The sequence below is a fragment of the Streptomyces sp. NPDC037100 genome (assembly GCF_055606225.1).
In genome coordinates, this window is the sequence record NZ_JBVJSX010000001.1 from 367256 (window position 1) to 424644 (window position 57389).

General features: G+C 72.4%; 48 protein-coding genes and 2 pseudogenes (1 of these 50 cut by a window edge). 31 read left to right on the plus strand and 19 right to left on the minus strand.

Going from position 1 to position 57389, the window contains the following annotated elements; translation table 11 throughout:
- Positions 1 to 154 precede the first annotated feature (154 nt).
- On the minus strand, positions 155 to 1003 hold the full coding sequence (locus ACZ7EG_RS01725) for an SMP-30/gluconolactonase/LRE family protein (protein ID WP_471070679.1): 849 nt from the start codon (positions 1001 to 1003) through the stop codon (positions 155 to 157).
- Positions 1000 to 1773, minus strand: coding sequence for an IclR family transcriptional regulator (locus tag ACZ7EG_RS01730; RefSeq protein WP_471070682.1), 774 nt, complete (start codon positions 1771 to 1773; stop codon positions 1000 to 1002). The genes ACZ7EG_RS01725 and ACZ7EG_RS01730 overlap by 4 nt, the downstream gene beginning before the upstream one ends.
- Positions 1774 to 1996: 223 nt before the next feature.
- On the opposite strand from ACZ7EG_RS01730, the gene ACZ7EG_RS01735 reads away from it, so the two are divergent.
- Complete coding sequence (locus tag ACZ7EG_RS01735) at positions 1997 to 4006, plus strand: TerD family protein (RefSeq protein WP_471072429.1); 2010 nt, start codon at positions 1997 to 1999, stop codon at positions 4004 to 4006.
- Positions 4007 to 4049: 43 nt separating this feature from the next.
- On the opposite strand, the gene ACZ7EG_RS01740 is transcribed toward ACZ7EG_RS01735, so the two are convergent.
- Positions 4050 to 5294 carry a PucR-like N-terminal domain-containing protein gene (locus tag ACZ7EG_RS01740; protein WP_471070688.1) on the minus strand — a complete coding sequence of 415 codons (1245 nt, stop codon included), beginning with the start codon at positions 5292 to 5294 and terminating at the stop codon, positions 4050 to 4052.
- A 1-nt stretch (position 5295) separates the two neighbouring features.
- On the minus strand, positions 5296 to 5448 hold the full coding sequence (locus ACZ7EG_RS01745; protein ID WP_298572590.1) for a hypothetical protein: 153 nt from the start codon (positions 5446 to 5448) through the stop codon (positions 5296 to 5298).
- A 214-nt stretch (positions 5449 to 5662) separates the two neighbouring features.
- Between ACZ7EG_RS01745 and pgfA the strand changes: the two genes are divergently transcribed.
- The 10 genes from pgfA (at position 5663) to ACZ7EG_RS01795 (ending at position 17521) form a co-directional block, all read left to right on the plus strand.
- On the plus strand, positions 5663 to 6658 hold the full coding sequence (gene pgfA / locus ACZ7EG_RS01750; protein WP_471070694.1) for a cell envelope lipid trafficking protein PgfA: 996 nt from the start codon (positions 5663 to 5665) through the stop codon (positions 6656 to 6658).
- Between the two features lie 215 nt (positions 6659 to 6873).
- A complete protein-coding gene (locus tag ACZ7EG_RS01755; RefSeq protein ID WP_471070697.1) occupies positions 6874 to 8025 on the plus strand; it encodes a glycosyltransferase family 4 protein in 1152 nt (383 codons plus the stop codon).
- Between the two features lie 122 nt (positions 8026 to 8147).
- Positions 8148 to 8831: a class I SAM-dependent methyltransferase gene (locus tag ACZ7EG_RS01760; protein ID WP_471070701.1), complete on the plus strand. Its 684-nt coding sequence runs from the start codon at positions 8148 to 8150 to the stop codon at positions 8829 to 8831.
- The gene (locus ACZ7EG_RS01765) at positions 8828 to 13000 is read left to right on the plus strand and encodes an alpha-(1->3)-arabinofuranosyltransferase (RefSeq protein WP_471070703.1); all 4173 of its coding nucleotides are present in this window, start codon (positions 8828 to 8830) and stop codon (positions 12998 to 13000) included. The genes ACZ7EG_RS01760 and ACZ7EG_RS01765 overlap by 4 nt, the downstream gene beginning before the upstream one ends.
- Positions 12997 to 14244 (plus strand): condensation protein, encoded by a 1248-nt coding sequence (locus tag ACZ7EG_RS01770; RefSeq protein WP_471070706.1) that lies wholly within the window; start codon positions 12997 to 12999, stop codon positions 14242 to 14244. Before ACZ7EG_RS01765 ends, ACZ7EG_RS01770 begins: the two co-directional genes overlap by 4 nt.
- Entirely contained in the window at positions 14241 to 14984 is a 744-nt protein-coding gene (locus ACZ7EG_RS01775) for a class I SAM-dependent methyltransferase (RefSeq protein WP_471070709.1), read from the plus strand. The genes ACZ7EG_RS01770 and ACZ7EG_RS01775 overlap by 4 nt, the downstream gene beginning before the upstream one ends.
- Before the next feature lie 15 nt (positions 14985 to 14999).
- The gene (locus tag ACZ7EG_RS01780) at positions 15000 to 15905 is read left to right on the plus strand and encodes a hypothetical protein (RefSeq protein ID WP_471072432.1); all 906 of its coding nucleotides are present in this window, start codon (positions 15000 to 15002) and stop codon (positions 15903 to 15905) included.
- Entirely contained in the window at positions 15902 to 16123 is a 222-nt protein-coding gene (locus tag ACZ7EG_RS01785) for a Trm112 family protein (protein WP_053672201.1), read from the plus strand. Before ACZ7EG_RS01780 ends, ACZ7EG_RS01785 begins: the two co-directional genes overlap by 4 nt.
- The gene (locus ACZ7EG_RS01790) at positions 16120 to 16947 is read left to right on the plus strand and encodes an FkbM family methyltransferase (protein WP_471070714.1); all 828 of its coding nucleotides are present in this window, start codon (positions 16120 to 16122) and stop codon (positions 16945 to 16947) included. Before ACZ7EG_RS01785 ends, ACZ7EG_RS01790 begins: the two co-directional genes overlap by 4 nt.
- Positions 16913 to 17521: a hypothetical protein gene (locus ACZ7EG_RS01795; RefSeq protein WP_471070720.1), complete on the plus strand. Its 609-nt coding sequence runs from the start codon at positions 16913 to 16915 to the stop codon at positions 17519 to 17521. The genes ACZ7EG_RS01790 and ACZ7EG_RS01795 overlap by 35 nt, the downstream gene beginning before the upstream one ends.
- Here the strand turns inward: ACZ7EG_RS01795 and ACZ7EG_RS01800 are convergent.
- Genes ACZ7EG_RS01800 through ACZ7EG_RS01810 form a run of 3 tightly spaced genes read right to left on the minus strand, consistent with a single transcriptional unit; the run spans position 17512 to position 20286 of the window.
- A complete protein-coding gene (locus ACZ7EG_RS01800; RefSeq protein ID WP_471070724.1) occupies positions 17512 to 17997 on the minus strand; it encodes a hypothetical protein in 486 nt (161 codons plus the stop codon). The two genes, ACZ7EG_RS01795 and ACZ7EG_RS01800, sit on opposite strands and share 10 nt — an antisense overlap.
- A complete protein-coding gene (locus tag ACZ7EG_RS01805) occupies positions 17981 to 19351 on the minus strand; it encodes an MFS transporter (RefSeq protein ID WP_471070727.1) in 1371 nt (456 codons plus the stop codon). Before ACZ7EG_RS01805 ends, ACZ7EG_RS01800 begins: the two co-directional genes overlap by 17 nt.
- Positions 19352 to 19407: 56 nt before the next feature.
- Positions 19408 to 20286 carry an ATP-grasp domain-containing protein gene (locus ACZ7EG_RS01810; protein WP_471070731.1) on the minus strand — a complete coding sequence of 293 codons (879 nt, stop codon included), beginning with the start codon at positions 20284 to 20286 and terminating at the stop codon, positions 19408 to 19410.
- Positions 20287 to 20450: 164 nt separating this feature from the next.
- Here ACZ7EG_RS01810 and ACZ7EG_RS01815 point away from each other — a divergent pair.
- The 9 genes and pseudogenes from ACZ7EG_RS01815 to ACZ7EG_RS01855 form a co-directional block, all read left to right on the plus strand.
- Positions 20451 to 20714, plus strand: a pseudogene (locus ACZ7EG_RS01815) (PP2C family protein-serine/threonine phosphatase); the annotation flags it as partial.
- 40 nt (positions 20715 to 20754) lie between these two features.
- A pseudogene (locus ACZ7EG_RS01820) lies at positions 20755 to 20977 on the plus strand (SLC13 family permease); the annotation flags it as partial.
- Between the two features lie 29 nt (positions 20978 to 21006).
- Positions 21007 to 22452 carry an acyl-CoA synthetase gene (locus tag ACZ7EG_RS01825; RefSeq protein WP_471070735.1) on the plus strand — a complete coding sequence of 482 codons (1446 nt, stop codon included), beginning with the start codon at positions 21007 to 21009 and terminating at the stop codon, positions 22450 to 22452.
- The gene (locus ACZ7EG_RS01830; RefSeq protein WP_471070738.1) at positions 22445 to 23794 is read left to right on the plus strand and encodes a carboxyl transferase domain-containing protein; all 1350 of its coding nucleotides are present in this window, start codon (positions 22445 to 22447) and stop codon (positions 23792 to 23794) included. Before ACZ7EG_RS01825 ends, ACZ7EG_RS01830 begins: the two co-directional genes overlap by 8 nt.
- 71 nt (positions 23795 to 23865) lie before the next feature.
- Positions 23866 to 24204 (plus strand): CU044_2847 family protein, encoded by a 339-nt coding sequence (locus tag ACZ7EG_RS01835; RefSeq protein WP_471070741.1) that lies wholly within the window; start codon positions 23866 to 23868, stop codon positions 24202 to 24204.
- On the plus strand, positions 24201 to 25934 hold the full coding sequence (locus ACZ7EG_RS01840; RefSeq protein ID WP_471070744.1) for a VMAP-C domain-containing protein: 1734 nt from the start codon (positions 24201 to 24203) through the stop codon (positions 25932 to 25934). Before ACZ7EG_RS01835 ends, ACZ7EG_RS01840 begins: the two co-directional genes overlap by 4 nt.
- A gap of 154 nt (positions 25935 to 26088) precedes the next feature.
- A complete protein-coding gene (locus tag ACZ7EG_RS01845; protein WP_471070747.1) occupies positions 26089 to 27096 on the plus strand; it encodes an AAA family ATPase in 1008 nt (335 codons plus the stop codon).
- Complete coding sequence (locus ACZ7EG_RS01850; RefSeq protein ID WP_471070751.1) at positions 27086 to 30577, plus strand: SAV_2336 N-terminal domain-related protein; 3492 nt, start codon at positions 27086 to 27088, stop codon at positions 30575 to 30577. The genes ACZ7EG_RS01845 and ACZ7EG_RS01850 overlap by 11 nt, the downstream gene beginning before the upstream one ends.
- Positions 30578 to 30747: 170 nt before the next feature.
- Positions 30748 to 31785, plus strand: coding sequence for a rod shape-determining protein (locus tag ACZ7EG_RS01855; RefSeq protein WP_471070754.1), 1038 nt, complete (start codon positions 30748 to 30750; stop codon positions 31783 to 31785).
- A 344-nt stretch (positions 31786 to 32129) separates the two neighbouring features.
- Here the strand turns inward: ACZ7EG_RS01855 and ACZ7EG_RS01860 are convergent, their stop codons facing one another.
- On the minus strand, positions 32130 to 33083 hold the full coding sequence (locus ACZ7EG_RS01860) for an anti-sigma factor RsbA family regulatory protein (RefSeq protein ID WP_471070757.1): 954 nt from the start codon (positions 33081 to 33083) through the stop codon (positions 32130 to 32132).
- The gene (locus ACZ7EG_RS01865; protein ID WP_471070760.1) at positions 33080 to 33427 is read right to left on the minus strand and encodes an STAS domain-containing protein; all 348 of its coding nucleotides are present in this window, start codon (positions 33425 to 33427) and stop codon (positions 33080 to 33082) included. The genes ACZ7EG_RS01860 and ACZ7EG_RS01865 overlap by 4 nt, the downstream gene beginning before the upstream one ends.
- A gap of 185 nt (positions 33428 to 33612) precedes the next feature.
- Here ACZ7EG_RS01865 and ACZ7EG_RS01870 point away from each other — a divergent pair, with 185 nt between their 5' ends.
- The 6 genes from ACZ7EG_RS01870 (at position 33613) to ACZ7EG_RS01895 (ending at position 39021) form a co-directional block, all read left to right on the plus strand.
- Positions 33613 to 34308 carry an ANTAR domain-containing response regulator gene (locus ACZ7EG_RS01870; RefSeq protein WP_471070763.1) on the plus strand — a complete coding sequence of 232 codons (696 nt, stop codon included), beginning with the start codon at positions 33613 to 33615 and terminating at the stop codon, positions 34306 to 34308.
- Positions 34309 to 34435: 127 nt separating this feature from the next.
- Entirely contained in the window at positions 34436 to 34597 is a 162-nt protein-coding gene (locus ACZ7EG_RS01875) for a hypothetical protein (protein WP_471070766.1), read from the plus strand.
- 261 nt (positions 34598 to 34858) lie between these two features.
- Positions 34859 to 35101, plus strand: a complete 243-nt coding sequence (locus tag ACZ7EG_RS01880) for a DUF6411 family protein (protein WP_471070769.1) — start codon at positions 34859 to 34861, stop codon at positions 35099 to 35101.
- Positions 35102 to 35169: 68 nt separating this feature from the next.
- A complete protein-coding gene (locus ACZ7EG_RS01885; RefSeq protein ID WP_471070772.1) occupies positions 35170 to 36135 on the plus strand; it encodes a YihY/virulence factor BrkB family protein in 966 nt (321 codons plus the stop codon).
- A gap of 67 nt (positions 36136 to 36202) precedes the next feature.
- Entirely contained in the window at positions 36203 to 38086 is a 1884-nt protein-coding gene (gene uppS, locus ACZ7EG_RS01890; protein WP_471070775.1) for a polyprenyl diphosphate synthase, read from the plus strand.
- A 161-nt stretch (positions 38087 to 38247) separates the two neighbouring features.
- Positions 38248 to 39021, plus strand: coding sequence for a sulfite exporter TauE/SafE family protein (locus ACZ7EG_RS01895; RefSeq protein ID WP_471070778.1), 774 nt, complete (start codon positions 38248 to 38250; stop codon positions 39019 to 39021).
- 355 nt (positions 39022 to 39376) lie between these two features.
- Here ACZ7EG_RS01895 and ACZ7EG_RS01900 read toward each other — a convergent pair whose 3' ends face one another.
- From ACZ7EG_RS01900 to ACZ7EG_RS01910, 3 genes are all read right to left on the minus strand, one after another.
- Positions 39377 to 40363, minus strand: coding sequence for an HpcH/HpaI aldolase/citrate lyase family protein (locus ACZ7EG_RS01900; protein ID WP_471070781.1), 987 nt, complete (start codon positions 40361 to 40363; stop codon positions 39377 to 39379).
- Complete coding sequence (locus tag ACZ7EG_RS01905; protein ID WP_471070784.1) at positions 40353 to 41570, minus strand: CaiB/BaiF CoA transferase family protein; 1218 nt, start codon at positions 41568 to 41570, stop codon at positions 40353 to 40355. The genes ACZ7EG_RS01900 and ACZ7EG_RS01905 overlap by 11 nt, the downstream gene beginning before the upstream one ends.
- Positions 41571 to 41810: 240 nt before the next feature.
- The gene (locus ACZ7EG_RS01910) at positions 41811 to 42737 is read right to left on the minus strand and encodes a LysR substrate-binding domain-containing protein (protein ID WP_471070787.1); all 927 of its coding nucleotides are present in this window, start codon (positions 42735 to 42737) and stop codon (positions 41811 to 41813) included.
- A gap of 177 nt (positions 42738 to 42914) precedes the next feature.
- On the opposite strand from ACZ7EG_RS01910, the gene ACZ7EG_RS01915 reads away from it, so the two are divergent.
- The 4 genes from ACZ7EG_RS01915 to ACZ7EG_RS01930 all read left to right on the plus strand — a co-directional run bounded on the left by ACZ7EG_RS01915 (position 42915) and on the right by ACZ7EG_RS01930 (position 49990).
- Positions 42915 to 44378 (plus strand): CitMHS family transporter, encoded by a 1464-nt coding sequence (locus tag ACZ7EG_RS01915; RefSeq protein WP_471070790.1) that lies wholly within the window; start codon positions 42915 to 42917, stop codon positions 44376 to 44378.
- A 91-nt stretch (positions 44379 to 44469) separates the two neighbouring features.
- A complete protein-coding gene (locus tag ACZ7EG_RS01920) occupies positions 44470 to 45873 on the plus strand; it encodes a prolyl oligopeptidase family serine peptidase (protein ID WP_471070793.1) in 1404 nt (467 codons plus the stop codon).
- A 220-nt stretch (positions 45874 to 46093) separates the two neighbouring features.
- Entirely contained in the window at positions 46094 to 47365 is a 1272-nt protein-coding gene (locus ACZ7EG_RS01925) for a poly(ethylene terephthalate) hydrolase family protein (RefSeq protein WP_471070796.1), read from the plus strand.
- Between the two features lie 405 nt (positions 47366 to 47770).
- Positions 47771 to 49990, plus strand: coding sequence for an MMPL family transporter (locus ACZ7EG_RS01930; protein ID WP_471070800.1), 2220 nt, complete (start codon positions 47771 to 47773; stop codon positions 49988 to 49990).
- A gap of 277 nt (positions 49991 to 50267) precedes the next feature.
- Here ACZ7EG_RS01930 and ACZ7EG_RS01935 read toward each other — a convergent pair whose 3' ends face one another.
- The 7 genes from ACZ7EG_RS01935 to ACZ7EG_RS01965 all read right to left on the minus strand — a co-directional run bounded on the left by ACZ7EG_RS01935 (position 50268) and on the right by ACZ7EG_RS01965 (position 57001).
- Positions 50268 to 51695, minus strand: a complete 1428-nt coding sequence (locus ACZ7EG_RS01935) for an aspartate ammonia-lyase (protein WP_471070803.1) — start codon at positions 51693 to 51695, stop codon at positions 50268 to 50270.
- 171 nt (positions 51696 to 51866) lie between these two features.
- A complete protein-coding gene (locus ACZ7EG_RS01940; RefSeq protein WP_471070806.1) occupies positions 51867 to 52760 on the minus strand; it encodes an amino acid ABC transporter permease in 894 nt (297 codons plus the stop codon).
- Positions 52757 to 53425, minus strand: coding sequence for an amino acid ABC transporter permease (locus ACZ7EG_RS01945; protein WP_471070809.1), 669 nt, complete (start codon positions 53423 to 53425; stop codon positions 52757 to 52759). The genes ACZ7EG_RS01940 and ACZ7EG_RS01945 overlap by 4 nt, the downstream gene beginning before the upstream one ends.
- Before the next feature lie 75 nt (positions 53426 to 53500).
- On the minus strand, positions 53501 to 54331 hold the full coding sequence (locus tag ACZ7EG_RS01950) for a glutamate ABC transporter substrate-binding protein (RefSeq protein ID WP_471070812.1): 831 nt from the start codon (positions 54329 to 54331) through the stop codon (positions 53501 to 53503).
- Positions 54332 to 54413: 82 nt separating this feature from the next.
- The gene (locus tag ACZ7EG_RS01955) at positions 54414 to 55193 is read right to left on the minus strand and encodes an amino acid ABC transporter ATP-binding protein (protein WP_471070815.1); all 780 of its coding nucleotides are present in this window, start codon (positions 55191 to 55193) and stop codon (positions 54414 to 54416) included.
- Positions 55194 to 55469: 276 nt separating this feature from the next.
- Positions 55470 to 56345: a glutamate ABC transporter substrate-binding protein gene (locus ACZ7EG_RS01960; protein WP_471070819.1), complete on the minus strand. Its 876-nt coding sequence runs from the start codon at positions 56343 to 56345 to the stop codon at positions 55470 to 55472.
- A complete protein-coding gene (locus ACZ7EG_RS01965; protein WP_471070822.1) occupies positions 56342 to 57001 on the minus strand; it encodes a response regulator in 660 nt (219 codons plus the stop codon). The genes ACZ7EG_RS01960 and ACZ7EG_RS01965 overlap by 4 nt, the downstream gene beginning before the upstream one ends.
- 315 nt (positions 57002 to 57316) lie before the next feature.
- Here ACZ7EG_RS01965 and ACZ7EG_RS01970 point away from each other — a divergent pair, with 315 nt between their 5' ends.
- Positions 57317 to 57389, plus strand: the start of a protein-coding gene (locus ACZ7EG_RS01970) for a hybrid sensor histidine kinase/response regulator (protein ID WP_471070825.1). The gene runs 2897 nt beyond the window's last position; 73 of the gene's 2970 nt are visible here — the first part of the coding sequence; the start codon lies at positions 57317 to 57319; its stop codon lies off the right edge, out of view.

A 57389-nucleotide genomic window follows, 5' to 3' on the forward strand; every position in this document is an offset into this window, starting at 1 on the left:
GCCCCACCGCCGCAGGAGAGGGCGGCGAGCACCACAGGCCCCTCGACGGCGGTCCCGTCCGGTATCGCGTGCCCCGTCGGCGTCCTCGTGCGCGGGCGGCCCGGGGAGCCGGCCGCCCCCGTCCCGTCCGTCCGCTGCTCGTCCCTGTCGCTCGTCAGCCGGCGAACGCGGGCTGTGCCAGTCCCTTGCCCGCCCCCGGCACCACGAACAGGGATCCCGCCAGCGCGGGCGGCTCGGTCAGCCCCACCCGGGCCGTCGTCACGTACAGGTCGGTCAGCCCCGCCCCGCCGAACGCGCAGGCCGTCACCAGCGGCACCGGCAGCTCGATCACCCGGTCCAGCTCACCGTCGGGTGTGTACCGGCGCACCGCCGACCCCTGCCACAGGGCGACCCACACGCACCCCTCGGCGTCCACGGTCAGCCCGTCCGGGAAGCCCGCGCTCTCCTCGATCTCGACGAGGGTCCGCCGCCCGGAGATCCGCCCGTCCGCGTAGTCGAGGACGTCGATGCGCCGGGTCGGGGTGTCGACGTAGTACAGGAGCCGTCCGTCGGGGCTCCACCCCAGGCCGTTGCTGACGGCCACGTCGTCGAGCACGACCTCGGCCGTGCCGTCCCCGGTGAGGCGGGACAGCGTGCCGCCTCCGGGCGCCTCGTCGTAGCGCATCGTGCCCGCCCACAGCGCGCCGTCGGGCGCGACGGCGGCGTCGTTGGCGCGGCGGCCGGGGACCGGCTCGTGGTGGAGCCAGCGGAAGGTGCCGTCGGGGTCGAGGAGACCGACCCCGTCGCGCAGGTTCAGCACCAGTCCGCCGCCGGCGCGCGGCTTGGCGGCGCCGATGTGCTGTTCCGTGCGACGCAGGGTGCGGCGCCCGGTGGCCGGGTCGTAGGTGTGCAGGCGGGAGCCCAGGATGTCGATCCACAGCAGCCGGCCGGTCGCCGCGTCCCAGGTGGGCCCCTCGCCGAGTGCGGCCTCGGCGCGCACCGCGACCTCGTACGGCGTCGTCATGCCACGCCCCGGTGGCCGAGGTGCTCGGACAGCTCGGCGGCGCCCTTGACGGCGAGCTGCTCCAGCTCGGCGCGGCGCTCCTCGCTCCAGCGGATCATGGGCACGGAGATCGACAGGGCGGCGACGACCTGCCCGGTGCGGTCGCGGACCGGCGCGGCCACGCAGGACACGTCCGGATTGGACTCGCGGTTCTCCACGGCCAGGCCCCGCTCACGGATCTCGGCCAGGGCCTCGCGCAGGGCGGCCGGGTCGGTGATGCTGTTGGGGGTCATCGCGACCAGCTCGGCGCCGTCGGGGATGCGCGCGGTGAGCTCCGGCTCGGGAAGGGAGGCCAGCAGCATCTTGCCGACGGACGTGCAGTGGGCGGGCAGCCTGCGGCCGGCCGCCGACACCATCCGCACGGCGTGCGTGGAGTCGACCTTGGCGATGTAGATGACGTCCGTGTCCTCGAGGATCGCCACGTGCACGGTCTCGTCGCAGGTCTCGGCGACGGACCGGGCGACCAGCTGCCCCTCTGCCGCGAGGTCGAGCTGCTCGGAGTAGCGGGCACCGAGCTGGTACGGGCGCACGCCGAGCCGGTAGCGTCCGGGCTGGCCCGGCATCGGAACGATGTACTTCCGGGCCGCGAGCGTGGTCACCAGCTCGTGCACGGTGGTGCGCGGCAGCTGGAGCTTGCGCACGATGTCGGGGGCGGAGAGCGTCCCGTCCCCGTCGAGAAAGAGCTCGAGAATGTCGAGAGCCCGGGTCACGGCTGGTACGAGGCGTCCCACGACCGGCCCCCTCCCTAATATGTCTCAGGCGCCTGCGTTCGAGATTTCAACAGGCGATCGGCATGACGAACACAGGCTAGCCATAGAGGTATGTCCGGGCAATGGGCGGAGTCCCGGCGGGCGGAAACCCACGAGCAGCCCACGTGCACGTTGTGTGCACATTAAAGTGCCGTGTGCGACACGTCACAGGTGTCGCAGAGGTGGGGGGATTTCTGTGCGTGACATGACCATGGGCTCGAACGTGTCCTTAACGGCCCTGAGCGAGAACGTCGGCTCCGCGATCGTGAGTCTGGGCTGGTCCAGCCCGACCGGGGAGGGCGACGCCGACGTGTCTGTCCTGCTGCTGAACGGCGACGGCAAGGTACGCAGCGACGCGGACTTCTACTTCTACAACAACCCGGTGGCCGCCGACGGCAGCGTGCAGTTGCTCGGCAAAGAGCCGACGGGGGACGGCAGCGAGGACCGGATCAGCTTCGACCTGACCGCGGTCCCGGCAGACGTGGAGCGGATCGTCGTCGCCGCGAGCCGCTATGAGGGGGCGCGCTTCGGCGAACTGGACGACCTGAAGGTGACGCTGGCCGACGCGGGCGGCGAGAACCTCCTCCGCTTCGTCATCGAGGACGCCGGCCAGGTGAGCGCGATCATCTTCGGAGAGCTGTACCGGCGGGGCGAGGAGTGGAAGTTCCGGGCCGTCGGTCAGGGCTACGAGAGCGGTCTGGCGGGGCTGGCGACGGACTTCGGTGTCGACATCGAGGACGACGAGGCGGAGTCCGGGACGGAGGCGGCCGAGTACCCCGTCGCCGGCCCCGCCGACGCTCCGCCGGAGCCGACGCTGGCGGCGGTACCGGCACCGCGCCCACCGGCCGAGGAGGATGCCGCGCCGAAGAAGCGGACGACCCGGCCCCGGACCGCCAAGAAGAAGGTCACACCGCCCAGGGCGCCCGCGAAGAGCCTCGCGGAGAACGAGTCCTGGAGGCAGGCCCGGCTCTTCCCGGTCTCAGCACTGAAGAACGACCGGGACCGCGAGACGCGGGCCACGTCGGTGCTGCTGTCCGTGATGGCCCAGGTGCCCCGGTTCGGCAGACGCATCACCGCTCCCTTCGGTGCGCCGTCCGGCCGTATGGAGACCTTCACCGAGGTCTCGCTGCCGCACGGTGACACGCCCCGGCGCCCGGACGGGGTGATCCGCGTCGAGCGCGCCGGCAAGCTGTGGACGGCGCTCGTCGAGACCAAGACCAACGGCAACCCCCTGAAGTCCGACCAGGTGCAGGCCTACATGGACATCGCGGCCCGGCGTGGCTACGAGGCGGTGATCACCCTGTCGAACGATGTCGCACTGGAGGGCAGCCCGCTGGTCGACGTGAAGGTCGACCGGCGCCGCAAGCACCAGGTGGCGCTCTGGCACCTGTCGTGGGCAGAGGTGGCCCATCAGGCCCAGATGCTGATCCGGCACGAGGGCGTCGGCAACGCGGCCCGTACCTGGTTGCTCCAGGATCTGCTGCACTACCTCCAGCACGACAACTCCGGCTGCCACGGCTTCCAGAACATGGGTGCGGCCTGGGTGCCCGTACGCAACGGGATCAACGACGAGACCCTCTGCCAGGGCGACCCACGCGCCCTGGAGGTCGTGGAGAGCTGGGAGCGGCTCATCCGCCAGGTGTGCCTGCGGCTCGGGGGTGAACTCGGGCAGAAGGTGCTCCCCGCCCAGCGCACCCGGCGTGGCACCGATCCCGGGGCCCGGCGCGCCCGCCTGGCCGACCAGCTGTGCCTGGACGGCCGACTGCAGGCGGAGTTGCGTGTCGAGGGGGCACCCGGCCTGCTCACCGTCAGCGCCGATCTGCGGACCGCCAAGCTGCGCACGTCGGTGGAGATCCCGGCACCCGAGCAGGGGTACCCCCTGACCTGGGCCAAGCGTCTGGTCCGCCGCCTCGCCGAGGCACCGGCGGACCTGCACGTGGAGACCCTGGTGGAGGGCGAGACGGGCGGCCCGCGGGGCACGCTGGAGCGGCTGCGTCCCGAACCCGCGGACCTGCTTCCGAAGGACGGCTCGACCCGCATCACCGGATTCCGCCTGTCTCTCTTCAAGGGCATGGGGAGCGGCCGCGGCAACGCCGAGTCCGGCTTCATCCGCAGCGTCGACGACGCCGTGCACCGCTTCTACACCTCTGTGGTGGTGCACCTGGACGCTCCGGCTTCCGGACGCTCCGCGGGGAAGGAGCGGGCCACGGTGTGACGCCGGGACGCGGCGGTGGTCGTCGCCGGGTGAGCCGGTCGGCTCACCGCCGCCCCCGCATCACCCCCAGTTCCCCCCGCAACCGCTGCGCCCGCAGCACCAGTTCGAGTTCGAAGCGGCGGTCGGGGTCGTCGATCTCGTCGCCCCACAGTTCGCGGATCTGGCGCAGGCGGTAGCGGACCGTCTGGGGGTGGACGCCGAGGCGGGTGGCGACCTCCGGGGCGCCGCCTCGGGTTTCCAGCCAGGCCAGGAGTGTCTCGGCGAGGCGGCGGCCGTGCGTGGGGCCGCAGTGGGTCAGGGGGGCCAGGCACCTGAGGGCCAGGTCGTCGATGAGTTCCTCGGGCTGGAGGAGGACCAGGGCCTCGGTGTGTTCGGTGCAGTAGAGGACCTCTCCGGAGGGGAGGAGATCCCGTTCCATCAGCCGGACCGCCGCCTCCGCCCAGCGCAGCGACTTCGCCGCGTCGGTGAGCGGGACCGGTGGGCCGATCGCGCCGGACCAGCCGGCCAGGGCCCGGTGCATGAGCTCGGGGCGGCCCGCCGCGTCCGGCTCGGGCACCACCATGCGGGGCTGCTCGTACTCCATGTCGAGCAGAACGCCCTGGCCGACCGCGGGGGCCATCGCCTCCCGGGCCGGGCGGAGCAGCACGCCGACCGCGACCTTGGCCGGTAAGGGCCAGCCGATGCGGGCGGCGCGTTCGGTCAGGGCCTCGGCCGGGTCGCCGCGGTGGTGCTCGGCGAGGAGCAGTTCCATGAGCCGGCGCTGCAGGCGCAGGCGTTCGCCGGCCTGGCGGGCGGCGGCCTCGGCGTAGCCGCGTACGGACTGGTCGACCAGGCCGTCCAGGTACTCGTAACCCGCGTCGACGAGTTCGTACATCGCCGGGGGCGGGATCTCCACGCGCTGGCCGATGTCGGCGAAGCGGCGCCAGGCCAGTCGTACGCCCATGCGGTAGATGGCCTGGAGGGAGTCGAGGGAGCGGCCGTTCAGACCCTCGCCGCGCCCGAAGTCCTGGAAGACGCCGGGCGGGACGGTCGGGCGTCCCTCCGAGTGCTCCAGGTGCTGCACGAACACCTCGATGGCGCGGCGGATGCCGACCAGGGCCATCGGCTCGCCGGAGTCGTCGAGGACGACGGGCAGATGCGGGTACTCGCGCTGGATCTCGCGGAGGATCTCCTCGGCGAGTGCGGGCGCCTCGGCCATGGCGATGGCGGCGAACCGGCGCACCTGGAAGCGCGGTACGTCGTGCCAGGCCGAGCGCGTCGTGACGGTTGCGGTGCGGGCGGCCGTCACGTCAACTCCCCTGGCCGGCTCGCTCGTACGTGATCAGGGGGGTGTTCGGCTGGTCGGGTGTGGCTTCGAGCAGCGCGACCACGCCCAGCGCGGCGCCCACGGCGAGGGCGGCGGCGAGCGCGACGGTCAGCGCGGCAGCGAGCAGTCTGGACATCGCAGGGTCAGCCTCTCTGTCCGGATTCGTCCGGAGGTCGTCCGGAGGTTGCCCCACCCCGGCACCCCGTCCCTGCCTGTCGCGCCCAGTCTCGACAAGCATTGACACCCCGTCAAGAGCGGCCTACGGTTCCCGGCCCAGCCGCACGTGCGCATCCCGCCGCCGTGCCGGCCCTCTCGTACGTCGAGCCGTCCCAAGCCACTGGAGTGCCCGGATGCGCCGTACAACCTCTCCCTTTTCCCTGGTCCTGCTGGGTCTCGGCACGTTCCTGCTGGTGCTGGCGCCGCTGCTCGCCTGGTACGTGGAACCGCGTGCCGCGGTCAACCCGATCGACATCGACACGACCGCCGTCTACACCGGCCGGGGCAGCGTCTTCGACACCGACCGGATCGAGACGGTGCCCGACCGCAGGATCACCGTGACCCAGCGGGTGCGGGGCAACGTCGAGGACAGCGAACGCAGCGGCAACGCGATCTGGGACGTGACGACCACGGTCGACACCGACAAGTCGCTGCCGGCCGCCGATCCGCACGACGCGCTGGACTTCGTGCCGCACCGCTGGGTGATGGACCGGAAGACCACGCGGCCGGTGCACTGCTGCGGGGAGAAGCCGTACATCGAGGGCGAGGCGTATCTGAAGTTCCCCTTCGACGTGCAGAAACGCTCCTACCAGTGGTGGGACAACACCCTCGGCGACACGGTCGTGCTGCGCTACCGGGGCACCGCGAAGATCCAGGGCTACACCGGCTACCGGTTCACCGGCTCCGTGCCACCGACGAGGACCGGCACCCGGATGGTGCCCGGCAGCCTCGTCGACCAGCCGGACCGGCCGCAGGTGCTGGCCGAGGAGTGGTACTCCAACCACGGCTTCGAGCTGGTCGTGGACCAGGCGACGGGCCGCGTGATCTACGCGCAGACCGGTCCGCGGCGGACCCTGCGGGCGCCGGGCGGGAAGAAGGACGCGGCGGTGCTGCTGGACAGCCGGAAGGTCTCGTTCACCAGCGGGACGCAGAAGGAAGCGGTGCGGCAGGCGAAGCGGGACAGCGGGCAGCTGCGGCTGGTGGGCACGACGTTGCCGATCGGGGCCGCGGCGGCCGGCTTCGTGCTCGCCGTGGTGGGTGGCGTTCTCGTGGCGCGTGGGCGGAAGGAGCCGGAGAACCCCGTTCCGGCAGAAAGGTCCGATACGCCCCAGCCCACCCTCACGATGTGATGTGACGTCAGCTTCAACAAAGCCCGAAATTGTCACGTCGGTGAGTAGCCGTGGCGAACGTCCGGGCGAAAACTGTCCAACCCCACCCGAGCACATCCCGTCCACACTCCCCTCCCAGGAAGAGCTCAGGCCCCCCATAGGCCGCCCCTTGCGACGACCACCCCCCACGTTTTCCCCACGCTGAGTTCCGCACCCCGAGACGAGTTGGAGCACCCATGCCCCAGCACGTACCGTCCGCGCTGCACACCGCGTCCCCCAGCGCGCCGCAGCACTCTCCGGCGCTCCCCCCACATCCGCGCCGGATCGTCTTCCTCGCCCATCGTGATCTGGACAACCCGTCCGCCGGCGGCTCCGAGCTGCTGGTGGACCGGCTCGCCGACGGCCTGACCCGCCTGGGCCACCAGGTGACCCTGCTGTGCGGAGGGCCCGCCGCCCTCCGCGACTACCGGGTCGTGTCCGCGGGCGGCCCGTACGGGCACTACCTGCGCGCGAGATCGGCCTTCGCGCGCCGGATCGGCGACTGCGATCTGCTGGTGGAGGTGTGCAACGGCATGCCGTACCTGGCGCCGCTGTGGCATCGAGGGCCCACCCTGTGTCTGGTCAACCACGTCCACACGGATCTGTGGAAGATGCGCTTCGGCGGGCCGCTGGCACCGGCGGCACGGATCGGCCGAAGACTCGAACACTGGGCCCTGACGGGGGCGCAGCAGCGGAACCTGCTCGTCGCCGTGTCCTCCTCGACCGCCCACGCGCTCCGGGCGATCGGCGTCGAGCGGGACCGGATCAGGGTCGTGCACAACGGGGTCGAGGAGCCTGGCCCGCGGGCCGATCGCTCCGCCGAGCCGTTGTTCGTCGCCATCGGGCGCCTGGTCGAGTACAAGCGGGTCGATCTGCTGCTGCGGCTCTGGGAGCGGGTGCGGCCGGTGACCGGCGGCCGGCTGGTGATCGTCGGTGACGGGCCCGAGCGGGAGCGGCTGGAGCGGCTCGCCGGTGAGGGTGTGGAGTTCACCGGGTATGTGACGGAGGCCGAGAAGCACCGACTGCTGTGCGCGGCCTGGTTGTTGCTGCATCCCTCGGCGGTGGAGGGGTGGGGTCTCGTCGTGACGGAGGCCGCGGCCCGGGAGACGCCGAGTGTGGCCTTCGACGTGCCGGGACTCAAGGACTCCGTGGTGGACGGTGAGACCGGGGTCCTCGCGCGCGGTGAGTCCTCGTTCGCCGCGGCATGGTGTGCGCTGACCCTGTCCGGGCGGCAGCGGGAGCTGATGGGCAAGGCGGCCCGGGAGCGGGCGGCGCAGTTCCGGTGGGACCGTACGGTCCGGCAGTTCAGGGCCGTCGCCACGGAGGCGGTGAAGGGCTGGGCCCCGTGACACCGCCCCCGCGCCCACGGGGCGGAGCCTCACATGTCACCGCCCCGCGCCCACGGGGAGGCACCTCCCGGCGCCCCGCCTGGAAGGATCCGTCGTTCCGACGCTCCCTCGCCCTGTTCCGCGTGTTCCGCCACGAGCAGGACGACCCCGAGGCCTGCTACTCCCTGCTGGCCCGCGACGCCGCCGACCAGGTCGAGGCCTACGACGGGCCCGTCGCCGGGCGTACCGTCCTCGATGTCGGCGGCGGCAGCGGGTACTTCACCGAGGAGTTCCGGCGCCGCGGGGCGCACGCGTTCCTCTTCGAGCCCGACCCGGCCGAGCTCGGCGGGAAACCCCCCGCCACGGCGGTCGTCGCCGACGGCTACCTGCTGCCGCTGAGGGACGGTGTCGCAGACGTCACCTTCTCCTCCAACGTGCTGGAGCACGTGGCCGATCCGGAGACCTTCCTCAGCGAGCTGGTCCGGGTGACGCGGCCCGGCGGGCTGATCTACGTGTCGTTCACCAACTGGCTGTCGCCGTGGGGCGGGCACGAGTGGGCCCCCTGGCACTGGTTCGGTGCCGAGCGGGCCCGGGCCCGCTACGTGCGACGGACGGGCAGGCCCGCCAAGCACACGCTCGGCGAGAACCTGTTCGCGGTGCACATCGGCTCCACCCTGCGGCAGGTGCGCGCCCGCGACGACGTCACGATCGTCTCGGCGCGCTCCCGCTACTGGCCGTTCCTCGCGGAGACCGTCGTCAAGGCGCCCGGCATCCGCGAGTTCGCCACCTGGAACCTCCTCCTCATCCTGCGGCGGTGTGCTACATGACAACCACGGTCCAGGCTCCTCCCCCGGCGGCCGTCCCCACCACCGCGACCACCGCGGGGCCGCCCGACGGCCCCCGGTCGCGGCGCTGGCTGCCGGCTTTCTGGGCCGTGGTGTTCGTGTTGTTCCTCGCGGTGCAGCCGGGGCGGCAGACCTTCGACACCAAGCTCGGGGTCACGGTCGATCCGGGGCAGTTCCTCGCCGATCTGGGTCAGTTGTGGCACGACCGGGCCGGGTTCGGCGGGATCCAGGACCAGTACGTCGGCTATCTGTGGCCGATGCTGCCGTTCTACTGGCTGTGCGACCTCGTACGCCTGCCGGTGTGGCTGGCGGAGCGGCTGTGGTTGTCGCTGATCGTGTCCGTCGCCTTCTGGGGTGCGTTGCGGCTGGCGGAGCGGCTGCGGGTGGGGAGCGGGGCGTCCCGGCTGCTGGGTGCGGTGGCGTATGCGCTGTGGCCGGTGTTCACGACCGTCATCGGGTCGACGTCGGCCGCCGCGCTGCCCGGGGCGTTCCTGCCGTGGGTGCTGCTGCCGCTGACAGACGAGCGCTACGCCGCCCGGGTCGCGGCCCTGCGCTCGGCGCTGCTCGTGCCGTTCATGGGCGGGGTGAACGCGTCGGCGACGCTGGCCTCCCTGCTGCCGGTCGGGCTGTATCTGCTGTCCCGGCCGCCCGGCCCCCGGCAGCGCAAGCTGATCGCCTGGTGGGCCCCGGCCGTGATCGTGGTGACCGCCTGGTGGTGGGTGCCGCTGCTGCTGCTCGGGGTCTACGGCGAGAACTTCCTCCCCTATATAGAGACCGCGCAGACGACCACGGACACCATGTCGGCGACCGAGGCGCTGCGCGGCGCCGGGAACTGGGTCGCCTATCTGCACCTCGGTGAGGCGTGGCTGCCGGCCGGGTGGGCCGTGGCCTCCTCCGTCGTCGTGATCCTCTGCTCGGCGCTGGCGGCCGGGCTCGGGCTCGCCGGACTGGCCCGGCGGGACATGCCCGAGCGGCGGTGGCTGGTGCTGACGGTGCTCGTGGCCGCGCTGGTGCTGCTCGCCGGGTACGGCGGGGCGTTCGGGGCGCCGTTCCACGGGGTCGTGCAGGGCTGGCTGGACGGGTGGCTGTCGCCGTTCCGGAACATCTACAAGTTCCAGACCGGTGTGGCGCTGGCGCTCGTGCTGGGCCTGGCGCATCTGGTGGGGGTGGCCGCCGAGCCGCGCGGGGCCCGGCAGATGCGCGGCCGGCGCTTCGCCCCGCTGGTCGCGGCCGTGCTGATCCTGCCCGGACTGCTGTGGCCGTACCTCAACGGCTCGATCCTCAACCCGGGTTCGTTCCAGAAGCTCCCCACGTACTGGCAGGCCACGGCCGACTGGCTGGAGAAGTACTCCCCCGACTCGCGTGCCCTGGTCGTCCCGGCGACCGCGCACGGCCTCTACACCTGGGGTTCCCCCGTCGATCAGCCGCTCGACGTGCTCGCCGAGTCGCGGTGGGCGCAGCGCGACTACGTGCCGTTCGGCACGCCCGGCAACCGGCGCGCGATGGACGCCGTCGAGCAGGCCCTGCTGTCCGGCGCCCAAGTGCCCGGACTGGCCGACTACTTGAGCCGGGCGGGGCTGTACTACGTCGTCGTACGCAACGACCTCGACCCCGACCAGATCGGCTATGTGCCCACCGCGACCGTCAAGCGCACCCTCGAACAGTCGGGGTACGAGCGGGTGACGGGACTCGGGCCGGTGATGACCGGCGGCCGGATCGCGCAGGACGCGCCGCTGCAGGTCGAGGGGCTGTACGCGCGGCAGCGGGCCGTGGAGATCTACCGGCCGACGGGCGAGGACGTGGTCCGGCCGGGGCAGGCGGGGCTCGCCCCGGTCGCCGACACGGCCGTGGTGTCCGGCGGGCCCGAGGCGCTGCTGCCGCTGGCGGAGCGGCTGCGCGGGCGGGCGACCGTCCTGGCCGGCGACAACCATCCCGGGCTCGGCACCCCGGCCGTGCAGGTGCTGGGCGACGGGCTGCGGCGGGCGGACACCCGGTTCGGGCTGGTCAACGCCGGTACGTCGTACACGTACACCCGCGACGAGCGCAACGCGCCGGACGCGCTGCAGGACCCGGGCGGGAAGCCGCGCCAGATCCTGCCCGCCGAGGGCACCGATCACCAGACGGTGGCCGAACTGCGCGGCGCCCGCTCGGTGTCGGCGTCCTCGTACGGCAACTGGCTGTTCCATCTGCCGCAGTACGACCCGGTGAACGCCTTCGACGGCAACCCGGACACCGCGTGGGCGGAGGGCGCGCCGGACACGCCGGACGGGCAGTGGCTGCGCATCGGCTTCACCGGCTCCTACGACATGCCGTCCTCCTTCAAGGTCACGCCGCTGCCGCAGGAGAGCGTGCGCGCGGCGGCGACGAAGGTGCGGGTGGAGACCGAGAAGGGCACGCGGACCGGCTTCCTGCAGCCCGACGGCACCACCCAGCGGGTCAAGGCGCCCGCGGGCGCGACGCGGTGGATGAAGCTGACGATCGTGGACTCCGTGGAGCGCCGGTCCGGGCTGACCGGCGCGGGGTTCTCCGAGATCGACCTGCCGGACGTGCAGGTGACACGGTTGCTGCGGCTCCCGGTGGACGCCGAGGACGCCTCCGCGGCCGCGACCGTGGTCTCCCTGCACCGCGTCTCCGACCCCACGGGCCTGTCCGCGACCGGCACCGAGGCGGGTCTGCACCGCCGCTTCACGACCCCGGCCGCCGGGACGTACGAGGTGAAGGCGAGCGCGGTGCCCGTGCCGGGCGCGGAACTCGACGAGCTGCTCTACGAGGTCGCGCCCGAGCAGCAGTCCCGGATCGTCGCCACCGCCGACTCCACGGCGCGCCTCGGCGCGGGCCTCGCGGCACGCAACCTCACCGACGGTGACCTGACGACGGCGTGGATCGCGGGCGACCGGCCGACGATCCACCTGCGCTGGGAGGGCAAGCAGCCGGTCGGCGAACTGGTCCTGGCGCCCGCGGGCGGTCTGTCCGCCCGCGCGTCCGAGGTGCACATCAGCTCCCCGGACGGCGCGGCCATCGCCGGCGCCGACAAGAACGGCTGGGTCCGCTTCCCTCCGATCACCACCGACCGGCTCGACATCACGATCACCGAGACGGCCCCGCTGACTCTGCACAACCCGGTCGCCGACGAGGACCTGCGCCTCCCGGTCGGCCTCACCGAGGCGTACGTCCCGTCCCTCGACCAGTACCGCACCCCGCAGCCGGACGGTACCCGGAAGTTCTCCCTGCCCTGTGGCAAGGGCCCGGTCGTGGCGCTGGACGGCGAGCTGTACGAGACGGGCGCGAAGGGGACGGTGCGGGATCTGGTCGAGCGGCGGGGCGTGGAGGTGACGCTCTGCCAGGAGGGCCGGGACGACACCGGGGTGCGGCTGGACGCCGGCGAGCACCGCCTGGAGGGCGGCGACGCGGGCCCGCTCGCGCTCACGGACGTGACGCTGACCCGCGGCACGGTCCCCGAGGCCGCCGCGGCCGGACGCGACCTGCGGATCCGGGACTGGCTGGGCGACCGGCGCGCAGTGACGGTCGGCTCGGGCGCGGCCTCGTATCTCACCACGTACGAGAACTTCAACGACGGCTGGCGGGCCACCCTGAACGGCAAGGAGCTGACCCCGGTGCGGCTGGACGGCTGGCAGCAGGGCTGGCGGGTCCCGGCCGGGGCGGGCGGTGCCGTCGAGCTGTCCTACGAGCCGGCCACGACGTACGACGCCGCCCTGATCGGCAGCGGTGCCGGCATCGCGGTCCTGCTGGGCCTGGCGCTGTGGCGCCGCCGCGCCCCCAACCCGGACGCGGCCCAGCCGGCCCCGCCGCTGCCCGGTCTGTGGCTGGGCACGGTGGCGCTGACGCTGGTCGGGGTGGTGATCGCGGGCTGGTTCGCGCTGCTGGTCCCGGCGCTGGCCCTGCTCGCCGCGCGGCGGCACGCCCTGCTGGTGCCGATCGCGTTCGCCGCCCTGGCGGCCGCCGGGACCGCCGCCGCCTTCGGCGCCGGGGAGCCGGTGGGCGCGGGCCGGGGCGCGTTCGGCCACCTGGCCCAACTGCTGGCGCTGATCGGCCTGTTCGCGGGGCTGGTGAGCCTGCGCGAGGGGCCGCCGCCGGAGGCGCCGACGCAGGAACTGCCGAGGACGGACACCGGGGAGGGCAGGACCGTATGACGGCACCGGTACGCATCCCGTTCCCGGTGGTGGACGAGGTGTCCCGGCACTGCCTCCAGGAGGCGGAACCGGAGACGGTCCACATCGAGGTGCACCTCCCGGGCCCCCTCGACCAGGGGCGTCTGCGCAAGGCGTTCCTCGAAGCCCTGCACCGGCATCCGCGGATCCTGATGCGGGAGGCGCGGGGGCCCTGGTACCGGCGGCAGTACGAGTGGGAGCTGACGCCGGAGCCCGACGTGGAGGTGGTGACCTTCGTCCCGCCGGGCCCCAGAGCCCTGCAGGACGCCAGGACCCGGGCCCTCACGAACGCCCCTCCCCTGTCGATGTCCCCGCCGATCCGGCTGGACGTGGTGGACTCGGTCCTCCTGCTCACCGTCAACCACACCGCCCTGGACGGCCCGGCCTGCCTGCGCGTCCTGGCCACGGCCGCCGAACTGTACGGGGGCCGGGACAACTCCCCGGCGGCGCCCCCGAGCCGCCCCGCCGAACCCCGACGGGAAGTCCCGGACACCCCGGCCGGCTGGTCACCCCCCGCTCGGGTGGCGCACGGCACGCCCGAGCCCTCCCCCGGCAACGGCGTGCTCGTCACCGAGCTGCCCCTCCCGCACCGCCCCAAGGGCTCCCCGTACACCGTCAACGACCAGCTCATGGTCACCACGGCCCTGACCATCGCCCACTGGAACCGGGAGCACGGCGCCCGCCCCCGGCCCCTGCGCATCACGATGCCCGTGGACGACCGGCCCCGCGACACCACGATGCCCATCGGCAACGGCACCCGCCTGGTGGAAGTCCCGTACGCGCCAGGGGAACTGGACGTCACCGACATGCCGGCCCTGCTGCGCCGCACCGCGGAGCGCACCCGTGCCCTCAAATCCCTCCCCCGCCCCCAACTCGGCCACGGCGCCGCCCTCCTGACGGCCCCCTGGGCGCCCGTGGGGGCCCGCGCGGCCCTCACCCGCACCCTGCGCAGGGCCGCCGCGCCCTGGACGTCGACGACCCTGCTCAGCAACATCGGCCGGATCCCGTACCCGCTGGACTTCGGGGAGGAGGCGGGCCGGGCGCACGCGGTCTGGTTCTCCGCCCCGGCCCGGATGCCGCGGGGGCTGACGGTGACCACCGCCTCCACGGCCGGCCGTCTCCATCTGGCGCTGCGCTGGTCGAAGGCGCTGCTCAGCCACGGCGACGGGGCCCACCTCCGCGACCTCTTCGAGCACTATCTGCACACCACGGAGGTGACCCCGTGACGGCACCGACCACCACCGGCGCCCCGCCCCGCGACCTGCGCGACTTCTACGAGAACCCCGCCGTGCCGGTCGCCTCCGGCACCCCGCGCAGCCTGCGCCAGGCGCGCATGCTGGCCCGCGCCCTCGGACCGGCGGCCCGCGCCCCCCGGACCGTCCTCGACATCGGCTGCGGGGACGGCACCGCCGCCGCCACCGCCGCGCCGCTCCTGCCCGGCCACCGCGTCATCGGCGTCGACTGGTCCCAGGACGCCCTGCGCCGCGCCCGCACCCGCATCCCGTACGCGGTGCGCGGCGAACTCACCGGCGGCGGGCTGCCGTTCGCGCCCGGCTCGGCCGACGCGGTGCTGTTCAGCGAGGTCGTCGAGCACCTCGTCGATCCGGACGCGGCCCTCGACGAGATCCGGCGGATCCTGCGCCCCGGCGGGCATCTGATGCTGTCCACACCGAACCTGGCCGCCTGGTACAACCGCGGCCTGCTGCTGGCCGGTGTGCAGCCGGTGTTCTCGGAGGTCAGCCTGCGCGGCATCCACGGCCGCCCGGGCAAGGAGGTCGTGGGGCATCTGCGGCTCTACACCGCCCGCGCGCTGAAGGAGTTCGTCGCCGCGTCCGGATTCGACGTCGTACGACTCGAAGGGGCTCCCTTCCACGGCGTGCCGCGCCCGCTGCGGCCGCTGGACCGGCTGGCCTGCGCCCGGCCGCAGCTCGCGTCGATCCTGCTGCTGCACGCCAGGAGGACGTAGCCCATGTGGTGGGGAGTGGCCGCGGCCCTGCTGGCGAACACCCTGTACAGCCTGGGCTTCGTGCTGGAGAAGCGGGCGCTCACCGCCCTGCCCGAGGTGACGATCCGGCAACCGGCCCGGCTGCTGCGCCTCGTCATCGGCAGTCCCCTGTGGATCGGCGGTTCCCTGTCCCTGGCCGCCGGTTTCGCCGCGCAACTCGTCGTCTACCGCACCCTGCCGATCGCCGCCGCGCAGGGCATCTTCGTCTCCGGCCTGGTGCTGCTGGTGCTGCTGTCGGCGCGGCTGCTCGGGGAGGAGACGTCCGGCCGGGAACGGTACGCGCTGGGCGCGATCCTGCTGGCGCTGCTGATGGTGGTGCTGTCGCTGCGGGAGGGAGCGGACACCGTCGGCCAGGACGCGCCCTACCCGCTGGTTCTGCTGGTGTCCGTGCCGTCGCTGGCGGCCGGGGTGTGGCTGTACGGCTCCGCCGAGCGGCGCACCCGCAACCGGCACCGGCGCCCGACCACCGGCGTCGAGTACGGCGTGGCGGTGGGCCTGCTGTACGGGGTCAGCTCGCTGGCCATCAAGGGCGTCGCCGGCCGTCTGACCACCGACGGCATCGGCGGTGCCGTCCTGGACCTGCTGAGCTCCCCGTATCCCTATCTCCTGGCGTTCACCGGTGTGTTCGGCCTGGTGATGTCGCAGGCGGCGCTGCAGCGCTGCCGGGCCTCGCTGATCGTGCCGGTGTGCACGACCGTGACGAGCCTGTTCACGGCGGTGCTCGGCACGCTGTCGTTCGGCGAGGCCCTGCCGGACGAGCCGCTGCGGCTCGCGCTGCGGGTGGCGGGCACGGCCCTGGCGGTGGCCGTGCTGCTGACCATGCCGAAGCACGACACCTCTCCCCAACCCTCCCCACCCGCCAAGGAGCTGACCTCACCGTGAAGCCCGACGACCCGCTGCTGAAGATCCTGGCGTGCCCGATCGACAAGGGCCCGCTGCATCTGCTCGCCGAGGAGGCCGGGCGGGAGGAGGCGCTGTACAACCCGCGCCTGCACCGCCGTTACCCGATCACCGACGGCATTCCGCAGCTGCTGCCGTCCTCGGGCGAGCAGGTGCCGGACGACGAGCACGAGGAACTCCTCAAGAGGATGGCACCGTGACCAGCCTGGCGGCCCGCGTCGCCCCCCTGCTGCCCACCCGCCTGGTGGCCGCGACGGCCCGGGCGCTGTACCCCCGGTTCGAACCGGAGCTGGCCCGGCTCGCCGAGCTGTGCCCGCCCGGCTGCGGTACGGCGGTGGACGTGGGCGGCTGGTACGGGCCCTGGACGCACCGCCTGTCCGGCCTCGCCGAGCAGGTCGTGACCATCGAGCCGGTGCCCCATCTGGCCCGGCTGCTGGCCGCCGCCGCCCCGCCGAACGTCCGGGTGATCCGCGCGGCGGCCTCGGACCGGCCGGGCATCGCCCGGCTGTGGCTGCCGCCGGACGACTCGGGCGACCGGGGCGTGTCCTCGCTGGTCCGGCGCGACATCCACGGCCGCGCGCTGGACGTGCACTGCGTCACGCTGGACGAACTGGGCCTGCGCGACGTCGGCTTCGTCAAGATCGACGTGGACGGCAACGAGCTCGCGGTGCTGCGCGGCGCGACGGGCCTGCTGGCCCGTGACCGGCCGGCCCTGTTCGTGGAACTGGAGTCCCGTATCCAGCCGATCGCGCCGGTGGTGACCTATCTGTCGCTGCTCGGCTACGACGGCTGGGTCCTGCCCGGCGACACCTGGGTGCCGCTGGCGAAGTTCCCCCTGGAGAGCCACCAGGCGGACGCGTCCTACGTCGTCTCCCACGGCCTGCTCCGCCGGGTCCTGCCCTCCCCCCTCCTGCGGGGCCCGCGCTACGTCAACTCCGTCCTGTTCCTGCCCGACGGCCGCCGCCCCGGCAGGGCCCCCGTGGGCGACGATGGGTCCCATGCCCTCCGGAAAGCACCCCGCTAGCCCCTTCACGCCGCTCGACTTCCAGCTGGTGCTGCTGCGCCGCATGGCCGACCACAACCCCGGGCTGGTGGAGGACGCCCGCCATCGGCTGGGGGTGTCCATCGCGGACATGCGCGAGGCGAACAAGCGCTGGCAGGCGATGGTCCGCTCCCCGCGCTCCCGTGCGCCGCTCTCCCGCTACCGTTCGGTGCTGGGCGAGCCGGAGTCGCGTACGCCGCGCCGGATCGGCGATCTCGACTGCGAGGCCTGGCTGTGGCCCGTGCCCCTCTGGCCCTCCTTGCGCTTCGAGGTGCTGACCGCCCCGAACGGCGCGGTGTGGAACGAGTGGCTGGTGCGCGCCCCCGGTGCCCGGGGCCCGGAGCTGCGCACGCTCGACGATCTCACCCCCTGGTCCTGCACGGTCGACGAGGCGGCCCGTGCCTTCGCCCCCGCCCGTCCCCTGGAGGGCACGGCTCCGACCCGGTGGGGGCTGGCGTTCACCGCGCCGGACGCGCACGGGGTGCGGCAGGAGGCCGTCGCGGAGTTCACCTGGGGGCTGGTGCAGCGGGTGTCCGTCACCGGCCGTCAGGGCTGAGGCGCTGCGACCCGGCCGAGGGCCGGGAGGAACTGGTCGTAGAAGGCGGTCTTGAGGTGCAGGGCGCGCTCCTCGGTCTCGCGGAAGGCCTCGGCCGAGCCCTGCCGCCCGAGGAGGTCGCTGATCCGGGTGGCCAGACGGTCGGAGTGGGTGGCCGACAGCAGGGAGACGGCGGTGAGGGGGTGGGCCTTGGCGTCGTGGACGTAGTGCGGGTAGTAGAGGCGGGAGCGGTTGCGGCCGCCCTCGCCCGCCAGCACCGGTTCCATGCGCCGCCACAGGTGCTCGTACTCGACGGACACCAGGACCTCGCCCCAGAACCGCAGGAACGTCAGCAGCCGCAGGTCGGCGTCGACGTGGCCGCCGGCGTCGGCGTCGGCGTCGGCGTCGGCGATGACCGTACATCGCGACTTTGGGCCAAGTGGGGGATATCCGCCAGTAGTTCGTCCGGATACATGAGTCCTAGACCGGGTCCGCACGCGGGTTCTTCGCCGGTACGCACCACCGGGCGAGAGCCGCCGCCGTCAGACAGGCGAGCGCTCCGATGCCCATGCTTGTCCGGATCCCCGCTCCGTAGTCCGCGGCCGAGGCGAGCAGACTGCCGCCGAGCGCGACACCGGTGGCGCTGCCGACCTGGCGGGTGGTGTTGAACAGGGCGGAGGCGGCTCCCGAGTAGGCCGGGGGCGCGGCACCCATGACGGTGGCGGTCGATCCGGTGAGGGCGAAGGACGTGCCGAAGCCGGCCGCCATCATCGGGAGCACCAGGAGCCCGTAGGCGGGGTCGGAGCCCGCCGCGGCCCAGCCGGCCAGCCCCAGTGCGGCCAGGAGCATGCCCGAGACGACCAGGGGGCGGTGGCCGGTACGGCGGGACAGCCGGCCGGACAGCACCGAGGCGAACATGGTCATCGCCACCGCGGGGAACAGTGCAAGGCCGGTACCGAGGGCGCTGTAGCCGCGCTGGTGCTGGAACTCCAGGCTGGCGGTGAACAGCATCCCGTAGAAACCGAAGTTGAACAGCAGGCCGATGAGGGCCCCGCCGCTCATGGTGCGTGAGCGCAGCAGGCCCAGCGGGAGGGCCGGGGACCGGGCCAGCCGCTCGCGCAGGGCGAAGGCCGCGGCGGCCAGGACGGCCAGAGCGAGCCCGGCGAGGACGGCCGGGTCGGACCAGCCACGCCGCCCGGCCTCGTTGAGGGCCGCCGTCAGCAGGGCCACCGCGGCGACGACCGCGGCCTGCGCCGGCCAGTCGATGGCCCGGTCGGCGCGCCGGGGCGAGCGGGTCACGTGCCGCAGGGTCAGCGCCAGACAGGCCGCGCCGACGGGCAGGTTGACGAGGAACACCCAGCGCCAGCCCACCGTGGAGACGAGCAGCCCGCCCAGCAGCGGCCCGGCGGAGGCCGCGATGCCGGCCATCGAACCCCACAGCCCGAAGGCGCGCGAGCGTGCGTCCGGCTGGGGGTAGGACTGCTGGAGCAGGGCCAGGGACCCTGGCACGATCAGCGCCGCACCGAGTCCCTCCACCAGCCTGGCCACCACCAGGAAGGAGGCACCGGGCGCGAGCGCGCAGGCCGCGGAGGACGCGGTGAACACCGCCACGCCCCAGCAGAAGACCCGCCGGTTGCCCAGCCGGTCCCCCAGCGCCCCGCCCGTCAGCAGGAACCCGGCGAGGACCAGCGTGTACCCGTCGGTGATCCACTGGACGCCGGTGAGCGAGGCCGACAGCTCCCGCCCGATCACCGGCACGGCGACGTTGATGACCGTCACGTCCAGGATCACCATGAAGTACCCGGCGCACACCGCCAGCAGCGGTGCCCGGGACTGTCGCTCGGAGGGCATGGTGGTACCACTACACCAAGAGCCTCATCCAGGGACGTATGCCCCGCGCACCGTGCTCAGCCGGCGGAGGCCAGCACCGCCTGCACGACCCTCGGCAGGGAGTCCGGGTGCAGACTCAGGAACAGGTTCGGCTCGATCAGCTCCAGCTCCATCACGCACGGCTCGCCGTCCGGCCCGGTGGCGAGGTCCACGCGCGCGTACAGCAGCTCCGCGTCCCCGGGCACGGCGGCCAGCGCCCGCTCGGCGACGGCCAGTTCGGCCGCGGTCGGCTCCCAGGCGCGCAGGTCGGGGTGGGCGACCTTGTCGGCGTCGTACGGCGTGCCCGGCGCGAGCACGGCGCCCTTGACACTGGCGTGCAGCAGGCGCCCGCCGAAGAACTGCAGGGCCCGCTCGCCGTGCGTGTCGATGCCGCTCAGGTAGGGCTGCACCATGACGGTGAACCCCTCGGCGTGCATGCGCTCGATCTGCCGTACGGCGGCGTCCCGCTCCCCGGCCGGGTAGCGGGCGGCGTAGCGGGCACCGGCCCCGGAGGCGGGCTTCACGACGTACTCGCGGTCGGCGGGCAGGGCGACGGGGTCGCCGGGCGCGAAGTACCGGGTGGGCACGGCGGGCACTCCGGCCTCGGCGAGCTGCCCGAGGTAGCGCTTGTCGGCGTTCCACCGCACGACCTCGACCGGATTGGCCAGCCGCGTCGCCTTCGCGCACCGCTCGGCCCACGCCGTGAACTCCCCGGCGCGCCAGCTGTAGTCCCACGTGGAGCGGAGGAGGGCGAGATCGAATCCGGCCCAGTCCACGCCCGGCTCGTCCCAGGCGACGGCCACGGCATCGGCCCCGGCTTCCCGCAGCGCGTCCACCAGCACCGGCAGGTCCCGGTCCTTGTGCTGCTCGCCGCGGGGGTCGTAGGTGACGACGGCGATGCGCGGGGTGCCGGCCACGGCGACTCCCTCTCGTACGGGCGATCGACTGGATGTCCGTCGCAGGCTAACAATCCCGTCCGGAACCGCGACACCCCGTTTGACCTTCACCTTCGGTGAAGCCCCAGCATCGGTGGCGGAACGACGGGCGATGAATCCGAGGAGTCGGGGAGCCGTATGGCCATGCTCACGATCGGCGGGCCCTGCTCCTGATGGCCCTCACCGGCGGGTCCCCCAGGGCCTGGGACCTCCGTCTGCACGACGCCCGTCCCGGCGACCGGTATCTGCTGTGCTCGGACGGCCTGTCGGGCGTCGTCCCCGACACCCGCGTCCGGCAGCTCCTCGCCTCACCCGCCTCCCCCGAGGAGACGGTGCGGGCCCTGGTCGAAGCGGCCAACACGGCGGGCGGCCCGGACGACGTCAGTTGTGTGGTGGCGGACGTGGTGGAGACCGCGGGCCGCGCCGGCGTCCAGGACTCCCCCGGTTCCCGGTCCAGCAGCCGCACACTCGGTGAGCAAGCTGTGGGCCGCCGGCGTCACGGCCGCGTCGGTCAACGGCGCGCTCGTCCTCGCCGCCGCACCGGACGTCGACCGGTGAACGTTTCTTCCGGCATCTGATGGTGTACGGAGGGATCGTGGTCGCGGTCGTCCCGGCGGCGGCCTGGCCGATGATGGCCGTCCCCGGCTGGGGACAGCCGTACGGTGCCCCGTGAACAAGGCAACAGCTAAGGAGATGTGCCGCGTGACCTCCCTCTTCCCGGCCCTGACCAGCGGCTCCGCCGACGCGCCCGCCCTGCGGTTCGGCGAGCGCTCCCTGACGTACGGCGAGCTCGCCGCCGCGGCCGGTGCGACGGCGGAACGCGTCGGGGACGCCCGCCGGGTCGCCGTCTGGGCGACGCCCACCATGGAGACCGCCGTCGCCGTCGTCGCCGCGCTGCTGGCCGGGGTCCCCGCCGTGCCGCTCAACCCCAAGTCCGGCGAGAAGGAGCTCGGGCACATCCTCACCGACAGCGCCCCCGACCTGGTGCTCACGGCGCCCGACGACCAACTCCCGGCTCCCGTGAGGGATCTGCCCCGCCTCGACGTCGACGTCCACGCCTCCGGCCCCACCCCCGAGGAGCACGCCGCCGACGACGACCCGGCCCTGATCGTCTACACCTCCGGCACCACCGGCCCGCCCAAGGGCGCCGTCCTCCCGCGCCGGGCCGTCGCGAGGACCCTGGACGCCCTGGCCGACGCCTGGCAGTGGACCGGCGACGACGTGCTCGTCCACGGACTGCCGCTGTTCCATGTGCACGGCCTGGTCCTGGGCACCCTCGGCCCGCTGCGGCGCGGCGGGTCGGTGCGCCACCTGGGCCGCTTCACCACCCAGGGCGTGGCCCGCGAGCTGAACGCAGGCGCGACCATGCTGTTCGGCGTGCCGACGATGTACCACCGCATCGCGGAGGCCGTGACGAGCGACCCGGAACTGGTGAAGGCGCTGACCGGGGCGCGGCTGCTGGTCTCCGGTTCCGCCGCGCTGCCGCTGCACGACCACGGCCGGATCGCGACCGCGACCGGGCGGCGGGTGATCGAGCGGTACGGCATGACGGAGACGCTGATGAACACCAGCGTCCGCGCCGACGGCGAGGCCCGCCCGGGCACGGTCGGCGTACCCCTGCCGGGTGTGGAGCTGCGGCTGGTCGAGGAGGACGGCTCGGAGGTCACCGCGTACGACGGGGAGACGGTGGGCGAGATCCAGGTGCGCGGGCCGAACCTGTTCACCGAGTACCTCAACCGCCCCGACGCCACCGCCGCCGCCTTCACCACCGACGGCTTCTTCCGCACCGGCGACATGGCGGTGCGCGACCCCGACGGCTACGTCCGGATCGTCGGCCGCAAGGCCACCGACCTGATCAAGAGCGGCGGTTACAAGATCGGGGCCGGTGAGATCGAGAACGCGCTCCTGGAACACCCCGGGGTGCGGGAGGCGGCCGTCACCGGGGAGCCGGACGCCGATCTGGGCGAACGGATCGTGGCGTGGATCGTGCCGGCGGATCCCCAAGCACCTCCCGGGCTCGAGGAGTTGGCGGACCATGTGGCGGGGCGGCTCGCGCCGCACAAGCGGCCGCGGGTCGTGCACCACCTCGACGCGCTGCCCCGTAACGACATGGGGAAGATCATGAAGCGGGCGCTGGCCCATGGCTGAGTCCCTCTCCGCCCGCGCGGTCGTCACCGCCCTCGCCGACGACGCCACCTTCGCCGAACTCCCCGCCCCCACCAGGAACTCCAAGCCCGACGGCCCGCTCGCCTGGCCGGGCTACGACGCCTCCCGCGCCCGTGCCGCCGAGCGCACCGGCGAGCAGGAGTCCGTGGTGTGCGGCACCGCCCGCGTCGGCGGCACCCGGGCCGTGCTGATCGCGTTCGAGTTCGGCTTCCTCGGCGGCTCCCTGGGCGAGCGCACCGGCGACCGGCTGGAGGCGGCGTACGCGTACGCCCGTGACCGCCGCTTCCCGGTGGTGCCGCTGGTGGCGACGGGCGGCAGCCGCATGCAGGAGGGCATGCTCGCGCTGACCCAACTCCAGCGCGTGGCCCGCCAGTCGGCGCTCACGCGGGAGGCCTCTCTCGCGCAGGTCGCGATCCTGCGCGACCCGACGACCGGGGGCGGCTGGGCCACCCTGGGCGCGGGCGCCGACGTGACGCTCGCGCTGCCCGGCGCCCAGGTGGGATTCGCCGGCTCCCGGGTGCGGCCGGCGGACGCGGACCCGGCGGCGTACACGGCGGAGGCACAGGTCGCGGCGGGCGCGGCGGACGCGGTCGTACGACCGGAGGAGCTGCGCGAGACGCTGGGGCGGTGGCTGCGGCTGCTGACGTGCCCGTCCACCACGCCCGCCCCGCCGCCCGAACCGCTCGGCGGGTCCACCGTGCTGCCCACCACGGGCTGGGACGCCGTGCGCCGCGCCCGCTCGCCCCGACGGCCGCGGGCCGCCGCCTACTTGGACGCCTACTTCACCGACCGGGTCGCGATCAGCGGCGACCGCTGCGGCGGCACGGACCCGGACGGCATGCTGTGCGGCTTCGGCACGCACGAGGGCCGTACGGTCGCGTACGCCGCGCAGACCGGGACCGCGACCCGCCCCGCCGGCTACCGCACCGCCGCCCGGCTGATCCGCCTCGCCGACCGGCTCGGCATCCCGGTGCTGACCCTCGTGGACACCCCGGGCGCGGCCAACGACGCGGAGGCGGAGCGGCAGGGCGCGGGCGCGGCGATCGCCGACCTGTTCGGCGTGGTCGCGGGCGCCCGCACCCCGATGACCACACTGGTGATCGGCGAGGGCGGCTCCGGCGGCGCCCTGGCCCTGGCAGCCCCCGGCAACACCTGGGCCACCCCCGACAGCTACTTCTCCGTGATCGCGCCGGAACTCGCGGCGGCCATCCTCAAACGGCCCCCGCGTGAAGTGGAGTCGACGGCGGACCAGCTGCGCATCCGGCCGCAGGACCTGGTGGAACTGGGGGTGATCCGGGGGACCGTCGGTGGGTGGGATCGGTGAATGCCCCCTGCGTCATCGCGTACCTTCCGTCACAATGGTGCTGCCCAGCGCAATCGAACGACGGGGGTGTCGTGGACGGCTTGGTCGAGTTCAGGACCGGTGACGGGGCCGTGGTCGCGGTCGAGGCCGTGGAGGAGCGGTCCGGTTCCCGCCTGGTCTCCCGGGGCGACGGCGCGGTCCAGGCGGCCCGCACTTTCGAGGGCGCCCTGGACGGGGTGCGGGCGGCGGCCGAGTCGGCGCTGCGCGTCTTCCGGGACGGCTCGCTGAGGCCCGACGGTGTGGAGATCGAGTTCGGGGTGAAACTGGCCGCCGAGACGGGCGCGTTCATCGCGAAGGGCACCGCCGAGGGGCATCTGGTGGTCAAGCTGACGTGGTCCCCGTCCGCCCCGGAGGCCGGCGCCGCCTCATGAGCAACGCCGTGAACAGCGCACCGGCGAGCGCTCTGCACAGCGCCGAGTGGCACGCCCGGGTCGAGTTACGGGGCCGGGTGGCCGGAGCGGGTTTCCTGGTCACCCCGAGCACGGTGCTGACGTGCGCCCATGTCGTGGGCGACGGCGAGGGCCTGACGGTGACCTTCACGGAGCGGCCCGGCAGCCCGCCCGTCCCCGCCCGGGTCGTCGCGCACGGCGGCTGGGGCGGCGGCGTCACCGACCCCGGCGACCTGGCCGTACTGGAACTGGACCGGGAGATGCCGATCGCCCCGGCCGCGCTGGCCCCGGTCGCCGCAGCGCACGGCGCGGCGGCCCGCAAGCTCGTCGTCTACGGCTTCCCCGCCGGCTTCGACGAGGGCACCCTCGCCGAATGCCGCGTCACCGCACCGCAGTTGATCAGACGGGAGTGGCTCCAGCTGGAGTCCTGGCACCAGGGCGGGCAGCCCCTGGCTCCCGGCTTCAGCGGGGCCGCGGTCACCCTGGCGGACAGCGGCGAGGTCGTCGGCATGGTCACGGCGGACTCCGGCAGCGGGCAGGTGCGTACCGGCCGGATGATGCCCACCCAGGTCATGGCGCGCTACTGGCAGGGCCTGCAGAGCCTGGTCCCCACCTCCGACCACACCAGCGCCGACCGGGCCCGGCTGCGTGCCCTGGTCGAGAAGGCGGCCCGCGCGGGCGTCGACTGCGACCCGGTGCGGCTGTACACGGCGGCGGCCGACCTGTTCGATCCCCCGCCGCCCGAGGAGGGGTTCGACTCACTGTGGTCGGCGGCCCTGTTCGTCCTGTGCGAACTCGACGGCCCCGGCGCCGCCCGGACCGTCGCCCGGTTCGCCGACCGGCTTCAGGCGCTGCTGCACACCCCGGCCGGGGAGCACTCGGCGCGGGAGGTGCCCGCCTGGTCGCCCATCCTGGTCGAGCTCGGGCACAGCGGAGCGGGCGACGGCCTGGTCCGCGTCGAGGTGTCCGCGTACAGCGGGGGACGGCGGCACCCGGTCGAGTCCGGCACGGTCGAGCAGCACCGGCTGCACGCCTACGTGCAGGAGGGGATCGAGGCGGCCTTCCGGTATCTGACCCCCGGCGCGGACGAGTTGGTCGCGTTCGCCCTGCCCCGGGACTGGCTGGACTGGCCGGTCGACCGCTGGGAGAGCGCCCCGGACGACGACACGCCGCTCGGCTGCGTCTACCCGCTGGTCGTCACCGACCACGCCCGGCGCAAGGCCAGCACCCGGCACGTGCTGACCCGGGCGTGGAAGCGCCTCGACTCCTGGCCGGGCGCGCGGATGCACCGAGTGGAGTGCGGTGGGCCGGAGGAGCCCGGGCGGCTGCGGTTGCGGCTGCGGCTGCACGACGCCTGTCTCGCCGGGTTCGGCCCCGCCCCGTCCGCCGTCCGCACCCGGCCCCACTTCGACATCTCGCTCGCTGCGCCGGCCCCGGTGATCGTGTGGTCGCGGGGTGGCTGCGGCTCCGGGCAGGAGGAGTGCGCCGGAACGGACGGCTGCACCGGCAAGGCATTCCTCGACGCGCTCGACGCGCACGTCATGGCCGTACCGCCCGCCGAACTCCCCCGCCACGTCCTCGCCCTGCGCGAGGAGGCCCTCGCGGAGGAGGACCACTGGGCCCGCGGCATCCAGCTGCTCTGGGACGACCCGCGGGTCTTCGCCGACCCGCACGCCGTCGCCGCGGCGCACACGAGGTCGCCGGTGGCCTGACCCTGCGCGACACCCCCTGCCCCGCCCGCACGCGACACCCCTGCCCACCCCACACGCGACACCCCTGCCCACCCAGCACGCGACACCCCTGCCCACCCCGCTGCGGCTCCCCCGAGAGACACCCGCACGAATCGGAGAGCGGAGACCACTTTCCATGCCGCACTGGTCCGTCTACACCGGCCGCGACGAGCCGCACGACGGCATCGACGACCTGCCCGCCCCGCCGCCCTGGCGTGCCTTCGACGGCGGGCCCGCGCTGCCGCCGCCGCACGACGGCGACGACGCGACGGCCGTCTCCCCCGACCGCGTGCACCGGGCGAAGTCGTACGTCGCCACCGAGGAGAGCGTCCGGCTCGTCAACGCCGCGCTCTGCCTGCGCCGCCCCCTGCTCGTCACCGGCCCGCCCGGCACCGGCAAGTCGTCCCTGGCCTACGCGGTGGCGCGCGAGCTGCGGCTCGGCCCGGTGCTGCGCTGGAACATCACCAGCCGCAGCTCGCTGTCCGACGGCCTCTACCAGTACGACCCGCTGTCCCGGCTGTACGCGGCCCGGGAGGGGCAGGACGCGGCCGGCGGTGTCGAGGACCACCTGCGCCTCGGCCCGCTCGGCACGGCCCTGCTCCCCTACGACCGGCCCCGCGCGCTGCTCGTCGACGAGATCGACAAGAGCGACCTCGACCTGCCGAACGACCTGCTGAACGTCCTGGAGGAGGGCCAGTACGAGATCCCGGAACTGGTCCGGGCCGCCCGGCACTCCGGCGACGGCGCGGCCGAGGTCCTCGCCGACGGCACGGACACGCCGGTCGCCGTCCGCCGCGGCCGGGTCCGCTGCCGGGCCTTTCCGTTCGTCGTGCTGACCAGCAACGGGGAGCGCGAGTTCCCGCCCGCGTTCCTGCGCCGCTGCGTCCGGCTGAAGCTGCGACGCCCCGGCCGCGACCAGCTCACCCACATCGTCCGGGCCCATCTCGACACGCCGCACGGTGACGCGGACCGTCTGATCACCCGCTTCCTGGAGCGGGCCTCCGGCGGCGAACTGGCCACCGACCAGTTGCTGAACGCCCTCTACCTCACGGGAGTGGCGGGGCTGGACGCCGAGTCCCGCGACGACCTCGCCGAGCAGCTGATGCCGTACCTCAGCGCGACGGCCGACGGCGATGGCTTCTGACGCCGGACCCGGGCCGTCCCCGGTCGCCCGGCTGGCGGCGGCACTGTCGGCGGCGGGCGCCGCGCCGACACCGCGGGAGATCGCCGAACTCCTCTGGCTGGCAGACCAGTTGGATCCGCCGGCCGGGGACTCCGAGACCGGCCGGCCGGTCGCTCCAAAGGCTCCTGTCACCGAGGGCGCCCCCTGCTCCGAGGGCGGCCGGCCGGTCGCTCCCGAGCCGCCCGCCGCCGGTGACGAGGCGCCCGGCCCCGCCGAGCAGGCCACCGCTGGCCCCGTACCCGCCGCCGTGCCCCCTGACCGGGCCACCGCCGACCGCGTCCCCCTCCGGCTGCCCGCCCCCCGCTCCCCGGACCGCCCACACCACCGCCCCGGCGGCGGATCGCCCCTCCTCGCGCCCGCGCCCCCGATGCTGCCCCACCCCCTCGCACTGCAGCGCGCCCTGCGTCCGCTGCAGCGCAAAGTGCCCTCCCCGCACGCGCGCCTGCTCGACGAGCGGGCGACGGCCGACCGGATCGCGCGGCTCGGCGCCCACCCGGGCGTGTGGTTCCCCGTGCTGCGCCCGGCCCCCGACCGCTGGCTGCGCCTGAACCTCGTGCACGACACCGGCCCCACCATGCCGGTCTGGCGGCCCCTGGTGAGCGAACTGCACACGGCGCTCGCCCAGTCGGGCATCTTCCGCACGGTCACCCTGCACCCGGCCACGGCAGACGGGAGGGCCCGTCAGGTCCCCGTCCTCGACGACGGCCGTACGGTCACCCTCGTCGTCAGCGACTGCATGGGCCCGCAATGGCGGCCGGGAGAGGCGGGCGAGCGCTGGTACCGCACCCTGCGGCGCTGGGCCCACCGCATGCCGCTCGCCGTGGTCCAGCCGCTCCCCGAACACCTGTGGGCCACCACGGCGTTGCCCGCCGAGCCCGGACTGCTGACGGCCCCGTCCAGCGCCGCCCCGTCGGCAACGCTCGCGTTCGCCCCGTACGACGCCTCACCGCCCCCGTACGACGCCCCGCCCTCCCCCTACGACGCCTCGCTCTCCCCCTACGACGCCTCGCCACCCCCGGACCTGGCCATCCCGCTACCGGTCCTGGAGCCGGGCGCCCCCTGGCTCGCGCACTGGGCCGCCCTGCTCGCCGACCCGGGCGGCGCCCGGACGCCCGGCGCGGCGGCCTGGCTGCCGCCCGCTCCGGTACCCCCCGCCGATCCCACCCCCGACATCACCACCGCCTCCGCCGAGGAGCTGGTCCTGCGCTTTCGCGCGACCGCGTCCCCGGAAGCCTTCCGCCTCGCCGGGCACCTCGCGCTGGCGGTCCCCTCGGTCCCGGTGATGCGGCTCGTCCAGCGCGCCCTGGACCGCGACCCGCGCCCCCAGCACCTGGCCGAGGTGATCCTCAGCGGCATGCTCACCTCCGTGCACGGCCCGCCCGGCTCCTACGCGTTCCGGCCCGGCGTGCGGGAGCTGCTGCTGCGTTCCCTGCCGCGCACGGCCCGCGGCCGGACACAGGAGTTCCTCGAACGGATCGGGGGCCTGATCGACGAGCGCGCGGGGTTCGCGGCCGGGGAGTTCCGGGCCGAGGCGGGCGGTGGACCGGCCGAGGCGGGCGGTGGTCCGGCCGAGGCGGGCGGTGGACCGGCCGAGGCGGGCGGTGGTCCGGCCGAGGCGGGCGGTGGTCCGGCCGAGGCGGGCGGTGGACCGGGCGAGGCGGGCGGTGGAGCGGGCGAGTCGGGCGGCGGACCGGGCCAGTCGGGCCCGGCGTTCGCGACGGTCAGCGAGGAGACCGTGCGGCGGCTGGGCGGGGAGGACCTGGAGTCCGGGCCGGCGGCCGGCGCCCCCACGATCCTCTTCGAGGCCGACGACCTCACCGGCCACCCCGAGGCCCGCATCACCCTCGAGTACGCGGTGCACGAGATGCTCGCCCGCGGCGCGCTCGCCCCCCACCGGTTCGACGTACGCGTGCGCGCCGGCGGCTACGACGTCCGCACCCGACCCGGCACCTACCTCCTGCCCGTCCTGGTCGCCGTCCTGCGCGGCCTGCCCGAGGTCCTCACCGGGCTCGTGGACCCGCCGCCCCTGACCGTCACGTTCTGGGACCGGCCCGTGCCGCCGCCCGCGCCGCCGCCCGTGCCCGCCGACATCCAGGTGATCGTCTCCCCGGCCGTCTACGAGCAGTTCGCCGCCAGCTCGGCCGCCCAGGGCCCGCAGCGCTTCCAGCCCCTCTACCAGGACGGCACCACTCACACCCCGCCCGTCGCCTGGTACTGCCCGCTGTCCCCCGCCACGGCTCCCGAGCCCGAGGCCCGCGATCTGGTGCGGGGCCCCTTCATCACGCGCGACCTGCGCCGGCTCGGCATACCGGCCCCGGGCCGCACGGCCGTCGTCCACACCCGGCCCGACGGCCCGCTGACCCTCCTCGACCCCGCCCGGCCGGACGACGACCGGGCGCCGCGGCTCGTGACGTACTACGAGGTCGACCTCACCACGCACCAGGCTCACCACCGGGTCTCCCTGCCGAGCAGCGGCAAGGGCGCGTTCACCGCCGCGGTCGAGCTGTCCTGGCACGTGGAGGACCCGGTCGCCTTCGTGCGTGCGGAGGTCGGCCGGGTGTCCGAGCCGCTGCTCGGCCATCTGTTGGAGGAGGCGGCCCGGATCACCCGTCGGCATCCACTGCGCCGGGCGGGCGCCGCCCAGCGCGCGGTCAACGCCGGGCTGCGCCACTGGCCGGTTCCCGGGCTGTCGGTGACGGCGTCGGTGCAACTGGACCGGGAGGGCGCGACGCTGCCCGGACCGCGGGGGTCCGCTCCCGCGTCGCGCCCGCTGCCCCGGCTCCTCGGCGAGGCCGAGACGGTCCTGCTCGGTTTCGACGGCCCGATGGCCCGCCTGTTCTCGGCGAGCAGCGGGCGCGAAGCCGTGCTCGACCTGCTCGCCCTCGTCGACGAGCACCGCGACCCGCGGCACGCCCTGCCCGACGCGGTGCGGGAGACGTTCACCCATCCGCTGGACGTTCTCCGGGCCTTCGCACACGACCCGCTCGGGCCACTGCTGCGGGAGCGTCTGGACGCCATCGAACTCCAGGCGGTGCCGGACGCGCCGGCGACGCACAACTCCGCGCTCCTGGTCCGCACCCTGCACGCCTCCGGCCGCACCGTCTGTGTGATCACGGACGCCTGCGCCGAGGCCGTACCCCGCTATCTGCGGCCCTACGGCACCCTGCCCGTGGCCGGCGTCCACGGGCGCGCCGCGGACCTGGGGCTGCTCACACCGCACCCGGACTGCATGCTGCGCGCCCTGGAGGCCTGCGACGGCTCGGCCGCGACGGGCCTGGTGATCGGTTCCACCGTCGCCGAGCTCGCGGCCGCCCAGCGGGCGGGGCTGCGCTTCGTCGGCCTCGCCCGGAACACCACCACCGACCGGCGGCTGCGCGAGGCCGGCTGCGAGACCACCGTGACGTCCCTCGCGCCGCTGCTGGAGGCCGCGCATTCCCTGTGACCGGACGCCGAACCCCCCGTTCGGCGGCGCCCCGCCCGGCCCCCTACGAAAGGCGGCCCGGTCCCCTCCCGCGCACGATGCGAAGGAGGCCCGCCACCCCGGCGGACCCACGTCCGCGAGGCCCGCCACCTGGCGGCCTCCCACGGTCTGTGCTCTCGGGAGGACCTGCCATGACCGCCAGTCTGGAGCAGTTGCGCCGCTGCCACTTCGCCGTCGACCTGGGGGCGGCCCGCACACGCGTCTACGTCAAGGGCGCAGGTCTCGTCGTCGACCAGCCGTCCGCCGCCGCCGTGAACACCCGCACCGGCGCGCTGATCGCGGTCGGCGAGCTCGCCGAGAAGATGACGGGCCGCACCCCGCACTATATCCGTGTGGTCCGGCCGGTCACCGGCGGCACCGTCGTCGACATCGAGATGGCGCAGCGCATGCTGCGGCACCTGCTCGGCGACAAGATGCGCCGCGCTCTGCGCCGCAAGCCGATCCTGCGGGCCGCGGCCTGCACCCCGCACGACGCCGACCCACTGGCCCAGCGCGCCGCGATCGAGACGCTCGTCGGGCTGGGGGCGCGCCGGGTGGAACTGGTCGACACGCTCATCGCCGCGGCCGTCGGCTGCGGGCTGCCCGTGGAGCAGCCCGAGGCCACGATGATCATGGTGTGCGGGGCGGCGGCCACGCAGGTGGCCGTGCTGTCCCTCGGCTCGATCGTGACCGCCGAGCGGATTCCGGTGGGCGGCGAGGCAGTCGACCACGCGATCGTGCAGCACCTGCGTCACGAGCACGAGCTGATGCTGCCGAGCCAGTCGGTACGGCCGTTGCAGCTGGCCCTGTCCGGCAACGGCCTCACCCCGCACGGCCCGGCCTCCACGGAGATCCACGGCCGGGACGTCGCCACGGGCCTGGCCCGTTCGGTCCAGGTCGACACCGCGGCCGTCCGGGAGGCCATCCAGACGCCGCTCACCGCGATCCTCGACGGCATCGGCCAGGTGCTGCGGGACTGCCCGCCCGACCTGGTCGCCGACCTGGCCGACCGGGGGATCATGATGGTCGGCGGCAGCGCCCTGCTGCCGGGCCTGGACCAGATGCTGCGGCAGGCCACCGGCATGCCGGTGCACATCGCCGAACGCCCGGACGTGTGCGCCGTGCAGGGACTCGGCGCGATGCTGGAGGGCAGGATCGCGCCGCTGGCGCTGGACCCGCTGGGTACCTGAACGCCGACCGTCGACGCTGAGGGCCTGAACGCCGGCCGTCGACGCCGAGTGCCTGAACACCGGCCGTCGAAGCCAAGTGCCTGAACACCGGCCGTCGAAGCCGAGGGCCTGACCACGGGCCGTCGAAGCCAAGTGCCTGAACACCGGCCGTCGAAGCCAAGTGCCTGAACACCGGCCGTCGAAGGCGAGTTCCTGAACGCCGGCCGTCGAAGCCAAGTGCCTGACCACCGGCCGTCGAAGGCGAGTTCCTGAACGCCGGCCGTCGAAGCCAAGTGCCTGACCACCGGCCGTCGACGCCGAGGCCCTGAACGCCGACGCCGGGTACCCGAGCGCCGGCCGGCGGTTCAGCGGGCGAACCAGCAGCGCACGGTCGTCCCGCTGTCGCCCCGGTGCACCCGCACCAGGTCGGCGATCAGGTTGACCAGCAGGATCCCCCGCCCGCCGCGCTGGTCGCGGGGCACGGGCCGACGTCCGGCCAGGACGTCCGCGAGGTGCCCGTCGTCCTGGACCTCGCACACCACGTACCCGTTTTCGGACCACACCCGGAGCACACCCGAACCGCCGCCGTGCACCACGCTGTTGGTGGTGAGCTCGGCCGTGGCGAGGGCCAGGTCGTCGAGCTTCACGCCGACGAGGCCGAGCCGCGCGCCCTCCCCGACGGCCACGTGCCGGGCGTGGGGAAGGGAGTCGGAGTCGAAGGTGAACATCAGCGCCTCCGGCACGGGTGGCAGCGCCTCGTTGTAGCGGGCGACCACGTCCTCGGGGGCGTACGCCGCGCTGTCCTGCTCCGCCCGGGAGCCGGGGTGGATGACGGTGGGGTGGGTGGCGTACGCGTCGGTGACCGCGTGCTCGGGCAGCCGTGCCACGTCGTACGGGCACATGATCGTCGCGGCCCGGCCCCGGAAGGCGGCGTTGATGAGCGCCTCGTGCTGGGCGCAGGCCGGGTACTCGATGCCGGAACGGCCCGCCCAGACGGGCTCGCCGATGATCCGTACCCGGCGGCCGGCGGGCTGGGCGTCGGCGAAGGCACGCAGCACGCCCGGGATGATGCGCCCCGGGTTGCGTCCGGCCTCGCGCATGTCCAGCAGCCGCACGGTCTCGGCGGCGTCCCCCAGCGCGTCCCTGATCAGGGCGAGGTTCTTGCCGGGCACGGCGACGGCGACCGGCTCACCGGCGTCCAGGCCGTCGCGTACGAAGGGCAGGGTGCCGTCGAGGTACTCCTGCTCGTCCCGGTAGAAGAGCGCGGGGTGGGCGAAGGGGTCGAGGGGCCCGAAGGGCTCGGTGACGGCGGTGGTCATGACGTCGACACCTCGATCCCCGTCTGCCCGGGCCACAGCAGGTCCAGCGTCCGCCGCAGAGCAGCCGGCGGCCGGCGCACCACGAACCTCCGGCCGTCCCGGAGCTGCCCGGCGGCCGCCGCGAGGGCACCGGCACCCGCGACGTCGACGAACGTCACGTCGGACAGCTCCAGGTAGTACACGTCCTCGCCTTCGCGAACAGCCTCTTCCAGTACGCCTTCCCAGATCGCACGCGTCGTCAGGCCGACCTCCCCCGCCGCCCGGACACCCTGCTGCCCGGCCAGCGGGAACACCGCCAGGCCCGGCACGGAGCCGGCCGCCGAGAGCTGATGCCGAGTCTTCAAGGCCCTCTCCCCACGTTTCCGGACCACAGCGCTCGTACCCGTTCGGCTGAGGCTCATTCCCCGAAGAGGTGTGTAGTAAGCCGTACGGCGGGCAGGCGCAGCTCACACCGACGTCCACGGGGGCGAGCGACGTCGTGCAGTCCGGCGAGACGAACACGACCGACGAGGACCGACAAGGCGGTGACATGACCTCAGCGGCATCACCACATCTCACGGGAGGGCTGGACACCCTGGTCATCCGTGGCCGCGTCGACGCGGACCGCGCCGAGCTCACTCCGCGGGGTGAGCTGGTCCACGGTTGCGCGGACATCCTGGCGAGAACCCTGGCCGATCTGCCGGCCACCGTCACCCGCGTGGACCTGGACATGGGGGACGTGCACTTCATGGACACGGCGGGTCTGCAGTTCCTGGAGGTGCTGGCCGACCACGGCCGGCAGCGGGCGCTGACGGTGACGGCGACGAACTGGAACGGCCAGCCGCGCCGGATCCTGGAGCTGGCGGGCCTGGACACGACCGACCCGCTGACCGGCCTGGACACCGCCGGCCCGGCCCCCGAGCCACCGGCCGTCCGCACCGTCTCCGCGGTCGCCCTGGAACGCGCGGAGTGCCTGCACGTCCTCCAGGAGGAGGTCGAGCAGCTGCGCCAGGCGATCGCCTCCCGCCCCGTCATCGACCAGGCGCGAGGCATCCTCATGGCCACGCACGGCTGCACGTCCGACGAGGCGTGGCACATCCTGCGGGAGACGTCCCAGCTGTCGAACACGAAGCTGCGGGACGTCGCGGCGGCGGTGACCGCGAGCGCGGAGGCGGACGGCCCGCCGCCGCCGGCCGAACTGCGCACCGCGCTGCAGCGGGCCGTGGCGAGGCGCCGCCGGGGCTGAAGCGCCGCCGGGGCTGGAGCGCCGCCGGGGCTGAGGCGCCGCCGGGCTGAGGGGCCGGGGTCCGGGACCGGTGTTCCCCGGCTCACCGGGGTACCCGGCAGCCGACCGCTGCGCGAGGAAGTACACGATGAGCGACCGCACCCCGTCCCAGGCCGAAGGCGACCGCGACGACGTGCAGGACACGACCCCGCGTCCCACCCCGTCCCAGACGGAGGGCGACCGCGGCGACGAGAACACCACGCCCGAGGGCACCACGCCCGAGGGGACCACAACGGAGGAGTCCCCGTGACGACGGAGTCCCGTGAAGACGGAAGCCCGTGAAGACGGAACCCCGTGAAGACGGAACCCCGTGACGACGGAACCCCGTGAAGACGGAACCCCGCGACGACGGAAGCCCGTGAAGACGGAGTCCCGTGACGGCGGAGTCCCCTCACGGAGAAGCCCCCTCACGGAGAAGTCCTCAAAACGGAGACTTCGCAAAACGGTGGCGGCACATACAGGCGGCCCGGCGGGGAACCCGTGTCTCCCCTACCAGTCAAGGGAGTTAATCGTGATCGTCGCCGCCGTCATCGCCGGGTGCGTGCTGCTGGCCGTGCTCGCCTTCCTCGTCCCCCGCCTCTCGCGCCACCCCGAGCGCGGCACCCAGCGTTCGCTCGGCGCGGGTGCCCGGGCCGGGGGCAAGGCACCCGGCTTCCTGGGCCGGCTCTTCGCCAAGCCCTTCCACACGAGCTCCCGCGCGGTGAGCCGCAGCGGCTCGGCCGGCCGCCGCACCCGCGGCCGCATGCCCTTCTGACCCTCCGCGCGGCGCGCCGCCCGGCATGCTGGTGCGGTACGCAGGCAGGCAGAAGGAGACCTTTCTCGATGGGCACCGCAGTGCACGTCCCGCAGACGCGGGACATGATCGGGGAGGAACTCTCCGGGGACGAGGCGTTCACCGCCCTGCGGCACTACGGAGGCCGCCGGCTCCTCGTCGACGCGTTCACCCGCTTCCGCTACGCGGACGGCTTCAGCAACTCCCGCTCCCTCGCCTTCCAGGTGGTCCTGGGCATGGTGCCGTTCACCATCGCCCTGGTCGGCGTGGCCACCACCGTGCACACGGAGAGCGTGGGGCGGATCATCGAACTCACCCTCGGCCGGATCGTGCCCGGCGCCAGCACGCGTCTGGTCGAGGACGCCCTGCACGGCACCGAGCGCAGTGCCGGTTCCGGCGTCTGGGGCGCCGTCGCCATGTGGCTGGGCCTGGCCTTCGCCGTGCTCAACCTGGCCTCGGCGATGGCCCAGGTCGAACGCGGCGCCAACCGCATCTACGGCATCGAGCGCGACCGGCCGTTCCTGGCGAAGTACGGCCGGTCCCTGCTCCTCGCCCTCGCCGCGGGCATGCCGATGGTGCTGGGGTTCCTCGTGCTCGTGGCCGGTGACGCAGTCGGCAGCGCGGTGGTGCAGGCCCTCGGCTGGTCCTCCGCATGGCTCGACCTGTGGGGCGCTCTCGACCTGCCGCTGGGCGTGCTGCTCGCGTGGGTCGCCTCCTCGGTGATCTTCCGGTGGGCGCCCCGCCGGGACCAACCGGGCTACACCTGGCTCGCGTTCGGCTCCGCGGTCCATCTGGTGCTGTGGATCACGGCCACCTGGCTGCTGGCGCTCTACGTCGCGAAGAGCGGCTCCTTCGGCGCCGTCTACGGGCCGCTGACGGCCTTCGTCGCCCTGTTGCTGTGGGCCAACCTGACCGGTGTCGCGCTGTTCCTCGGCATCGCGTTCGCCGCCCAACTCGAAGCGGCCCGGGCCGGCATCACCGAGGCCGTGCGGCCGGATCCGGGACCGGGGCCGTGAAGTACGTCCCTGACGCGCGCCCGGCCCCTGTGATCCACCCGCTGAACCAGGACGTATCGTCCTGGGTGTGAGCGATGTGCCCCCCGCGACCACCGCACCGGCGGACCGAGAAGCGACCTCCGGGACCACGGAGCGAGCCGAGCGCCCGGTGACCGGCGACGACCCGGCCCTGCGGGCGGCCTACCGGCTGTGCCGACGCCGGACGAAGGACGAGGACCCGGCGGAGTACGCGCTGATCCAGCTGGTGCCCGCGGCCCTGCGGCCGGCCCTGCACGCCCTGTGGGCGGCCGCCAACGCCCTCGACGACCTCGGCGACGACCGCACCGCGCCCGCCGCCGAGCGGGCCGCCCGGGTCGAGGCCTGGATCACCGCCCTGCACCGCGAACTGCCCACCGGAGCCGCCCAGGACCCGGTCCGCCACGCCCTGGTGGACACCGCGAACCGCTGGCGCCTGGACCTGTCCGAGCTGCGGGACGCCATGGCCCAGGTCCAGGACGACACCCGCGGCAGGCACTTCGCCGACTGGGCGCAGTGGCGCGCCTGGGGCCGGGACAACCTGCTGCCCTGGTTCGGTCTGGTCCGCACGGTCTTCGACCGGGCCGGCGTCCCCGTGGCCCTGCGTCTGGACACCCGGGAGGCCTACGAGGAGTTCCTCGACGGCGTCCGGCTCACCGACATCCTCACCGACCTGGCCGCCGACCTGGCCCAGGGGGACCTGCTCCTGCCCGCCGAGGCTCTCGACCTGCACCCCGGGTCCGCGGCCGACCTGGCGCAGCGCCGCTGGAGCCCCGCCGTCGCCGCCCTCGTCACGCACCTGACCGGCCTGGCCCGCCAGTGGGTGAACCAGGAGACCCTCACCCGAGGCATGCACCCCGGCCCCGCCACGGTCCTGCACACGATGGCCGCCCTGCTGTGCGCCCAGCTCGACGCCGTCGACGCGGCCGGCCCGGACCTCCTGCGCTCCGCGCCCCGGCCCGCACTGCGCACCCGGGCCCGCATCCTCGCCCCCGCCCGGGCCCGCGCGGCCCTGGCCTGGAGCCTTACCCCGCTGACGGTGCCGCCGCCGCAACGCCCCGGCGCGCGCAGGCCACCGGCACCCGCCGGGCCGGCACCCACCGGCGCCTTCCGGCTGCCGCCTCCCCACCCCGGCGGCGCGCGGCCCCCCGAGATTCCGCCCGGCCTGATGCCCGCCCACGTCGCCGTGATCATGGACGGCAACGGCCGCTGGGCCCAGCAGCGCGGCCTGCCCCGGCACGCGGGGCACCGCGCCGGTGCCTCGACCGTCCGCGAGGTGGTCCACGGCGCCCTGGACATCGGCCTGCGCCACCTGACGCTCTACACCTTCTCCACCGAGAACTGGCACCGCGACCCGAAGGAGGTCGACGCGATCCTCGGCCTGCTGCGCGACGAACTGGCCGAGAACCCCTTCCGCGACCTCGACGTCCGGCTGCGCTGGCACGGCCGCGCCGACCGCCTGCCGCCCGACCTGGTCGACCTGCTCCACCTGCGGGAGCGCACCACCCGTGCCCGCACCGGCCTGACGCTGACGATGTGCATCGACTACGGCGGCCGCGACGAGCTCACCCGCACGGCCGCCGCCCTGGCGCACCGGGCCCGGGCCGGCCGTCTGGAGCCCGGCCTGATCTCCGAGGACGACTTCGCAGGGCACCTGCCGCACCCCGACATGCCCGACGTGGACCTGCTCTGGCGCACCGGAGGCGAACAGCGCGTGTCCAACTTCCTGCCCTGGCACGCGTCCTACGCCGAGCTGCACTTCACCCCCGGCCTGTGGCCCGACGCCGACCGCCGCGACCTCTGGCAGGCGGTCACCGCCTACACCCGGCGCCAGCGCCACCACGGCGCGACTCCTGCCCCGACGGCGGAGCTCGCCCCTGCCGAGGGACCGCCGGCGGCCCCCTGTGCGGCGACCCCCGCGGGCTCGGGCGACTGAACCGGGCGTGCCGCCCCGGGGCGACACCGTGCCCCTGCCCGGCGGGGCCCACATACTGAGCGCACATGCCGGGCCGTCAGCCTGCTCGTGCATGATCGGTGCGAGCCCCTCGACCGCCTTCAGCGCAGCGGGGAGGCGACACACCGAGCCTTTTTGAGGAGATGGCGTTGTCCATCTGGGAAGCACTGGCCGTCTTCGCCGCCGGCACAGGAGCCGGCACGATCAACACCATCGTCGGCTCCGGCACTCTGATCACCTTCCCGGTGCTGCTCGCCACCGGGCTGCCGCCGGTCACCGCCAACGTCTCCAACGCCCTCGGCCTGGTCCCCGGCTCCATCAGCGGAGCCATCGGCTACCGCGCCGAACTGCGCGGACAGGGCCGTCGCGCACTCGTCCTCGGCCTCACCGCTCTCATCGGCGGACTCGGCGGCGCCGTCCTGCTGCTCGCTCTGCCCTCCGAGGCCTTCGACACGTTCGTCCCGGTACTGATCGCCCTGGCACTCGTCCTCGTACTGCTCCAGCCCCGCCTCGCCGACGTCGTACGGCGTCGCCGCGAGGACAACGGCGCCACCAAGCGCCCGTACGGCGGACCCGCGCTCCTGGTCGGACTGCTCCTGGCGAGTGTGTACGGCGGCTACTTCGGCGCCGCCCAGGGGGTTCTGTACCTGTCCCTGATGGGCCTGTTCCTCGACGAGGAGCTGCAACGCGTCAACGCCGTCAAGAACGTCCTCGGGGCCGTCGTCAACGGGGTCGCCGCCTGCTTCTTCCTCTTCGTCGCCGAGTTCGACTGGACGGCGGTCCTGCTGATCGCCGTGGGCTCCGCCCTGGGCGGGCAGATCGGCGCCAAGGTCGGCAGGCGCCTCCCGCCCCCGGCACTGCGCGCCGTCATCGTCGCCGTCGGCGTCGTCGCGATCGTCCAACTCCTGCTGCGCTGAGACACCGCGCACGCCGACTGAGTCCTTCCGGCCCACGGGGGCCCGACCGCGCAACCGAACCCGTAACGGGGCAACGAGATGATGGGGCCGGGACCTCGCGGCCCGTGCCGCTTCGGATCGCTCTCATCGAACGCGCCGGGCGGTCCCGGAGGAACGGCACGCTGCCGGCGATGGTGTCCACCGGCCGGCCGAAGAGGTGCTTGGGGCGGCATCGGCTTCGTGGAGACCAACTCCGGCGCGTACCGACTCTTCCCCGGTCGTCCAGAACGAATGGGACTCGCAGACCCCGCTGCCCAGCGGTCAGGCCCTGCACGCCGACCTGAAGGGCTCGAACATGGTCACCGTCCTCGGCGGGTCACGGGCCGGACGGCGGGTGTTCATCAGCCACACGCACGTGCGCCCCGTGTCGTTCCAGAGCAAGGCGTGCCGTACGGGCCATGGCCTCGTCGACCATCTCACCTTCGAATGTCACCGCGCCCGCCCCGTCCCCCTGTGCCGCCTCGACCGCCGCGATCAGCCTTGCGGAGCGGGCGAGTTCGGCAGGGCCGGGAGAGAACACCTCGTTGATCACCGGGACATGGGAAGGATGGATCGCCATCATCCCCTCGTAGCCGAGGGAGCGGTTCTGTTCGGCGAAGGCGCGCAGCCCCGACAGGTCGGTGATGCGCGTCCACAATCCGCTGACCGGATGCGGCACTCCCGCTGCCCTGGCGTCCAGCAGAACGCGGGATCGCAAGTCCACCGTCTCGGTACCCTCCGGGCTCCAGCGGTAGCCGACGGCGCGTTCCACGTCGCCGCCGGCGGCGGTGAGTGCTCCCAAGTGGGCGACGCGCGGGGCGGCTCGGGCGATGTCGTAGGCCTCGCGCAGGCCACGGGCCGTCTCCAGCAGGGGCACCAGGGCGATGCGTCCCGACGGCAGGCCCTGTTCCTGTTCGCACCAGTCCAGCACCCGGTCGGCAAGCTTCACGTCCTCGGCTGAGCAGACCTTGGGGAGCACGATGCCGGCGAGCCCGGGCCGTACGACCGCGCGCAGTTCCTCGGCTCCCGCCCAGCCGTCCAGCGGGTTGACCCGGACGAACAGCGCCATCCGTCCCGCCTGATCCGCCGAAGCGTCGGCGGACCGCACGATGGCATCGGCCACCTGTGTGCGGGCGGCGAGCTTGCCCGAGGCGGGCACCGCGTCCTCCAGGTCGAGGATGGCCGCGTCGGCGCCCGCTGCCCGGGCCTTGGGCAGCCAGTCGGTTCTGGTGCCGGGGACGAAGAGCAGGGAGCGCAGCGGGGGCCGGTCGACCGCTCCCGCGTTCCCCTCGGGGGGGCTCTCCGAAGACGCCTCAGATGACATCGCTCTTCTCCAGGTCGGCCAGTTCGTCCGCACTGAGTCCGAGCCACTGCCCGTAGACGAGGTGGTTGTCCTGTCCGAGGGCGGGCCCTGTCCGCCAGACCCGGCCGGGCTGCTGCCGGAAGTGCGGGATCACCGCCTGCATACGCACCGGACCGAGGTCGGGGTCATCGACGGTGACGATGTCTTCTCGCTCGGCGTACACGGGGTCGGCGGCGATGTCCGCGGCGTCGAACACCCGTGAGGCCACGACTTCGGCGCGGGCGAACTCCTCGAGGCACTCACCGGTACCGCGCTCCGCCACCCAGTTCCGCAGGCCCTCGTCCAGTTGCCCGCGCCGGTCGTGCTGTTGCTGCGCGGTGGCGAACTCCTGCTCGGGGAGTCCCAGCAGGCGGGCGATGTTGCGGACCGAGCGCAGCGTCGCGGAGGTCACCGTGATCCACTCGCCGTCGCGTGAGCGGTAGGTGTTGATCACGGCCGCGGGGGCGACGGCCAGCTGGTTGCCGGAGCGTTCGGGTACTCGTCCCAACTGGTCGTGGACGATGACCTGCCACTCGACGAGACGGAACAGGGACTCGAAGAGCGCGAGGTCGATCCACTCGCCGTCGAAGTCGGGGTCGTGGTCACGGCGGTGGAGGGCGGCGAGGACGGCGTAGGCGCCCATCAGGCCGGTCACGGCGTCACCGTGCGAGAAGCCGGTGTGGACGGGCGGGCCGTCGGGAAAGCCGGTCAGGTGGACGACTCCGCTGCGCGCCTCGCCCATCTTGCCGAAGCCGGGGGCGTCCGCCTGCGACGACGTGGCGCCGAAGCCGGAGATCTGCAGCAGTACGGCCCGGGGATTGATCCGGTGCACGGAGTCCCAGTCGAGTCCCCAGCTGCGCAGGCGTCCGGCGCGCAGGGTGACGATGACGACGTCCGCCCAGGCCACGAGTCGGCGAGCGACACTCCGGCCGGCCTCGTGGTGCAGATCGAGGGTGACCGAGCGCTTGTTGCGGCCGGCGACCTTGAACCACAGGTGGACACCGTCACGTTGGGGTCCCATGGCACGGGCCGCGTCTCCGGCGCCGGGAGGTTCCACGTGTACGACGTCGGCCCCTTGGTCGGCGAGCATCGATCCCGCCAGCGGCCCGGCAACCACATGGGCGAACTCAACCACTTTCAGCCCCTGCAACTGCCCGCGTCCGGTGGTGTTCCGCTGGTCTTCCGACACCGATGCGCTCCCTCGCCCTGCCGTTCCGCGTTGGTCCCCGACCGCGTCGTCTGCGCTGATGCGGCACGGTCGTCGCCGTTCGGGTCTTCAGATTGCAGGAGCGGAGAAATGCCTGTCGAGCAAAAGAAGGCCATCAATCAATGCGAAGAACGCATGAATCGGTGGAGGGGTTGGTATGCGGGGGCGGTGGGGGACCAGGGTGGTGCGGGGTCTCGGGCCCCCCGCACACCTCACGCGGCGTCATGCCCACGAAACCCCGGGTGGAAGGGCGCGGCCCTGGAGGCGGAACTCATCGAGCGTCTGAAGGAACCGCTCCGTCGCGGTCGGGAGCGTTCGCCGAACGCGCAGCGCGATGTCCAGGCGCCGCTCCACCACGGGGCCAACCAGAGGACGGCAGACGACGGGCCCGGCAGCCATGAGCGGAAGCACGAGAGCGGGCATCGCCGACACCCCCAGGCCGGCGGTCACCAGTCCGCCCACGGTCGCGATGCTGCCCGCCTCGGCCGCCGGTACCGCATGCGCGTCGATCTGGGCGAATGCCGCATCGGTGAGCCGTCGCACGCTCGAGTCGCGCCCGACGGCCAGGAACGGCTGACGAGCCAGGTCGTCCCAGGCCACCTCGTCGTGGTCGGCGAGCGGGTGGCCTTCCGGCAGCACGGCGACGAAGCGGTCCCTGACCAGAGGGCGGTGCTCCAACTGCTCGGGCGGGTTTCCGACGGTGGTGATCGCGAAGTCGGCATCACCGGACAGGACCCGGTCCAGTACCAGTCGCTCCAAGCCGTCGAGGAGGCGTACCGCCACCTGCGGCCGCCGCTCGCGGAAGTCGGATATCACCTGCGGCAGGAGCACCGCGGCAACCGAGGGCAGGGTGGCCACGGCGACCGTCCCCGACTCGCCGAGCAGGAACCGTCTGAGCTCCTTCATGCCCGCCCGGTGGGCGGTGACGATCTGCTCGGCGATCCGCAGGGCCTCGACGCCCGCCGCGGTCAACTGCACATTGCGGGTGTCCCGTTCGAGGAGTTGGACGCCGAGCAGCCGCTCCAGATCCGCCACCGCGCGGCTCAGCGAGGACTGGGAAACGTGCATCTCCGCGGCGGCCGCGGTGAAGCTCGCGGCCCGGGCGACGGCGGTGTACGCCGCCAGTTGACGCAGGGTGGTGGACTCCATGGCCGACGAGCCTAGGACGCACCCGCTTCCATTGATGCGCTTATCGCATGGACAGATCTCGGTTTGATGCTGGACACCGATCCGCTGGTGCTCCGAAACTCTCGCGTAACACCTCGGCCTGGCCCCGTCCCCCGCCCACCGCCGCCGAGGGTCGTCCCCGAGAAAGCGAGCGCCGCAATGCTGGCAGCCCTGGGCTTCGCCACGATCGCAGTCTTCCTGCTGCTCACCATGACCAAACGCGCCTCGGTGCTGGTCGCTCTGATCCTGGTCCCGGTGTTGGCGGCGCTCATCGGCGGCTTCGCGGGCGATCTGGGCGAGCTGATTCTCGGTGGGCTGTCCAAGGTGGCCCCCACCGGCATCATGATCGCCTTCGCGGTCCTGTACTTCAGCCTGATGGTGGACGCCGGGCTCTTCGACCCCCTGATCCGCGGTCTGTTGCGCGTGGCCCAGGGCGACCCGCTGCGGATCACCGTCGCCACGGCCGTCCTCACGCTGTGCGTGGCCCTGGACGGCGACGGTGCGTCCACCTTCCTCATCACCGTCTCCGCGCTGCTGCCGGTCTACAAGAGGCTCGGCATGAACCCCCTGGTGTTGTCCGGAGTGGTCTGCCTGGGCGCGGGCGTGATGAACATGATCCCCTGGGGTGGTCCGACCGTACGCGCCATGGCGGCGCTGAAGCTGGACAGTTCGGAGGTCTTCACCCCCGTACTGCCGGCGATGGGTTTCGGCATCGCCTGGGTACTGGTGGCCTCGTACCTGCTCGGCCGCCGGGAGCGCAACCGTCTCGGCGCACTGTCCCCGCTGGGTCCGGTCACGGACGTGCGCAAGGACGTGCGCATGAGCGAGGACGAGGGGGAGAACCGTGAACCCGCCGCTTCGACGACAACCACGGCTGCCACGGCAACTGCGGCACCCGAGTCGAGCCGGCCGGCCACTCCGACGACGGCCGACGGGCAGGAGAATCAGGCCCTCCGAACCCCCGGGGACGGGCCCGGCGCCGTCCGGGTCCCGCCGCTGCCGCGGACCTGGCTGAACATTTTCAATCTCCTGCTCACCATCGCCCTCGTGGTCTGCCTGATTCAGGAAGTGATGCCGCTTCCGGTGCTGTTCGTCCTCGGGTTCGCGATCGCGGTGCTCGTCAACCACCCCACCTGGGAACAGCAACAGGCGCTGCTCGACAAGCACGCCAAGAGCGTCGTCCTGGTCACCACGATGATCTTCGCGGCCGGCGTCCTCACCGGGATCCTCAGCGGCACCAAGATGATCGACGAGATGGCCGAGGCGCTCGTCTCCGTCGTCCCCGACTCCTTCGGGTCGCACCTGCCCGTCGCGGTGGCCGTCACCGGTATGCCGCTGAGCCTGGTCTTCACCCCGGACGCCTACTACTTCGGGGTACTGCCCGTACTCGCCGAGACCGCGAACGGATTCGGCACGGACCCGGCCGAGGTCGCCCGGGCCGCCATTCTCGGCCAGATGACCACGGGGTTCCCGCTCAGCCCGCTCACCGCGTCCACGTTCATCCTGGTCGGCATGAGCGGTGTGTCGCTCGGCGAACACCAGCGCTTCATCTTCCGCTGGGCCTTCGCCACCACCCTCGTCATGACGGCCGGCGCCCTGCTGACCGGCGCCTTCTCCCTGTGATCGCCGGGAGCCCGGAGCCGGACGACCGGATCCACACACATCAGGCACCTGGTCCGGGTGCCCCACCGACCACCGACCGAGACGAGGACCCATGAGATGGATCACCAGACGCACGGTGCTCACCATCACCGCAGGTGCGGTCACGGCGCCGGCCGTGAGCACGGCAACCGCCGCGGCCGCCGGCACCACGACAGCCGCACCCGAAGGACCCCAAGCCGTCTCGGGTGACGGCCGGCTCAATCCGGTCCTGCGAACGGACCTCGTCACGCGGGTGACGCCCAGGAACAACTGGCTGGTGACAGCCGTCGCCCTCCAGTACTCGCGTCGCATCGACTTACGTGGCGCGGTGATCCCGCCCTCCGCCTTCCAGGTGAAGGCCACGGTGGGCGGGCAAACAGCGGCTCGCACGGTGACCCGGGTGTACTCCAACACCACTGCCGCGGTGGACGACCGATCTCACCCCGGACGGCCGGGGGACCGCCTGATCATCGAACTCGACCCGAACGACGCCAACGCGCGGGCCGCCGGCACCGATCCCTTTCCGCTCGACCGCGCCTACTCCGTCAGACAGGTGGCGGACGTGCGCACCCCGGAAGGTGAACCCGTACTCACGGCCGGTCCGTTCGCGAGCCGGAACGACGACGTCATCACTCCCGTGGTCGACGACTTCACCGCCGGTTCCTTCACCGACTCCGCGGGTTTCGAACTGGACTTCCGGCTGTACCAGCCCGAGGGGTTCGTACGGAACCCTCAGACGCGCACGCGGTACCCGCTCGTCGTCACCCTGCATGGCGGGGGCGAAGTCGCGGACAACAACATGACCCAGCTCACTTCCAACCGGATCGCGGTCACGTTCGCCAAAGCGGAACGACAGCGCCGCAACCCCGCGTTCGTCCTCTCGCCGCAGATCCCCCTGCCCCGCCCCATGGACGGACCCGACGGCACGGACTGGACCGACGCCAAGGTCCAGGCCGCGCTGATGGAACTCATCGACACCTTCGTGAGCGAGCACTCCCGGAGCGTCGACACGGCCCGGCTCTATCTCGTCGGCCTGTCCTCGGGTGGGCGCGGCATCTACAGCCTGCTGGCGAAGCGACCCGACGTGTTCGCGGCTGCCCTGCCCACGGCCGGCTGGGGTGACTCGGCCACCATGGAAAGGATCACGCACATCCCGATCTGGGCCGACCACTCCGTCGACGACCCCGTCGTCCCCTACAAGGAGGGCCGGTTCGGCAAACCCGGCACCTGGACACTGATGAACGCGCTGGAGACCGCCGGCGCACGGGTCACCCGTGGCGAGTGGGCCAACGATCTGCCGAAGGCACAGTTCGAGGCCCGGTCCCGGGCGCTCCTCAGGCAGGCCCGGGACACACGCAGTCACGTACTGTTCACGAGCTACACGCCCGGAACGACACCGGTGAACCCACACCTCTCATGGGCCCAGACCTACGAGAACGACGTGGTCATCGACTGGCTCTTCGAACAGTCCCGATAGCCGGCCGCACGCGGCGACCGCCCGGTCCACCACCGTGGCGGACACAACCAGGCCGACTCCAGGGACCGACAACTCCCGCGACGCCGGGCCAGTATCAGCCCCCGGCGATCAGCACCGCTATCCGGTTACCGCGCTCTCACCGCTTTCCGGAGGTAAATCAATGCGTCCATGCAGTCGTTCAACCCACACGACCGCGCCGTCAAGGGCCCGACATCGTGTCATGACGGCACTGATCGCACTGGCAACCACCATCGGCCTGGCGCTGACTCTGCTGACAGCCGCCGCCGCGCCGGCAGCCGCCGCCGACTTGCTGTCCCAGGGCAAGCCCGCGACCGCCTCGTCCACCGAGAACACATCGACCCCCGCGTCAGCGGCGGTGGACGGCAACACCGGGACACGCTGGTCGAGCACGTTCAGCGATCCGCAGTGGCTGACAGTTGACCTGGGCGCCACCGCCACCATCAGCCAGGCCGTGCTGCGCTGGGAGGCCGCGTACGCCCGCGCGTTCCAGATCCAGACTTCCGACAACGGCACCGCCTGGACCACCATCTACTCGACCACGACCAGCACCGGCGGCGTGCAGACCCTCGACGTGAACGGCAGTGGCCGGTACGTCCGCCTCCACGGCACCCAGCGCGGCAGCGCCTACGGCTACTCGCTGTGGGAGTTCCAGGTGTACGGCTCCAGCGGCGGCACCCCGCCGGGGAGCGGGATCCCGGACCCGACGACCGCATCCCTCGAGGCCACCGATGGGCCGCTGACCACCGCCACCTACACCGTCCCCAACCCAAGCGGGTACGGCTCCGGCACGGTCACGTACCCGACGACCGGTGGCTCGTACCCGGGCGTCGTACTGATGCCGGGCTATCAGGGCACGCAGCAGAACCTGCAGTGGCTCGCACCTCGCCTCGCTTCCTGGGGCTTCGTCGTCATCAACGTAGGAACCAGCACACTCACCGACGATCCCGAATCGCGCGGCCGCCAGATCACCGCCGCCGGCACGCAACTGCTCGCGCTCGGCAACGCCACCGGCAACCCGATATCCGGGAAGGTCAACGGCACCCTGGGCGCGGTCGGTCACTCGATGGGCGGCGGTGGCGTCATGGCGGCCCTCCGGGACGACTCGCGCTTCCGGGCGGGCGTGCCCACGGCCCCGTACTATCCGAACGCGAACTTCTCCGGAGTCACCGAGCCCACTTTCTTCCTGACCTGTCAGAGCGACCCTGTCGCCCACGGCAACAGCTACGCGGTGCCCTGGTACAACTCCATGTCCCGGGCCGAGAAGCTCTACATCGAGGTTCCAGGCGACCATCTGTGCCCGATGACGGGCTACGGCAACAAGGCCAAGCAGGGCAAGTGGATCGTGTCGTTCTTCAGCCTCTGGCTGCGTGCCGACACCCGCTTCAGCCCGTTCCTGTGCGGTCCCGCACGTGAGGCCGACAAGAACAACACCTCCCTGGTCACGCGCTGGATGGACACCTGCCAGTTCTGAACCGGCTCGCTCGGAGCGCTCCGCGTCTCACCGACGCAGCGCTCCGAGCCTGCTCCCCACGTCGGTGTGCGTACTGGTCATGGTCACTCCTTGAATCACAGCGGGGAAGCGGTCGGCGAACGACATGCAGATGACATGGTCAAGCGACAATGTCATCAGATTCAATCGCACGAAAACGCCATCTGACCTGGCGTTATGGCAACAGTGACCCAGGCGATAATCGAATGACCAGGTCGTTCGACTTGAGCAAGTGATAAAGTCGGTCGCACCGAACGAGGCACCCATCGGCTCCGACCGGTCGCGCGGCTGCCGTCACGTGGCCGGAGTCCGACCCTGTGCCCTCCGCTTCCCCCGCCCACGTCCGCTGCCCGGGTGCGGGGATCCCCACCGTCCAGGGAGTTCGCCATGGCCGTCCTGCTCCACCGGCTGGGTCACAGCGCCTACCGGCACCGAAAGCTCGTCCTGGGACTGTGGCTCTTCGTCCTGGCCGCGCTCATCACCTGCGTCAGCGTCTTCAGCGGCAAGCTCGACGACCGCTTCTCGGTGCCCGGCACCGAGTCGCAGCGTGCGCTGGACAGCCTGAGCAAGACCCTCCCGGAAGCCTCGGGTGCCAACGCGCAGATCGTCTTCACGGCCCCCAGGGACCACCAGGTCACCGAAGCCCCCTACGCCGCGGCCATCGCCCGGACCGTGGCGGAGGCCAAGAAGGCTCCCCAGGTCAGCGCGGTCGTCGACCCCCAAGACTCCGGCGCCGTCTCGGCCGACCGGACCACGGCGATCGTCCAGGTCCAGTACCCCGTCCAGAACGCTCAGGTCCGCACCTCGTCCGTGGACGCGATCGAGAAGACGGCCGAAGCGGCGGAGAAGGACGGGCTGAAGACCTCGGTGGGCGGCTCCGTCTACAGCAGCAAGGGCGTCCACGTCGGCCCGTCGGAGATCATCGGCGTGGCCGTGGCCCTGCTGGTCCTCGTCGTGACGTTCGGCTCACTGCTGGCCGCGGGCATGGCACTGGTGCCCGCGCTCATCGGTGTGGCAGTCGGACTGGCCGGGCTGCTCGCCCTGGCGCCCGCGGTCAGCATCTCCTCGACCGCCGTCACACTCGCCCTCATGCTGGGCCTGGCCGTCGGCATCGACTACGTGCTGTTCATCCTGTCGCGCCACCGACAGCAACTGGCCCGCGGGACCGACCCGAAGGAATCCATCGCGCTGGCCACCGGCACGGCCGGAAGCGCCGTGGTCTTCGCCGGCACCACCGTGATCATCGCGCTCGCCGCGCTGAGCATCATCGGCATCCCGTTCCTGACGATCATGGGTCTCGGGGCCGCCGGAGCCGTACTCATCGCCGTACTGGCGGCGATCACCCTCGTCCCCGCAGTCGCGGGATTCGCCGGCTCCCGGCTCACTCCCCAGCCCAACAGCCGCGCCGCCCGGCGGGCCGCCGACACCGAGGGGTCCACCGGCCACACCACCATGGGCACCCGCTGGACCAAGTGGGTCATCGCCAAGCCGCTGCTGACGGTGCTCGCGGCGGCGGGCATCCTGGCGACTCTCGCCTTGCCCGCCATGGACATGCGCCTGTCCCTTCCCGACAACGGCTCCGCCCCGCACTCCTCCACCGAGCGCAAGGCCTACGACACGATCAGCGACAAGTTCGGTTCCGGCTTCAACGGCCCGCTCCTCGTCCTGGCCGAGACCAAGAACGGCACGGCTGGCGCGAACGCACAGGCCGGCCTGCGGGTGGCCCAGAAGCTCCAGACCCTCCAGAACGTCAAGGCCGTCCTCCCGCCCCAGCCCACCAGCGACCCGGCACAGAGCGTCATCACCGTCCTGCCCGCCTCCGGTCCGGACAGCGTCCGCACCGACCAACTCGTCCGTGACATCCGCAAGGCCGCGCCCGACATCCGTGACAGGACCGGCGCCTCCGTCGCGGTCACCGGCACCACCGCCGTCAACATCGACGTCTCCAACCGGCTCAGCGACTCCCTGCTGCCCTTCGTCGCCATCGTCGTCGGCCTCAGCCTGCTCCTGCTGATGATCGTCTTCCGGTCGCTGGTCATCCCCGTCAAGGCCGCCGTCGGCTTCCTGCTCTCGGTCGGCGCCTCGCTCGGTCTGGTCGTCGCCGTCTTCCAGTGGGGCTGGCTGGCCGACATCCTCGGGGTGCCCCACAGCGGCCCCGTCGTCAGCTTCCTGCCGATCATTCTGATCGGTGTGCTGTTCGGACTGGCCATGGACTACGAGGTGTTCCTCATGTCCGGTATGCGCGAGGAATGGGCTCACACGGGCCGAGCACGCCAATCGGTCGTCGACGGCGCACGCCACAGCGTGCGGGTCGTCACCGCCGCCGCCCTGATCATGTTCACCGTCTTCGCCGGGTTCTTCCCTCTCGACGACTCCCTGATCAAACCCATCGCGTTCGCCCTCGCCGTGGGCGTGGTCATCGATGCCTTCGCCGTCCGCATGACGCTCGTACCGGCAGTACTCGCTCTCGCCGGCCGGGGCGCCTGGTGGCTACCGGCCTGGCTGGACAGGGGCCTGCCCGACCTCGATGTCGAAGGAACCAGCCTCAAGAAGGCTCCGGCTCATGCTTCGGCGACAGACCGCAAGGAACCCCAGAGCGTCTCCTGAGCCCTGCCCCCAGATCATCGGGGGCTCGCGACACACCGGACGCCGTGAGCCCACTCCCGGCCGGCACCACCCCTGCCCCTGCCCCCAGGGCGACCCGAAGGACAAACGATGCACCGGGTACTCCTGACGGGCGGCCCCGCACCGGAGGAGGCCCTGGCCGACGGCGACCGCCTCGCCCCCTACATCCGCCACCGCCGTCAGGCAGCACCCTTGAAACAGCCGCGTTCCCAAGGTGAGCGACGCAGGCCGAACGGCGGGCCCCGTGGAGGGCGGCAGGTCAGTCCGACGCGCGTGCGTACGCCTCCCGGTCATTGCTTCTGGCGAGCGTCTCGGGGCGCAGAGCGCGCCGGAGTTCATCGGCGGTAAGCAGTTCCCGTGCCAGGACCACGTCGGCCACGGGCAGGCTTCTGTCCAGTGCCTCCTGTGCGGCGGCACTGGCCTGCGCGTAGCCGATGACGGGGGTGAGGGCGGTGACGATCCCGATGGTGTTGTGCACGACCGCGCTCAGGTGCTCGCGGTTGGCGGTGATGCCGTTCACGCAGCGGTCGGCCAGCGTCAGGCATCCGGCCTCCAGCTGACCCAGGCTTTCGAACAGGCAGTGGGCGATGACCGGTTCGAAGGCGTTGAGCTGGAGCTGGCCCGCTTCGGCGGCCATGGTGATGGTGATGTCGTTGCCGATGGCCTTGAAGGCGATCTGGTTGACGACCTCGGGGATCACCGGGTTGACCTTGCCGGGCATGATGCTGGAGCCGGCCTGTACGGCGGGGAGGTTGATCTCGCCGAGGCCTGCGCGAGGCCCGGAGGACAGCAGGCGCAGGTCGTTGCAGGTCTTGGAGAGCTTGACGGCGATGCGCTTGAGCACCCCGGAGAGCTGGACGAACGCTCCGGCGTCCTGGGTGGCCTCCACCAGGTCGGCGGCGGTGGACAGGGGCACACCGGTGATGGTGCTGAGGTGTGCGCAGGCCAGTGCCGCGTAGCGGGGGTGGGAGTTGAGGCCGGTACCGATGGCCGTACCTCCGAGGTTGATCTCCCGGATGAGGGCGGTCGCCTCGGCCAGGCGCTGTTCGTCCTCGGCCAGCATCACCGCGTACGCGCCGAACTCCTGGCCGAGGGTCATGGGTACCGCGTCCTGGAGTTGTGTGCGGCCGGTCTTGACGACGTCGGCGAACTCGTCGGCCTTGGCCCGGAAGGCTTGCCGCAGGGTGGCCATGGCCTGTTGGAGACGGTGAGTACCTGCCTGCAGGGCCACCTTGACCGCCGTCGGGTACGCGTCGTTGGTGCTCTGCCCGGCGTTCACGTCGTCGAGGGGGTGCAGGTGGTGGTAGTCGCCGCGGTGGTGACCGAGAATTTCCAGGGCCCTGTTGGCTATGACCTCGTTCGCGTTCATGTTGGTGGAGGTGCCCGCGCCACCCTGGATGACGTCCACGACGAACTGGTCGTGAAGCTTGCCGGAGCGGATCTCCTCGCAGGCGGCGACGATGGCCTCGGCCTTGTCGGCGTCCAGGAGCCCCAGGTCGCGGTTGGCCAGCGCCGCGGCCTGCTTGACGGCCGCCAGCCCGTTGACCAGGTCGCCGTGGGTGGAGATACGGATACCGGTGATGGGGAAGTTGTTCACCGCCCGGAGGGTGTGGACGCCGAAGTAGGCGTAGCGGGGCACCGGAAGGTCGCCGAGGAGGTCGTGTTCGTAGCGGAACTGCTCGTCCATGAAGCTTCGTACTCCTGATCTGGGCGGAACACCGCTGGTCCTGCCGCCGGCTTCGGGACAGGCCGGCTTCGGGACATGCCTGCGGCGCGGTGGCTGAGTCGGGACCCCCGTCCCCGTGGTCCGGTGGACTGCGGTGGGCCCCGGGGCCGGGGTTCCGCGCCCGCGCCGGTGTCAGAGCTGTTTGGCGAGCGGGCTGTCCACGGCAGCGGGGGACGGCGGTGCGGCCGTGCCCTTGCCGGGCTCGCGCGTCACCTTTCTGCCCTTGCTGACCCGGCGCTGCAGCCAGTGCGCCAACGTGTCGAGCGCCGTGTTGATCGCGATGAATATCGCCGCGACGAGCAGGGCGGCCGGGATCACGTTGGAGAAGTTGGCGGCGATGCCGTTCAGGCCACGGTCGACGAGTTCGTCGTAGCCGACGATGAATCCCAGGGCGGAGTCCTTCAGCAGGACGACGAACTGGCTGACGATGGCCGGCATCATGGCCACGATCGCCTGGGGCATCAGGACGAGCACCATCGTCTGGCCCTTGCTCATGCCGAGCGCCCGTGCGGCCTCCGCCTGTCCCTTGGGAAGGCTGTTCACTCCCGCCCGGAGCGTCTCCGCGATGACCGAGCCGTTGTAGAGGGTGAGGCCGAGGACCACGGCGGCGAACGGGGAGACGGTCGTTCCGGTGATCGCGAAGGAGCCGAAGAACGCGCAGAAGATGAGCAGCAGGAGGGGAACGGCCCGGAAGAACTCGACGACCGCTGCGGCGGGCACACGGATCCAGGCGTGTTCGGACATCCGCGCTGTCGCGAAGACGAGCCCGAAGGCGCCCGCGAGCACGATCCCCAGCCCTGCGGCCTTGAGCGTGCCTTCCAGGCCCGGCAGGATGAACGTCGTCCAGACGTCGGCGCGCAGCAGGGGCTGCCATTTCTCCGCCGCCCACTGGTCACGTTCGTCGAACCGCGCGTACACCACGTATCCGAGCCAGCCGAAGACGACGGTGATCACCGCCGCCAGCATCCGGTTGCGGATGGTTCCCCGGCGGCCGGGGACCTCGTACAGGTTCGAGTAGCCGCTCATCGGGCCACCGCCAGGCGACGCGAGAGCCAGCCGAACAGCAGGCCGGTCGGCAGACACAGCACCACGAAGCCCGCCGCGAAGCCGAGGAAGACCTGGATCACTTGGTCGCCGTAGATTTCGATCATCTCCCGCATCCGGACGGAGGCTTCCGCCACCCCTGCCACGAGGGCGACAGTGGTGTTCTTGGTCAGCGCGATCAGAATGCTTCCGAGCGGCGGGATCACCGCCCGGAACGCCTGGGGCAGAACGACGGAGCCCAGGGTCTGACCGAACCCGAGCCCCACCGCCCGGGCCGCCTCCGCCTGCCCGACGGGGACGGTGTTGATGCCGGACCGCAGGGCCTCGCACACGAACGCCGACGTGTACGCGGTCAGGCCGAGGACGGCGAGCCAGTAGTTGTTGACGCTGATCTGTGCGGAGAACTCCACACCGAGATTGGCGCCCACGCCCAGGCTGGTGAACAGCAGGACCAGGGTGAGCGGGGTGTTGCGGGCCACCGTCACGTAGACCTGGGAGGCGGTGCGCAGCACCGGGAGGGGCGAGACGCGCATCCCCGTCAGTACGGTGCCCAGCACGAGTGAGCCGAGCGCGCTGACGGCGGTGAGCCGCAGGGTCATCCAGAACGCGGCGAGGATCGTTGCTCGCTCGGTGAACAGTGCGTCCATCAGTACCTTCAATCGGGGCGGGGCCGGGCACTGCGGGTGAACGTACTGCCCGGCGGCCGCCGTTCGGCGTCGTCGTCAGTACCGCTCGAGGCTCGGGACGGGGAATCCGGAGGCGGAGAGGTTGGCCTTGAGCGCGGCGTTCCAGGAGCCGTCGGCGACCATCTTGGCCAGCGCGTCGTTGACGGCCTCCCGGCCCTCCTTGTCGTCCTTCTTCAGCCCGATGCCGTACTTCTCCTCGCTGAAGGGCGAGTCGACGACCCTCAACTTGCCGGGGTGCTGGGCCGCGTAGCCGTAGAGGATGGAGTTGTCGGTGGTCACCGCGTCCAACTGGCCGCTGAGCACCCGGTCCACGCATGCGGAGTAGGTGCGTTCCTCCTGGAGCTGGACGTCCTTGGCGTACTTGTCCTTGATCAGTTGCGCGGAGGTCGAGCCCGCGACCGAGCACAGCTTCTTGCCGTTGAGCGACTCCGGACCCGTGATGTCCTTGCTGTCCTTGCGGACCAGCAGGTCCTGGCCGGCGACCAGGTAGGGCCCGGCGAAGGAGACCTTCTGCTTGCGGGCGTCGTTGATGGAGTAGGTGGCGACGACCATGTCGACCTGGCCCTGCTGGAGGAACGCCTCCCTGTTGGCCGACACGGCCTCCTTGAAGGTGATGTCCTTCCCGTCGACTCCGAGCTCCTTGGCGACGTACTTGGCGACGTCGACGTCGAAGCCGGTGAAGGTGCCGTCCGGGGTCCGCAGGCCGAGCCCGGGCTGATCGGCCTTCACGCCGATGACGAGCTTCTTGTCCTTCGCGGCCCGGTCGACGACGGACGAGCCGGTGTCGTCGCCGCCGTTTCCGCAGGCGCCGACGCTCAGTACGACGGTCACGGAGGTGAGAGCGACGCTGATCAGTCTCTTGGACATGCTGAATCCTTCAATGGCAGAGGGGAATAGGGTCTGGAGGTGCTGGTGCGCCCGGCCCTCGGACGGCCGGCGGGTCCAGGTGTCAGTGGGTGAGGATCTTGGCGAGGAACGACTGGGCGCGTTCGCTGCGCGGGTGATCGAAGAACTCGTGGGGGGTGTTCTCCTCGACGATCTGGCCGTCGGCCATGAACACGACGCGATCGGCGGCCCGGCGGGCGAAGCCCATCTCGTGCGTCACCACGACCATCGTCATGCCGTCCCGGGCGAGGGCCGTCATCACGTCCAGTACCTCGTTGACCATCTCGGGGTCGAGGGCGGAGGTCGGCTCGTCGAAGAGGATCACCTTCGGGTCCATGGCCAGGGCCCGGGCGATGGCCACCCGCTGCTGCTGTCCTCCGGACAGCTGGGCCGGGTACTTGTGGGCCTGGGCCCCGATACCGACCCGGTCGAGGAGTTCGTGGGCGCGCTGCTCGGCGGCCCTCCGGTTCTGCTTCAGCACCTTGACCGGGGCGAGGGTGACGTTGTCCAGGACGGTCTTGTGGGCGAAGAGGTTGAAGCTCTGGAAGACCATGCCGACTTCGGCGCGCAGTCGTGCCAGCTGCCTGCCTTCGGAGGGCAACAGCGTTCCGTCGACGGTGATGGTGCCGGAGTCGATCGTCTCCAGCCGGTTGATGGTGCGGCAGAGCGTGGACTTGCCGGACCCGGAGGGACCGATCAGCACGACGACCTCACCGCGGCTCACGGCCAGGTCGATGTCCTTCAGCACATGCAGTTGCCCGTAGTGCTTGTTGACCTTGTCGAGCACCACCAGGTGGGTGCCCGGCACCGCCCGCTGAGGCGTCGCGGACATAACCTCGGTCATGGGAACACGTCCCTCCCTTCCTCGGATTCGCCGGCCGCAGTGCCGTTCTCGGCGGCGATGGCGTCACCGTAGGAGGAGCGCACTGCCGCGAAGGGCTTGTGCGCTTTGTGCTCAGAGCCTGTGTCATATCCCCGGTCGGATCAGCGCGCGGCGTCTGGTGCGTGCGATCGCAAGGCGCCGGAAAGTCCTCGTAGCGGAGCTACTAGGGCTTTTCGGCAACGCGGCGAGCGTGCGTGCCAGGCGTCGCGCGCCCGGCCGGGGATATGACACAGGCTCTCAGCGGGACGGTGAGGAAGTGGGGGGTGAGGAGGGGGACAGGGACGGCTTGGCCGTCTTCGCGGACACGCGCATCTCGCCGATGGTGTCCCGGAACGCCTCGTCCCAGCGGCCGTCGCTCACGTACTGCCGGATCAGCCCGTTGAGATGGTCGCGGAAGCGGGTATCGCCCCGGCGCACACCGATGCCGTACGGCTCCCTGCCGAACGGCCTGCCGACGAGTCGGACCGTGTCCGGATACTGGCTCATCAGGCCCAGCAGGATGGACTCGTCCGTGCTGATCGCGTCGATCCGCCCGTCGACCAGCGCCGACATGCACTCACTGTAGGTGTCGACGATCACCAGTCGGGCGCGCGAGACCTCGCCCCGCAACCGCTGCGCGGACGTGGAGCCCGCTGCCGTGCACACCTCCCGGCCGGCGAGGTCGGCGAGGTCACGGATGCCCCGTTCACCGCTGCGAACCAGCACGTCCTGCCTGGAGTAGTAGTACGGGTCGGTGAAGTCCACCAGCTTGCGGCGCTCTTTGCTGATCGAGTACGTCGCCACCACGATGTCCACGACACCACGGCGGAGGAAGTCCTCGCGGTTGCGCGGCATGGTCTCGATGAACCGGATGTTGCCCTCGCTGCCGGTGAGGTCCTTGGCCACCATGCGGGCGATCTCCGCGTCGAATCCGGTGATCCGCCCGGTCGAGGGATCTTTGAACCCGAAGAGCGGGTGGTCGAACTTGATGCCGACGGTGAACACGCCCCGGTCCTCGATGCGCGCCATGGTCGAGCCCTCGGGGAACCGTGCCCCGGAGTCCGGCCCTGGCAGGCCGCAGGCGCCGAGCACCAGACAGGTCAGCGCGGCCAGTATCGAGCGGCGGGAGGTCATGAATCGCAGAAGCGGTAGCGGTGCTGCGGCCGCCCGGCAGACCCGTAGCGCAGGTTCGCCACGACGTCCCCCCGGTCGGCGAGGTACTCGAGATACCGCCTGGCGGTGGCCCTGCTGATACCGACCGCCTCGGCGGTCTCGTGCGCCGACAGGTCCCGTCCCGCGGCGGCCAGCGCGTCGAGCACCACCTGCTCGGTGGCGGGCGAGATGCCGGTGGGACGGACCACCGCGTCGAGGTGCAGGGAACGGAAGACGCGGTCGATCGCGCGCTGCTCCACCATCGCGCCGCCGGCCGACAGATGGGCCGACGCCGCCGCGTATCTGAGGAGGGTCTGCTCCACGGTGCCTGTCCGGGCGGGCTTGATCAGGTAGTAGAGGGCGCCGCGCTGCATCGCCGCCTGTACGGCGGCGGACTCCCTCCTGCCCGAGATCACGATGACGTCCGTCGGCGGGTAGTCGGGACGCCGAAGCTGGTGGGCCACGTCCAGGCCGGGTATGTCGGGCAGATGCAGATCAAGGAGCACCAGGCGCGGTGCGAACCGGCGCGTGGCGGCCAGCGCCTCGCGTCCGGTGTGGGCGACGGCCACGACCCGGAACCCGGAGATCCGGTTGACCTGCGCCCGTAGGGCGGTGGTGACGACAGGGTCGTCGTCCACAATCAGAAGGGTTATCTCCTTCGACGCCATCGCCACGCTCCTCGTTTCGGCGACCGTCCAGACGACCCCATAGATTCCCAATCAACGTGGTGTCCCCTCGGCATTTTGTGCATTGTGCTCACCACATATGTCTCTTTCAACCGCTCGACCTACTATTTTTCCTTCGGCAAACACTCTGTACTGACTGCGGCGGATCTCGATGACTCGTCTGTTCACCTGGAGGTGGGCGCACTGGGAGGGCGACTCTCCAGGACCGGACGGCGTTTTTGGTGGTCCCCGCGCCGCGGTGACAGCGACCGGGGATGGTTGTTCGCGGTGGCCGCGCTGTGGGCCCTGCTCGGCCTGCTGCCGCTCGGGCTGCTGACCTCGACGAGTGTGTCGCTGTCCG

Excerpts from the sequence above, each read along its gene's own strand:
- ACZ7EG_RS01725 (WP_471070679.1), bottom strand. The coding sequence starts at position 1,003 with ATGACGACGCCGTACGAGGTCGCGGTGCGCGCCGAGGCCGCACTCGGC.
- ACZ7EG_RS01735 (WP_471072429.1), top strand. The coding sequence starts at position 1,997 with ATGACCATGGGCTCGAACGTGTCCTTAACGGCCCTGAGCGAGAACGTC.
- ACZ7EG_RS01745 (WP_298572590.1), bottom strand. The coding sequence starts at position 5,448 with ATGTCCAGACTGCTCGCTGCCGCGCTGACCGTCGCGCTCGCCGCCGCC.
- pgfA (WP_471070694.1), top strand. The coding sequence starts at position 5,663 with ATGCGCCGTACAACCTCTCCCTTTTCCCTGGTCCTGCTGGGTCTCGGC.
- ACZ7EG_RS01755 (WP_471070697.1), top strand. The coding sequence starts at position 6,874 with ATGCCCCAGCACGTACCGTCCGCGCTGCACACCGCGTCCCCCAGCGCG.
- ACZ7EG_RS01765 (WP_471070703.1), top strand. The coding sequence starts at position 8,828 with ATGACAACCACGGTCCAGGCTCCTCCCCCGGCGGCCGTCCCCACCACC.
- ACZ7EG_RS01770 (WP_471070706.1), top strand. The coding sequence starts at position 12,997 with ATGACGGCACCGGTACGCATCCCGTTCCCGGTGGTGGACGAGGTGTCC.
- ACZ7EG_RS01795 (WP_471070720.1), top strand. The coding sequence starts at position 16,913 with ATGGGTCCCATGCCCTCCGGAAAGCACCCCGCTAGCCCCTTCACGCCG.
- ACZ7EG_RS01805 (WP_471070727.1), bottom strand. The coding sequence starts at position 19,351 with ATGCCCTCCGAGCGACAGTCCCGGGCACCGCTGCTGGCGGTGTGCGCC.
- ACZ7EG_RS01830 (WP_471070738.1), top strand. The coding sequence starts at position 22,445 with ATGGCTGAGTCCCTCTCCGCCCGCGCGGTCGTCACCGCCCTCGCCGAC.
- ACZ7EG_RS01840 (WP_471070744.1), top strand. The coding sequence starts at position 24,201 with ATGAGCAACGCCGTGAACAGCGCACCGGCGAGCGCTCTGCACAGCGCC.
- ACZ7EG_RS01845 (WP_471070747.1), top strand. The coding sequence starts at position 26,089 with ATGCCGCACTGGTCCGTCTACACCGGCCGCGACGAGCCGCACGACGGC.
- ACZ7EG_RS01850 (WP_471070751.1), top strand. The coding sequence starts at position 27,086 with ATGGCTTCTGACGCCGGACCCGGGCCGTCCCCGGTCGCCCGGCTGGCG.
- ACZ7EG_RS01855 (WP_471070754.1), top strand. The coding sequence starts at position 30,748 with ATGACCGCCAGTCTGGAGCAGTTGCGCCGCTGCCACTTCGCCGTCGAC.
- ACZ7EG_RS01860 (WP_471070757.1), bottom strand. The coding sequence starts at position 33,083 with ATGACCACCGCCGTCACCGAGCCCTTCGGGCCCCTCGACCCCTTCGCC.
- ACZ7EG_RS01870 (WP_471070763.1), top strand. The coding sequence starts at position 33,613 with ATGACCTCAGCGGCATCACCACATCTCACGGGAGGGCTGGACACCCTG.
- ACZ7EG_RS01875 (WP_471070766.1), top strand. The coding sequence starts at position 34,436 with ATGAGCGACCGCACCCCGTCCCAGGCCGAAGGCGACCGCGACGACGTG.
- ACZ7EG_RS01885 (WP_471070772.1), top strand. The coding sequence starts at position 35,170 with ATGGGCACCGCAGTGCACGTCCCGCAGACGCGGGACATGATCGGGGAG.
- ACZ7EG_RS01895 (WP_471070778.1), top strand. The coding sequence starts at position 38,248 with ATGGCGTTGTCCATCTGGGAAGCACTGGCCGTCTTCGCCGCCGGCACA.
- ACZ7EG_RS01900 (WP_471070781.1), bottom strand. The coding sequence starts at position 40,363 with ATGTCATCTGAGGCGTCTTCGGAGAGCCCCCCCGAGGGGAACGCGGGA.
- ACZ7EG_RS01910 (WP_471070787.1), bottom strand. The coding sequence starts at position 42,737 with ATGGAGTCCACCACCCTGCGTCAACTGGCGGCGTACACCGCCGTCGCC.
- ACZ7EG_RS01915 (WP_471070790.1), top strand. The coding sequence starts at position 42,915 with ATGCTGGCAGCCCTGGGCTTCGCCACGATCGCAGTCTTCCTGCTGCTC.
- ACZ7EG_RS01920 (WP_471070793.1), top strand. The coding sequence starts at position 44,470 with ATGAGATGGATCACCAGACGCACGGTGCTCACCATCACCGCAGGTGCG.
- ACZ7EG_RS01925 (WP_471070796.1), top strand. The coding sequence starts at position 46,094 with ATGACGGCACTGATCGCACTGGCAACCACCATCGGCCTGGCGCTGACT.
- ACZ7EG_RS01930 (WP_471070800.1), top strand. The coding sequence starts at position 47,771 with ATGGCCGTCCTGCTCCACCGGCTGGGTCACAGCGCCTACCGGCACCGA.
- ACZ7EG_RS01935 (WP_471070803.1), bottom strand. The coding sequence starts at position 51,695 with ATGGACGAGCAGTTCCGCTACGAACACGACCTCCTCGGCGACCTTCCG.
- ACZ7EG_RS01940 (WP_471070806.1), bottom strand. The coding sequence starts at position 52,760 with ATGAGCGGCTACTCGAACCTGTACGAGGTCCCCGGCCGCCGGGGAACC.
- ACZ7EG_RS01945 (WP_471070809.1), bottom strand. The coding sequence starts at position 53,425 with ATGGACGCACTGTTCACCGAGCGAGCAACGATCCTCGCCGCGTTCTGG.
- ACZ7EG_RS01950 (WP_471070812.1), bottom strand. The coding sequence starts at position 54,331 with ATGTCCAAGAGACTGATCAGCGTCGCTCTCACCTCCGTGACCGTCGTA.
- ACZ7EG_RS01955 (WP_471070815.1), bottom strand. The coding sequence starts at position 55,193 with ATGACCGAGGTTATGTCCGCGACGCCTCAGCGGGCGGTGCCGGGCACC.
- ACZ7EG_RS01960 (WP_471070819.1), bottom strand. The coding sequence starts at position 56,345 with ATGACCTCCCGCCGCTCGATACTGGCCGCGCTGACCTGTCTGGTGCTC.